Raw genomic sequence first — 54,391 nt, forward strand, 5'->3', positions numbered from 1 at the left:
TCTGCTCTTCCGTAAACCGCTTCTTCTTCATCTCGGACCTCCTTCATGCCCGGAGATCCTAACATTCCAACTGGTCTACTTTTAGGGGAGCACGCCCGGCGAGCAGCCCAGGGTTGGCCCGCCGAAGTCGCTTCGACGTAGGCGGGGCTACCCTGGGTACCAACCCCCCCATTGGGGAACGTACCCTGAAGGGGTTTCGGCATTAATGTTAGAGGCTCTAAATCGAAATCGCCCCTGACAGCCGCCAGGGGCGATTTTCCGGCGAAGTCCAAACTGCCGTGACACGGCCACGCGGCCGGGCCACGACAGGGTTAGCAATTAGTCATCGATTGCGGCGTCATACAATCCCATCGCCGCGTTGCAGGGCGGCGGTCCGCTCGGCTGATACTTTTCAAACGCCACGTGTCCGTCCATATACAGGAAATTCGAACCGCCCGGAATGTGGTTAAAGTTCTCCGGCCTCGTGCTCAGGCGGTCCCACATGACGAATACCTGACTCTGCGCCTGGGAAGTCGCGGACGGATTGTTGATGTCCGTAATCAGGAAACGTTCGACACCCTCGCGAAGGTGGAACACAATATTGGAGCCGCCGTTACCCACGCCGTTCGGCACACTGAGATCGCCGTTCGTTACCAGGTTTAGCGTGTCCGCTGCCGTCTGACTGCCGCCGATAAAGGCCGTCAGATTCGCTAGATCCAACCGGTTCAGGGTCGTCCTCCACATTTCTTTTGGTTGAACCAGAATCCCGGCCGGCATGTTAAACGATCCGAACAGAGGGTGAGTAAGCGTCTCTGCCGTGGTGGTGAGCGTCTTGCCGTCGATTACGTAGCCCAGGTAGGCATAATTCGAGTCGATAACGTTGGCGCATGAGGAGAGATCGGTGCAGTCCTCGTTGTTCGCCGCGACGTCAAGCGGTGAGACGCTCCCGAACAGGTTGCGCCCGTCTGCTGCTGTATACCAACTCTCCTCAATGAACTCCTCCGCGGAGGGGCACTTCACGAGGTTGGGGTCGGTAAGGTATTCGGGATAGACCTTCGGAATTTCTGGCCCGGCATCCGCGCCGAACCCCGGTACCCCGGGAGGGAAGATATAGAACTTGATAAATTCGTCCGGCCATTTTTCTTCTCGGGCCTCGTTCGCGAACATCTTGTATACGATGCCCCACTGTTTCAGATTGTTCTGGCAGGATGCCCGCCGCGCCGCTTCGCGTGCACGGGCCAGTGCAGGCAACAAAATGGCCGCAAGAATGGCGATGATGGCGATTACGACCAGTAATTCGATGAGCGTGAAGCCACGTTTCGATTGCATTGGATCGTCTCCTCAAGTCGTTCCAGTTTTCTACCAGTAAACGCCGAGCCAACTGCCGATCACGGATACCGATGCGCGGGGCCTTCCGCCCGCGCAAATCGGTTACTGCAAAAGCGCACTGCTTCATAACGATGTGTTTGTTCGATGCCCTCCCTCGTGTACGGACCCACCGAGACTAAGAACGGACACTGCGCCCTGCGAACGTCGTCACGCCACCAGAACTCGGTGCGGCCCCTTGCGGCCACGTCCGGGCCGCGCGACCCTGACATTCGTCACCCGGTCAGGGCGCCGCTCGATCCATGCCACGCAGCCGCCGTTCAATGCCAGGTAACGGAGCGGCACAGCGCGCAGAGAAAGTTCGCGAGGACCGCCCGATTGGAGCTCCCCACCCGGCGTACAAACGGAGTCAGTGACACATTCATGCCCGAACAATACGGAGTCACTTGCAGCTAGGGCACCATCATCGGGCCTCGGCCGGATTTTGTCAATAGCGTGGAACGGCGCGGTCCGGTGGAACTGGCAAAGACGCACCGCGATTCGACGCCACGCGTCGGAGCATTGCGGCGCCGGGCAGGCGCCCGGCCGTCACGTTTCTTCTCTATTACAGGTGTCAGCGGCGCATTGAGGAACTTCCGGCGCGATGATAAGCTACGCGTGGTTTCACCAAACGAGAGGAGATTGGTGCCGTGAAGAAAGAAGCGATATTGGCGATTGCCGCAGGCTTTGTGTTCTTGGGGGCCGGCTGCGGCGGCGCGCATCCAAAGTTGGAGGAAACGAAGGAGTCCGGCGAAAAGGCCGGCGTGGCCGTCAAGACCGACGCGGACGCAATGAAGGCTTTCCAGGACGCCGCGGCGCAGCAGCAACAAGAAGTGCAGCAAACGCCTCCAGCACAATAATCGCGATCGAACCCCGTCGCTGTAGCCGCCGCGAGGCGGCGGCTACAGCGTTCTTGTTTCTGGCAGCGCATGCGCGATCGAAGCCTGTGTCGACCGAGACGGCGCCGCAAGCGCAGCGTTCCGGTGCGTCGCATTTCCCGGCAGGGCGGTGAGCGGGTCCCCGAAGCGTTCTTGAATAGGTCAGGGCCGCGGCTGCCTTACGGTAGCCGCGGCCCTGTGTTGAACCTAACGCGTATTGCCGCGTCGCGGCAAGTCGCTTAGTTACCCGGGTTCAGGTTCTCGTCCACGCGCGCGAAGTTCGACTGGACCGGCTCCTTCGAACCGTACTTGACGAACTCGACGTGACCGTCCATGTACAGGACGTTGCTGCCGCCGGGGACGTGGTTGAAGTCTTCCGGTTTCGTCGACGTGCGGTCAAGCATCACGTAGATTTCGCTCTGCGCCTGTGCGCTTCCCGCCGGGTTATTGATGTCGGTGATCAGGAAGCGCTCGATACCCTCACGCAGCTTCAGGATGAGGTTGCCGCCGCTGTTGCCTGCGCCCGAAGCAACTGACACGTCGTTGTTCGTGAGCGCGTTAAACGCCGTGGGGTCCTGCGAGCTCAGGAACGCGATGTACTGCGGAAGCGCCGCGTTGCCTAGTTTGACGATCAACTCGAGGAACTGTTGCGGGCCGAACTTGTTCGCCGCGTCCGGAATCGGGTCCGAACCGAACAGCACCAGCAGCGCCGACAGCGCGACCAAGTTCGACGTCGGATCAGTGTCGCTGTTGCGATCCATCAGGTAGCCGAAATACGCGTAGCTCGCATCAATCGAGTTCATGCACACGCCACCATGATTGCAGCCAGGACCGGAGATGGCGTTGTTCTCGGGAACGTAGTCGTCATCGATCGCAGTGCCGAACAGGTTGCGGCCATCCACGCTGCTCGTCCAAAGGTCCGAACCACCAGACGCATCAGACGGGCAGGCCGAAACCGCCGGATCCGACAGGTATTCAGGGTAAATCTGGGGAACGTACGGACCCGCATTGAATCCCAAGCTCACATCCGAAATCGGGTTGCCGAGCGGGGGCAAAGTGATCTTGAAGAAGAAATCCGGCCATTTCTCTTCTTTCGCTTCGTTCGCGAACATCTTGTACACGATACCCCACTGCTTCAGGTTGTTCTGGCAGCTCGCACGACGCGCCGCTTCACGGGCACGCGCCAGCGCCGGCAACAGGATTGCAGCCAGGATGGCGATAATCGCGATTACCACCAACAGCTCAATCAGGGTAAATCCACGTTTCGACCTCATTAGTTTGTCTCCTCAAGTCGTTGCAGTTTATAAACTTAACTAATAAAAGCGTACTACTGTCTGCTGTCCGCGGACTACGCGCTCAGACTTACGTGCCGCTTGGAATGCAGACGACAAACAAACCACTTTCCGATATGAACTTTGACCCTCCCTTGCGCGTTCAACACCGAGCCCACACGTACCGGCCATTGACGCATGCTCATGTTCGGGATTCAGATGCCCAGGAAAACCATGCGCCCACAGACGGTTACTCTCACCGGCGAAACTCACTCCATTCCCGTGCACCGAGCGGTGAGAATCAATCCCGCACTTCGCTTACCCGCAGCAAAAATGCGGTAATACACTGACTTTAACTATAGCCCCGAAACAATGCCGTGTCAACGATTCGCGGACCCGCCTTCGGCGCGTCCCCACATACCGGCTACAGACAATCGAAAGCTGCCGTACGAATATGCCGCCCGCAGCACTTCACTTCGATCAACCGCCTACACAACCGGTACACCTGATGACATCGGTGTCAATATAGACCCGCTGTACATGCATTGTCAAGGAGGTTTTCGGGAACGACTCCGGGTCCTCCGCCCGCCAATCGCCCAGCCCCATCGCCGCCGCGAGCACCGAGGAACATCCGGCCGATCATGACATGCTGGAAACCTGCCACGCTTGCCGGAGGAGTTCGGGAGTTGCTATTCTGTCGCCCGTGCGGCGAGTCGCACATGTCGATCCGTGCGATTTCAGATCGTTCGGTCGCCCGGCTGTGCGTGCATTTTCGTCGGTGAGACCGTGTCTCGACCAAACAGGTAAGTGTAACAAGAGGGAGTACTTCAGATGTTTAGAGCGCTACTTTCTTCCATAGTACTTTGTCTATTCGCGTCGGCCGCGCTTATGGGGTGCGGCGGGGGCAGCAGCGAGGAAGTCTCCCCGCCAAGTAAGCAGACCGATGAACAGAAGGGTGGTCTCAGGAACTTCGTCGACAACCAGATGGGCACCGGCCAGGAGAACGCGCCACCGGAGGCGCCGGCGCAATAACGCTGTTATACTGCGCCCCCAGTTTGCATGCACGGTAGCCACATCCCCCTGAATCCCCCTTCAAAGGGGGACTCAAAGAATCGCAAAACGACGGCGTTGGTCTTGTCTTAAGTCCCCCTTTGAAGGGGGATTCAGGGGGATGTAAGGCCGCAAGAAAAGACCGATGGCCGGTCAGTAACCTGACCGGCCATCACAACGAATCCTACGGAAACAGACTAATTATCCGGCTGCGCCTACAACGTGCGCCATCGCCTCTGACACGAAATCCTTTCCGGGATATTTGATGAAATCGACGTGTCCGTCCATGTACAGCGTATTCGCGCCGCCCGGAATGTGATTGAACAGGTGGGGCGCCGTTCCAAGAAGGTCGGTCATAACCGGGACTTCGCTCTGCGCGGACGCCGAACCTGCGGGACTGTTGATGTCGGTAATCAGATACCGCTCGATACCTTCCCGAAGGTGGAAGATCGTGTTCGATCCGGCGTTACCCTTGCCCTGAAGCTGGGTGCCCAGTCCAAGCGCTCCGGCAACTACTGTAACTTCAGTGCCGGTAATGTTGATATCGTCGCGGCACTTCTGCAACTGATCAAGGAACCCCTGCTCACTGATGCCACCGCCCATAAGAGCATGGAAACCCTCGATATACGCGAACATCGCGAGAACCTGACCGGAAACCATGGTTCCCGGAGGCGCGGTGTAGCCGAACGCTGCCAAGACGGCCGCAGAAATGTCTTCCGAGTCCGCCCTGTCCATCATCCAACCGAGATAGTAGTAGCTCTCGTCGCCCGCAGCCCAACCACCCGGCTTATCGCCGTAGTTGTCAAGACCGAACTCGTCGCAGGGGATATGGAACCAGGGCTCGTCTGTGGCCGGGTTATTGAAGAGGCCCGGATCCGGCTCGGACGGGCAGATCAGAATGTTCGCGTCAGTCAGATACTCCGGGAAAACATCGAGTGGATAGACCATGTACGATGTCGCAGCGTCGCCCGCGAGCGGAAGGGCCGCGTTTGCAACGCCGGGGACCGGGTCGCAGTCGACACCCTGTTTGCGTTCCGCTTGGCAAATGGCCGGATACTGCTCGCCCTTGCTTTCGTTCGCGAACATCTTCAGCACGATTCCCCACTGCTTCAGATTGTTCTGGCAGCTCGCACGACGCGCCGCTTCACGGGCACGTGCCAGCGCCGGCAACAAGATTGCAGCCAAGATGGCGATGATCGCGATCACCACCAACAGCTCGATCAAGGTGAAACCTCGTTTCGACTTCATTGGTAATTCTCCTCAAGCCGTTACAGTTTATAAACTTAACTAATAAAAGCGCACTACCGTCTGCTGTTTGCGCACCGCGCGCTCAGGCCCGCTTCCATTCGGACATGCAGACAGCAAACAAACCACTACGAGTTCTGTGTTTTACCCTCCATCGCGCGTTAGACACCGAGCCCACACTTGCCAAATACCGTCGCACGACACCAGGATTTCTTTTCAGTATCGAAGATGCCGTACGCCGATAATAGACGACAACCCGCCCCGAAAAAGTTCACCCGACTCCCTTGCACCGAGCCCTGGGATTACGCCAAGCATCCCGCTTTCCCTCGAGCGGTACGCACAAACATAGTCCTGATCCAAATATAGCCCCGAAATCCAACTGAGTCAACGGCGGGAGGGCCTGAATTCCGCGCGTATGCGCATCCAAGCCCGAATTACCAACCACCGGCTGAGCGCTTACGCCGCCCCCAACCACACCTACACTTTACGTGCCTCTTCGCCCTAGACACGCCGTTGACACCGGTGTCAATATAGACCGGCCTTGTATCTTTTGTCAATAGGTTTTCGAGAATGGTACCTCTCGACACACTTTGGGTATACTGTGGGTCTATCCTTCATAAATATTCGCGTTGACCGCAGGGTGCGAAGCGACGTATCGACAGCAATGCCGAAACATACAATTTACGATATAGCCCGACTGGCCGGTGTATCGGGTAAGACCGTCAGCCGTGTCCTGAACGACGAGCCGGGCGTACGACCGGAGACCCGCAGCCGTGTCGAATCCGTCATCGAACAAATGGGCTACCAGCCCCACCATGGCGCGCGGAGCATGCGCGGCCAGCACCGGGACTGCGTCGGCGTCGTGTTCTCCGCCCCGCTCCAGGTCGTGCCGATCAGCCAACAACAAGTCAACTGGCTATTTCTCGAACTCTACCGGGTTTTCGGCGCGCGCGGGAAGTTCATTTGCTTCGATCTGAATTCATCCCCGAACGGCACGCGGGGCGATGACTATGCCCGCGCACTCTGGCAGCGGCGATGCAACGGGTGCATCGTGCACGGCGCGCTCCGCCTGGGCGACAAAACGATCCTGCGCATTCACAAGAGCGGCAGCCCGTACATGGCGCTCAACCGGTTCGACTCGATTCCCGATCTGTGCTGTGCGACGGTCGACTTCGAAGAAGCGGCGTATCGCAGCACGAAACGCCTCATCGATCGCGGCCACACGCGTATCGGCATGCTTCAGGCATTCAGCAAGTTTCAGGCGGGCAACGAGCGGCGCAACGGCTACATCCGCGCGTATGACGAATCGGGCATTCCCGTCGATGACACCCTGATTCGGCCCGTCTCTTTCGCAGGGTCCGAGGTTACGACCGCGACGCGCGAACTGCTCGTGGACCAGTCGGCCACCGCGATCATCGATTGCAGCATGCTGGAGGACGCATCGTGGCTCCTGGCGGGCGCGGCCCACGCCGGCCGCGCACCCGGCTCGGATTTCGAAATCATCGACTGGACCTACGGAGCGGATTCCGTGGTTCATTCCAACGCGTGCGCGCATGTACGCCTGCCGCTGCGCGAGGCCGGGTCCGAGGGCATCGAACTGCTGCTCCAATGGTTCGATCGCGAGCGCGACGAACCGTTCCAAATTATCCGCCGCCCCGAGCTCATCGAACCCGACGCTATCCGCGATCAACAAAAAGCAACGCCCGTGTTCGACACCCTCGCCTAGGCGCCCGCCCCGATCGGTCATTCATACCGCATCCCCGCCCCGCCGAGACGGCCAAACATTGACGGTCTGACCGCGCGGCGATATGATTCGATAGGGATGAAAACACTTGGCGTCGATACCAGCACTCCGGTAAACGCCGTGGCCCTGTGCGAAGGCGGACGTATCTTGGTGGAGACACACGTCGACTGCGGCCGGGCACACGCCGAGCGGCTTATGGCGACGGCGGATTGGGTCCTCGGCGAGGCCGGTATTGGCCTCGAGGCCGTCGGCATGCTCGCGGTTTCCGTAGGGCCGGGATCGTTCACGGGACTTCGCATCGGAGTGGCCGCGTGGAAAGGCCTCGCCCTCGCGCGCGGCCTTCCCCTCGCCGGCGTCCCGACACTTGACGCCATGACGCGCATCGGCGCATTCCACGACGCCATCGTGTGCCCCATGCTGGACGCAAAAATGGGCGAGGTGTTTGCCGCGGCATATCGATTCGGGCCAACGGGCCGCGAAAAGTTGACCGCGGACTGCGTGTTGCCCGTCGATCAAGTACTGGCGATGACGCCCGTGGAAACAATCTTTTTTGGCGATGGCGCGGAGCTTTACCGCGAACGAATCCACGCGTTACGTCCCAATGCCGTCATTCTCGGCGGCGAATTCCGGTCGCCGCGCGCCAGCGCCGTGTGCCTCGAAGCCGAAGACCGCGTCGCGCACGGATGCGATACATCGGCGGCGGCAGTCAAACCGGTGTACTTGCGCATGTCCCAGCCGGAAGTCCTCCGCGCACAGACCACACCATGAGCGTATCCGAATCGACAGAACTGAGATTTGTCCCGCTGTCGGGTACGCATTTGGCGGACGTTCTGGCAATCGAACAGGAGGCATATCCCGAGCCGTGGTCCGAAGGAATGTTCCGCGAGGAAATCCACCACGGCCGGTCTTATTTCGTCGTGGCGATGCTCGGTCCCGAGTTGATAGGCTACGGCGGCTATTGGCCATTGCTGGACGAGGCCCACATCACGAGCGTGACCATCAAGGATGAGTACCGAGGTTTGGGGTACGGGCGCAGCCTGCTGTCCCATATTCTGCGGCGGGCGATCGAGGACGATTTGAGCACCGCCACACTCGAAGTTCGTGAGTCAAACGTGCGCGCGCGCTCTCTCTACGAGAGTTTCGGTTTCGCGATTACCGGCAGGCGCCGCCGCTACTATCCGAAGACCGATGAAGACGCCCTGATCATGACCAAACGGTTGGAAAGCTGAGGCGACGTGTCCGGAGCATCGATTGGCAGCTTCAACAACGCGTCGGACGCGGCCGAATCCGAACAGCAGACCGCCGGCGTGCCCCTGGGCGGCGTGGGGGCGGGATGCTGCGAACTCGGGCGGGACGGACGCTTCCGCAACATCACCATCAACAACAACCGCACCGCTGAATCGCGCATCGACGTCGCGCCGGGCACGATCCTCGCGGTGCGCGCGGCGCGGCGCGGAAAAGTCGCACTGCGCATCCTGCAGACGGAAAGCGCGTTGCCCTTCAACGAAGCGGGAATCGCCGCGCCCTACACGGCCTCGCAGCGTCTCGCGTGGCGCGGCGTGTATCCCTGCTCGCATTACAAGCTAGACGACCCCACGTATCCGCTGGAGGTTACGTGGACCGCGCTGACACCCGTCATTCCCTACGACCACGAAGCGTCGACGCTCCCGCTCATCTTTCTTTCGTTCTACCTGCAGAATCCGTCGGAAGTCTCCTACGAGGTCTCCCTCGTCATGAACTGGGAGAACCTCTGCGGGTGCGCGCGCGGAAACTTCCCGGAAAAGCGCGGACCGATCAGGCCCGTGCTCGTCAGCCGCGACCAGGACAAAAAGACCCTCGAGGCGCAGTCGCACGAACCCGATCCGCAGCGAATGATCGCCGGCCTCGAATTCGGCTTCCGCGAAGATTTCCGCACCAGCGCCGAAGGCAACTACGCGCTGCTCATCGGCCAACAACGTGACGTGCAGGTAACCATGATGGGCTGGAACGAACGCAATCCGCGCGAACTCGAAGTATTCTGGAACCAGTTCCATGACGGAGGCCGCCTGGGCAATAAGCTGTCCCGGGACGAAGCCGGCCATTCCGGCGCGCTGTGCGCATCATTCGATCTCGCGCCGCAACAATCCCGCAACATCGTGTACGTGCTCGCGTGGTACTGCCCGAAGTACGTCGCGCGCGGCATCGATCAGCGCAACGGCTACGCGAACAACTTTCGCAGCGCAATCGAAGTCGCGACGCAGGGCCTCACCTATCATCAGTACTACTTCAAGGCCGTCGAAGATTGGCAGCGGCGCATTATGACCTCGACGTTGCCGCAATGGCTCAGCAAAGCGCTGATCAACAACAACTACGTCATGTCCACGAACACCCTGTTCACCGGCGGCAACGACTTCGCCATGTTCGAGTCCCCCGCGGACCCGCGCACCTCGACGCTCGATCGCCGCCTGTACTCGTCGATCGGATCGCTGCTGTTCTTCCCCAATTTCGAGGAGGGCGAGCTCGCCGCAATCGCGCGGCCCAGGGACGGAAAAGACCCCGGCCGGATTTATCGCCACCTCGGATTGGAAAGCGTGCACCAACCGTCCCACGGCTCCACCAGCGCGCCGATGCTCGACACCAGCATCGCGTTTGTGCTGATGGCGTACCGCAACTACTTCATGACCGGCAAGCGGTTCATTCTCGACCATTTGTTCTCGCGCGTGAAGGAGGCGATGGCGTTTGTGCTTGCGCACGACCGCGACGGCGACGGGCTGCCCGAGCAATCCGGATGCACGATGACGCGCGATCGCTGGGCCGTCTACGGCACGAACAGCTATACAAGCGGCCTTTGGATCGCCGCATTGCGCGCATACGCCCGGCTCGCGCGGCGCCTCGGCGACAAAGCCGAGGCGCTTGCCTACGAAGAACTGCTTCCACGCGCCCTCGAAAGTTTCGACCGCAAACTTTGGTATGAAGAGGGCGGTTATTACCGTTTCTATTGCGCCACCGGGATCGACGACGCGCCGCAAGAGTTCAACGACGCGTGCGACTCGGCCCAACTCGCCGGCCAGTGGTACGCCGATTTTCTCTGCCTCGGGCAGCTCCTGCCGCCGGAGAAAGTGAAAAAGGCACTCGGCGCAATCTGCAAACTCAACGACCAGCGAAACGGCGTCGCCCAGGGCGTCATGCTCGACGGGTCCGTCTGCACCAACCCCGACAGCGTCGGGTTTCCGCCGGAGGCCGAGCGCGCGTGGCCCGCGTTCGACATGGGCCACTACGCCAGCCTGATGATCACCCACGGCTATCCCGACCGCGGCCTGTTCTCGGTGCAAAAGAACTGCAAGAATGTACATGCGCGGCGCGGGCGCGTGTTCAATCAACCCATGATGTGGGACCTCGACGCCAACAATGCCGTTGGCTGGGGCCAAGACCGCCACATGGGGTCGATGACCGCGTGGCACGTGCTGTACGCGCTGCAGGGTTTTCATCTCAACGTGCCCGACGGCGTGCTGTGGTTTCGCCCGCACCTGCCCATCGGCGTGTTCAGTCTGAGCGCGCCGCTGTTCACGCCCATCAGTTTCGGGTGGGTGCGATTCCGCGAGGATGACGAGAAAACCTACCGGCAATTCGTTCAGCTTACGTTCGATAGCCCGATCTATTTGAAGACCCTCGTGCTTCGCTTGCCCGCGGAAGTGGAAGACGTCAAAGTCGAATGCGAAAGCGAAAACGGCATCGAAGACGTCGATCATATTTTTGGCTACGACGGCAGCGAACGCCTAATCGAGATCATGGCGAAAAAACCAATCATGATCGGCAGCATGCTCAAGGTCTCGCTGGCACAGACGCGCGGCGGAAACGTACGCCTTCCGCGCCCCGCGGGACGATAAACGCGCGTGCGAATCTACGGACTCACCGGCGGCACCGGCAGCGGAAAGTCCGAAGCCGCGCGCCGTTTCGCGGAACTGGGGTTTCCCGTCATCGACGCCGACGCGGTCGGCCACGACGTCATCGCGCCCGGCGGCGCGGCGGAACGCGCAGTCATCGAAGCGTTCGGGCCGGACATCGTTACGGCCGGCGCGATCGATCGCGCGAAGCTCGGCGCAATCGTGTTCCGCGACGACGCCGCGCGAAAGCGGCTCAACGCGATCGTGCATCCCGCGATCGGCATGGCCATCGCCATGCGATGCGCGGCGCTAGCCGAAAAGGGACACGGCGCCGTTGTTGTCGACGCCGCCCTTATCGCCGAGAACGGAAGGAAAGAGGACTATCTCAGCGGGCTCATCCTGGTGATGAGTCCCGTCGAATTGCGCATCCAACGGCTGATCGAACACCGCGAAATCGACCTGGCCGAGGCGCGTCGGCGAATCGCGTCGCAAACCGCCCCCGAAACAAAGCTTGCCCTCGCCGACTGGGTGATCGACAATAGCGGCACGAAGGAAGAACTGTACAGGCAGGTTGACGCAATCGCCCGGGAAATGAACGGATGAATCGCATGGCCGCGCGGCGACGTCGAATCTTCGATTACAAGCGCGAGCAACCGTGAGCGAAGTCTGGATTACGGTAACAAAACATGAACCCTAACCTCGCCAGATGTCCGCGATGCGGCAAGATATTCGCCGCACAGGCCGGCAAGTCTCTCTGCGCGAAGTGCAACACCGAGTTCCTCGATTACGGCGATCGCGTCCTGGATGCGATTGAAAAGCACGGGCTGCGCCAACCCGATGAGATTGCCGAGTTCACCGGCGTGCCGTTGGACACCGTGATCGATCTCGTCGAAAACAGCACGCTCTTGAGCCACGAGATCGAACAGGAACGCGTGTGCGCCGCGTGCAAGGAGCGCCTGGCCCAAAAGCACAGCGAATATTGCTTCCATTGCAGGCTCATGCTGAACAAGGCCTTCGGCGACGCCGTCAAACTGATGGGCGAAATCCGCGAGCGCGAACTGCGGCTGAAAAAGAAAAAGAAAGAAGACGCGTCCGTCCTGCTACCCAGCGTCGACGACGCCGTAAAACACAAACGCACGCGCCGATCGCTGCACCGCCCCGACCCCACGCCAAAGAGCCGATACTCGCCGTAAGGCGAACCGGCTCAGGCATCAGCCCAATGTTATTCAATGCGTAGGCTTCGTGAGATATCCACTCACCTCAATCGGAACCGGCAGGTGGGTAATGGTCGGGACGCAGCGGCTCGACTCCGTACGCCGGTCGTTCCAGTCCCAATCTCGAATGCGCGTCACGTTCGTCTTCGGCCGCAACATCACCAGGGGCGGCGACGAGAAAGAGGAAAGCGATGTAAGGGGCTCTAACAATAATAACGTCTTTGCGTTTACCCCGAAGGGGTTTCGGCGCGCAGCCCAGGGTTGGCCCGCCGAAGTCGCTTCGACGTAGGCGGGGCTACTAAGTCAATACGATGGTTGTCCTTGGCGCGCTTAGGCGTATGAACTTAGTACTAGCACTGTCGAACTGATTGACACAGCCCAGCGCGAGGGATACTCTCTGTCAAGAGTAATGTTGTAATTTGCGCGTTGGTGCTGCCTTGGCGGGTTGCGTGGTGCGTATGCAAGCGAATGTTTGTATCGTTGCCCGCTTCGGAGGATTGCGCGTCGACTACTGAAACGCAGAGAGGTGTGCCCGTATGCGGAACCGTTCGGCAGCGCTCGCGCTTGGGATAATCGCAAGCGTAGCTGCGATGTACTTCCTGACGCGTGGGAGTGGACGGGGCGAGCGGCCTTCCCAAGTGCCCAGCGTTGCGAGCTCGGAAGTGCAGAGTTCCGGCGCCGTGCGCGCACGGCGCGCAGCGCCGCCTACGCGCAGGCCCGTCGTTCAGTCCGCAACCCCCATACCGAACGGAAGTATTGCCGGGCACGTGTTCAATTCCGACGGGACACCCTGTTCCGACGCAACGGTCGAAGTGCGCGCCGATTCCCAAGACGATGCGACGAACGAAACCGAAGAGGCCGGCCATGCACCCACCAACATTTACGACGGGCGAGTCGATGAGGCGGGGCGGTTCATTGTCGATTCGGTGCCCATTGGCCGGTACGGCGTTGTGGCGCGAACGGCAGCCCAGGTGGGGACGGCGCTGGCCGACGTGCGTGAAGTTGCGCTCCGAGCTTCGGTCATCGTCATTGTTGGAGACGCCCTGTCAATACGTGGCCGTGTCATCGACGATGACGGCGATGCGGTGGAGGGTGCTCGCGTACTTCCGATTCGACACGACGGGAAACCGTTGGGCCCCGAGCTGACGCAGATGTTTGCTTGTGAAGCGGATAGGGACGGCGCATTTGAGACGGGACCGTTGCAGCAGGGGAAGTACGAACTGTACACGAGTGCACGCGGCTACGCGCCTGGCAAGAGCGATCCGGTTCCAGCAGGCACACGGGACGCCACCATAGTTCTACACGCAGGCGCCCCAGTGAGGGGTACGGTAATCTGGGCCGACACCCAGGACCCGATCGGCGGGACGACCGTAATCGCCCGCGCGCCTGATCTGTTCGGGGGCGAAGAACGCGCGGTGAGCGGTGCCGATGGCAACTTCCATTTCGACGCGCTTGCCCCAACTCACTACATTTTGGACATAGAGACCGCGGACGGCACGGTGCTGATCGATGGTCCGGTCGATCTCGATCTCCGCGGCGCTTCGGCCGCTGACGTGTCGCTCGAAGTTGTCGTCGGGGGCGCGGTCCGGGGCCGTGTCTACGATGCCGCCACGGACACCGGCGTGCCAGGCGTGCGCATGATGGCGTATCTTCGCGATCGTTCCGTGCGCCGAAATTACTCGAATCCGACGGACGAAACCGGTGAGTTCGAATTGGCCGGACTTCCTAAAGGATCCTATTCAGTCTATCCGACTGGCAGCATTGGAAAGATTCACGGAAGTGACGGACCGGCGAGATACATCGTTATCGAAGCCGGGCAGGAAATAGATGGAGTCGACTTTCCCCTCGAATCGTCGCCCGTTGTATCCGGGACAATTGTCGACGCGAGCGGTGCGCCCGTGGCGTTCGCCAATGTGGCGGCTTCGACCGCGTCCGGAGAATTCCGCATTCCAAGGTGGCAGACGAATTCGGACGACAAGGGCGCTTTCGTGCTGCGTGGTTTCTCGGTAGGTGATGAGTTGCTGCTTACGGCCTTTGGTTCCACCGACGTATCCAAATGGATCGGCCCTGTAATCGTTGGCGAGATCGGGGCCCGGGACGTGGTCATCACGCTCGGGTCGGGTCGGAGCGGAAGTATCGCGGGCAAAGTGATTGACAAACACGGACGACCTGTCGCGCTCAAGGTCCAAGCGTATCCCACGAATAGCGAATACCCGTATATCTTCGAGGCCATGGATACCGACACCAATGCCAAAGGGGCGTTCGTCTTCGCGGGGCTTCCCCCCGCTCAATATCTCCTGCAACTCGTCGCGGGCGTGGGCAATATTCAGCCGGCCCAGACGATCCAGCTTGCCGAAGGCGACCATATCACGGGCCTGGTGCTCACGGCGGACATTACCGAATCGCTCACCATCGTGGGCTATGTGCGTGACGAGTCGGGCCGGGCAGTGGCCAACGTGTTTCTTTCGGGAATGGCGTTCTTCGAGGCGGGTAAAGCGTACCAGCGGGCCGCTACCTCGGAATTCGATGGCCGTTTCGAGCTTACCGGATTGCCTGCGGGAACGTTTGTCGTTCGTGCGACGGCGGAGGGTTACAGCCCTGCGGAGGTGGCGTTACAGGCCGGAGAACGGAATGCCCAGGTTACGCTGAGTCCCGCGCCCTTACTGGAAGGTGTAGTGCTAGACGCCGATACGATGGAGCCGCTCGAGCGATTCTCGATCGCGGTTGTGCAGCCGCGCCAGCCCACGGCGCGCGCAGAGTTCCGGGAGTTTACAAACCACGATGGACGCTTCGCAATCCACACGGAATACCGTAAGGCGACAATCCATGTTCGAGCGCCTGATCATCACGAGAATTCTGTTTCAGCACAAGCGGGGACGCCGATTACAATCGAACTTCTCCCTGGCAGCGATTCCATTCAAGGGACGGTTGTGGATGCCGAGGGCCAGCCTGTGGCTGGAGCATATGTATATGCGGGCGCGTCAGGTTTGTACGGGTATGAAGACGGCGTCAATTCGAGTGCAACGACCTCCTCTGACGGCACATTCGAACTGGCCAACCCACCTGCGGGAATGACACTCATATCCGCGTCTCACCCCGATTTCGGTGTTGGAGTCAACGAAGTGCAGAACGAATTCGATTCGTCCGCTTCGACTATCATTCGGTTGGCGCAGCTCGGATCGATCAGGGGAAGTGTTCGGTTGGCGGGCGAACCGGTGGCGGGGGCGACGGTAATGGTCAATTGCGATTTCCGTCACACGCGAATTGGAACTACAGATGAAACGGGGAACTTTGTGATCGAGCGTATCCCCGCGGGCCAATCCACGGTCAACGTCTCCGCGCCAGACACGTACCAAGGCGGATCCGATGCCTTGAAACGCGACGTCACGATCGAGCCGTCCACTCAAGTGACTGTAGACTTTGAGTTGTAGTCGCCTCGCTGCCGCGCGGGAAGAGTGGTTACGCTACGGCTTCATGCAGCACGCCGGCGGGTGTCCCAACGCGTCGCTTGCCGGAATGGCGGCGAATGGGCATCCGCCCCGAAAAATCACCTGCGCTTCGTCAACGGCGAGCCCTTCCATTTCCGGCTGCATGCACGGCTTCGAGCCGACGGCGCACGGCACGTCCATGATGTAGCCGCATTGCCTGCACACGAAATGGTGGTGCCAGTTTGTCGAGGCCTCGTACAGAGCGCGGCCCGGGCCCGCATCGACGCGCATGATCACGCCGCGATCGAACAGGTCGTTCAGCACGTTGTATATGGACGCGCGAGGCAGCAACGGCCCGCGTTCGCGCAATGCGTCCACGATATCGTCCGCCGATCGATGCCCGCCGATCGTGTGCAAGAGGGACAACACCGCAAGGCGCGGTCGTGTTACCCGGACGCCGGCGGCGCGCAGTTGCCCGGCGAAGTCTGGTTCCGGGGCGGTAGGCATAGGGTGCTCCGGTGCTCGTGATAAGCCTTGCCCCCGAATTATCGGAAGCCGGCGCCCCGGAAAGCAAACCCCCGGGGCGCCGGCGATCGATTACAGCGCTTTCATGAACGCAACGAGGTCGGCCTTCTCCTCGGTGTTGAGTTTAAGCCCGAGCACCAGGTTGAAAAACTCGACCGTGTCGTCCAGCGTGAGGCAGCGGTCGTCGTGCATGTACGGCGGCGAATCCTTGATGCCGCGCAGCGGGAACGACTTGATCGGCCCGTCCTGGCCCGCGAGCCGCCCGTTGATCGTCTTCGGCTTGAAGAAACGTTCCGCCTTGAGGTTGTGCATCAGGTTGTCCGTGTAGTACGGCGCGGGATGGCACTCGGCGCACCGGGCCTTCCCGTTGAACAGCGCCTCGCCGCGCAGTTCCTGCTCCGTCGCGTTCGACGGATCGAGCCTGCCGAACACGTCCAGTTTCGGCGCCGGCGGGAAATCGAGCAATGCCTCGAACTCGGCCATCGCGTGGACCTGATGCCCGCGATCCAAAATGTTGATGCCTTTCTTCGTTGCGATAACCGGATCGCCGTCGAAGTACGCCGCCCGCTGCTCGAATTCGGTGAAATCCTCGACCGATTTCAGCGCGCGCTGCGATCCGAACAACCGTTGCACGTTTACGCCGCGCAACGACGGCGTGTCGATGCGGTGGCGCAATTCCTGCGGACGAATGTCGCCGACGAGGTGGGTGGCCGAGTTCGTGTGCCCGTTTGCGTGGCAGTCGAAGCACGCCACCCCGCGGCTCGGCTGCGCGGAGCGCCGGTCTTCCGTCTGGTTGAACTGCTGCTGCGGGAACGGCGTCACGAGCAACCGCAGACCCTCCAACTGCTTCGGGTTCAAGACGCCGCTAAACAACTCGTAGTAGTTGAAGATGGTTACCAGCTTCCCCTTGCTGACATCGCCGAGGTCCGGGCGCGTCGTCAAGTAAATCGGCGCGGGAAACTCGGGAAGGAAATGGTCCGGCAAGTCGTAATCGAGATCGAAGCGGGTAAGATCGCGCTGCTCCTGCTTCTTGACCTCGTCGATCATGAATTTCGGGAAAAGCATTCCGCCTTCCGGATGGTTTGGGTGGGGCAGGGGATAGAAACCCTCCGGCCACAGTCCTTTCTCGCGAATTTCGTTTGGCGTCATCGCGGCCAGTTGGTCCCACGTCACTCCCGACGGCAGCTTCACGCGCACGCCGCTTTGCACCGCCTTGCCGCGCGACATCTTCGCGGCGCCGTCCGGTTTGTCGGACAGGTCGTACCGCTGGTTCAGCAAGTCCATATGCTTTTTCATAATGTCCGCTTTCGCCGCGGACATGCGTTCCATGGTCTGCGCAAACGGCGCGTGGACATCGACCGGCGCGTAGCTCTGCGGTACGTCCTGCGCCCACCCGGTTGCCCCGAAGAGACACACACACGCCGCGAGTCCGAGCAGACCTATTCGCCGCAATGATTTTCGTTTCATGGGAAGACCCCCCTTTCTTGACGCGTCAACGCGCGCCGCTCGCACACTTCACACCACATACGCCTTGGCAACGCGGCCCACGACGGGTTGCGGGAAAAGTCTCTACCCGCAACGAACCGAACGCAGCCCTCAACTGGGTTCACCAAAGCGGATACGGGCTTCATCCTCGTATCCGGCAGCCGTGAACCTTAAATTAGATATTGTCTAATATATGATATGCGCGCGTGCTTGTCAATACCAATTAAGACACTGAAAACAAACAGGTTGTATCGGTTGGCGGCTCCCGGAAATCGGTGCCGTACCGGATTGGCGAATGTGCCCCACCAACCTCGGCGGCTATCGCCACCACTTCAGTATCAGCGGATCGCGTGTGGCGGAAGTGGTTTCGACGCTCAGGCGGGCGGGTCGCCGGTCGCGAGCAAGCTTGATGAGGATCGCGTTCTTGCCTTGCTTAAATGTCAGGGGCACGGTTTCCTCGCGCGAAGTGGAGTCCGATTCGCGCGCGCTCGAACTGTGGCATTCCGTGCCATTGATGAATACCTTCAAACAGCCTTCGAGCCGCACGCGCATCGTCGCGGCCTGGCGAGTAGGCGCCGCGCATTCCGCGTACGCGTAGAACGTTTCGGGCAATGTCGAAACCGGCCCAGCAAACGGCAACCCGAGCGCGGCGTCGAAATCGATCTCGTTCCGCACCTCGCCGATCACGTACCAGCGTGTCCACCGCACCGGATCGCGCCATCCCGCGTGGATCGCCGTCAAATCCACCTGCTGCTCGGGCGGATATTTCGTGTCGTGCCCGGCGCCGCCCCAATTCGGGAAGGGGCCGATGAGGCTCCACAGCCGTGCGCGCTCGGAACGCTCGCGCCGCAGCCAGTCCAACACGGACTGCTGGATCGGTTGCGTTATCTCGCCGGGAACGGACCGGCGGCCGAAGTGGCGTATGAGATTCAAATACAGCCGATCGGCGACGGGGTCGCTGCCCAGGTGTTCGAGCACGCGCGCGTGGGTGAAGACCATGCGCCCGGAGCCAAACCGGCGCACCAGCATGTCTTCCCCGAACCACGGCGCATCGTCGCCGGAGCGCGCGGCGATCGTGCCGCACATGCGTTCGTCGGATTGCTCCTCGAACGATCGCCGGGGAACGATATTGCGATACGCCTGACGCATCAGGCAGCGCGATGGCAGTCCGTCGAAAACGGGATGCAATCGAACGTAATGGAACCCGCCGAATACGTCGACGGTCGTCGCCTTCAACGCGTCGTCAATGCGTTCCGCCAAATCGTTCCAATCCGCGGGAGGCGAAAAAACGATCGCCACCGCGCCCGCGCGCACTTCGTTCAACAGATTGATGAGTTCGGTTTCGGGATACGCGCGGACCGTGTTCGTCAGTGGCGGCACAATGTAGACACGCGGCTTTGTTCCCGCGGGCTTGGCGGGCGCGGTGCAACGCTCCGTCCATTCGCCGTGCGGATCGAGCACCGAAACCTCGACATCGCACACCGGGGCCGGTTCCACCACCTGCAAGTCGATGCGGTTTTGCGCCAGCAGCTTCATGCCCTGCATCAGCCGCACGACAAACTTGTGAACGCCAACCGAGCCCGACGCGGAGATGGTGCCCGTCCACACGTCGCGCGTCTGCTTCGGCACTTTAATCGAACGTTTCTTCTTCCAGAGCACCTGGTTTGTCGGCCCCACCACCTGCAGCGACAAATCGGCAAGCGGCTCGCTGCGATCGTCATTGACGATCGTCACGGCGACCGGCACTTCCTCGCGCGGCACCAGGTTCGTTCGCGATGCGCGTATCGCGAGCATCAGCGGCGTTTGGACGCGCGCGAACCCGGCGGCATCTACGTCCGGCAGTCCGTCAACGCAATAGCCTGCCACTTTCGCGTTCACCCGCGCCGCGGCGATTTGCAGCACAAGGGCTTCGCCGCGCGCTTCCTGGATTGCCGTCGTTGCGTGCGCCGCACTCTCCAACACCCGGTCGATCTCGCGGTCGGCCAGTTCGCGATCGAGCGCAGCGTCACTGCCGGACAATCCAATCCCCGTCAAGGCCGGTTGCGTCCCGAACGACGCGAGCAGGACCGGCATACCCGGTTCGCCCACGTGTTCGTAGAACCGCTCCGCCCGGCCGGAACTCGGCGAAGGAAGGTGGCAGATCGCGGAATCCAGCGCGCCAATTTCGTCCTGGTACGGACGCATGAAGCGTGAGTCGCCCTCCAACGCATCCAATGCCGTAACAACAATCCGGCTTGGGTCGAGCTGGTGAACGTGTCGCATTGCCGAACCGGAATCGTCACTTTGCGCTATGTGCCATATGACGATCGACGGATGGTTTCGGCGCGCCATGACCGTCGCATCCACCGTCTGCATTCCGCCGTTCGGATCGAGTTCGTCGCAGACCAGCAGGCCAAGTTCGTCGGCGGCATCGAGCACGCGCGCGGGAATGGGGCCGCCGCGCGCGCGCAAAAAGTTGAACCCCGCGCGCTTGAGCCGGGCGACAAGTCCCTGCGCGCCGGATTCGTCAGCGCAGGACGCAACGTCGGCCGCCTCCAAGACGACGCCGCGCAACAGGATCGGCTTGGTGTTGAGGTGAAACCGGTTGTCCTTCAGCGTGCACTCGCGCATACCGAATCGCGCGGCGAGGGGGGTGGCCGGGTTCGTCCCGCCGGTTTCGCACCGGACCGCGATCAGTGCCGGATTGTCGGGAGACCAGGGCTGGAACTCGGGCAGGTCGATAATCAGGGTCGCAAGTTCGCCTTCGCTGGAGTAGGGCGTGCCCTCGACAGTGACTCGGACCGGTCCCGGCGGCCGCTCGAGCAGGGAGGCTTGCACTCGCTTGCGCCGCAGGTCCGGTTGCAGAAACAGCGGTGCAGGGGTCAATGCGTCCACGAACGCACCCCAGACGCGCCCCTTCGCGCGTCACGCCAACCGATTCGACTGTAAAATGCGGCCATGCTATGGTCTCGCCTGCGTGCGACGATGGTACCCGCCCCCCGCGTGCGGGTCAAGGCACGCGGAACTTTCCCCCGGCGAGGTGTGTTTCACGGTTCAGGAGGGTCGGACTATGTCTTGGCTACGAATTCTAGTCGCGGTAGTCGTCGCGCTGCCGATAGGCGCCCTGGCCGGAAAGTATTATACCGCCCAGGATTTGGACGCAAAGCTCGCCGCTCTTGCCAACGAACGCGATGCGCTCAAGGCCGGCGAAAAATCGCTTCAGGACGAAATCAGTGCGGCCAAGAGCGAGGCGGAATCCCTCGCGCGCGAAAACCGCCGCTTGCAGGATCAGGTGGCCTCCGCACAGAAGGTCGAGCCGGTCGACGAGATTTCGCTGGAAGCCGTCGGCGAACCGGCGGACGCGACGCTCGATTCGGGAATTCAAAACGAAGCCGATGCCTCGGCCCGCGACGGCGACCGCGGCCGCGGCGACAACCCGAACGAGACGGACGCCGAGCGCGAAGCCCGCATCGCGCAATGGCGTGAAGAACGCGAACAGCGCGGCGCGGAAATGCGTGACCGCATGCGCCAATTCATGGACGAGCAAATCCAAAACGCGCCCGACAAGGCGACCCAGGACCGGCTCGCGTCGATCAGCGCGAACGGCGAGGCGATGATGGACCTGTTCCAACAAATGCGCGAAGCCCAAACGGACGAGGAGCGCGATGTCATCCGCGACGAAATGCGCGCGATGGGCGAGACCACGCGCCAGTTGGTCCAGGAGCAACAGGACCACCTGATGCGCGAAAGTCTCAAGCAGAGCGGCGTCACCGACCCGGCCGCGCAGAACGCGGCCATGCAATCGCTACGGCAAACGATGGAAGGCCCCTTCTTCCGCGGGCCGATGGCGTGGGGCGGTGGCGGCGGTTTTGACGGCGGCGGGTTCTTCGGCGGGCGTGGCCGCGGCCGCGGTCCCGATGGCGGAGGCGGACCGCCCCGCAGCTAGCAACGTCTACGGTTTGCGCCCGATAAAGACGTAGTGCGGCACGCGCAAACCGAACAGGTAGCCGATTCGCGCGCGCTGCTCGATGCACGTCAGCGAAATCAGTTTGCGGCGAAGATATGGCAAGTGGTCCGGCGAAAGGTAGACGTTGTCCATGCCGAACCAGGCCGGCCAGACGTGGCGCGTGAACCGGGAGTGGCTCGCAAGGCCCGCTGCCGGATATTTCCGCGCAACGTAGAAATCCACCGCCCCTAACGCGCCTCCAGGCGACAACAACGCGACTGCGTGATCGATCGCCGCAAACCAGTCGGGAATCATCGTCAACGAGTAGGAAAACGTGACGACATCCGCGCGGCCTTCCGGCGGCGCGAACGACGCGGCGTCCTCGCGAACGGTGTGAACGTTTGTCCACTTGTTCCGTTCGATTCGCTCGCGCGCCACTTCCAGAAGCGATTCCGAAAGGTCGACTACGTACACGCTGCGGAGCGCGCGAATCCGCTCTCCAATGCGTTCGAGGTTCTCGCCCGTTCCGCCGCCCATCTCGATCCACACGCCGCCGTCCGGTTTCGGCAGGCGTTGGTAAAGCGCATCTCGTCCGTGCAGAAGTTTCTTGCGCGAGTCGTCGTAGACGGAGGCTTGGGCGCGATAGAAGCTGTCAAGCCGATCGGCGTGCGTTTCGCCGCGAATGGGCGCAAACGCCATGTGAAACGCCGCTTTGATGTCTTTCGCCAGCGCCATCAGGCCGCGGCCAGGTCGGCGATGTAGAAACTGCCGTACGTGTGTACGCGGTCGCGCGCGTGCAAGTGCACGGCAAGATCGCGATGGTACGTAAGCAACTCGCCCACGCGCCGGCGCGATCCCTCCACTCGGACTTCGAGCGGGTCGACGAAGTCCACCTGTAACCCGCCGCTCCGCCAAATGACGCGGGCGCCGGGCGCCGCGCGATCCACGATGGCCTGCCACTCGCGCTGAAGAAACGGTTCGCGCGCCGTGCTGAGCCAGTCCATATGATCCAGCAGCACGTATCGCGAAATGCGCACGTCGCTCGCGCGAAGAAACGACTCGATCGTCGCCGTATGCACCGATATACGGTCCACCAATCCGCCCTTCAGCTTCGCGAAGTTTTCCGCCTTCAGATATTCGGGGCAACACTCGGGCGTGTACGCGCCGGTAAGGTACACGCGCCAAAAATAATTGTCCTGAAGCGAAAGTTGCCCGAACACCGCATCGAGGCATTCTCCGATAAACTGCGATATGCCGTCCTCGTAGTGCCGCTCCACCTGCAGCCGTTGCGGCCGCGGGACGCCCAATAGCGAAAGCGTGTAGTCGCGCCCCACCGCCCATCGAATCGGGCGCGTCCATACCGCGTCACGGATGTTCGCATAATAAATGCTGCTCTGCTCGTCGACCGATCCCGCGTCGAGAATGGCGTGAATCGCATCGCGCACGTTTGCGACGCGGTCGACGTACAGGTTGACGAGCCACGCGAACACGCCGGATGTGCCGTGAAAATAGAAACTCCGCCGCCGCGTTTCGCCGGAAAAGAAGTAGATGCGGCGGTCCCAATACGCTTGCGCGCGCGCCGACATCCGCGGGCGCAGTTGCGACGCGTACACGCGCGTACAGTCCGGCAGCGCGCCCTGACCGAACAACTGAAAGAATTCCTCGAATTCGAGACCGCGAATCGCCGCAAGTTTGAGTTCGAGCAGCGCGTTCTGCCGCGGGTTCATGTCCACCGCGTACACGTGCGCGGGCGCCTGCAACGCATAGTCCAGCGTGTTGCACCCCGCGGACGTGATGACCATGACGGTGTCCCGCGGCCCGAGCGCCAGCGCGGCGCGATCGAGGCGCGGGTCTTCCCAGCACGTGTTGTAGACGAGATTGTTGCCGTGCACGTGGCGAAACGCCCGCGCGCTTAACCAGTTCCACACGATCGATGTTCTCCCGGCCGCCGTTCAATTCGCGTCGCGGGAGTTTATGGCCTGATTGTGTGAAATGTGTTAGCCGCTCGAGTGCGGCGCGTTAGCGCAACTCCTCGACCTTCAGCGTTACGTCCTTCTGCTTGCCGCCGAGGGACGTCTTCGCGCCGTACGGATTGCGCACCGTTATCGTGCCCGATACAGCCGTCACGCCGCAGTCGCCCTCCGTCTGTTCATAGACCATGAATGGACGGTCGTGGTCGTCTTCAACCACGCACGAATCGAACACAATTCCGCCGAAGTGTTTCGTCACGTTCTCGCGGAACAGGTGCAGCCAAATCGGCGCCCACGCACCCGCCGACTGGCGGTTGTTTGCGGCGTTGCGCACGGTGCAATGGATGAACTTCACGCTCGCGCGCTTCAACGATTTGTCCTGCACTTTGATGCCATAGGCCTCGGTGTTCTCGACCGTGCAGTTGCGAAAGACGACGGAACCCTCCGGCCCGTTGTCGCCGATCTTCGTTACCCGGATGCCCGCGCCGCGCATGCTCGAAACGCGGCAGTTCTCGAACAGGATCGACGTTGGTTTTGAGTCGAGTTTCTGGTGCGCCAGAAATACTTCGATGCCGTCGCCGTAATTGTCCGTGAACGAGCAATTGCGGAAGACAATGTCCTTCACCATTTCGTGCGCCGAATCGGGCTCGATGTCGACGCCCGCGGACGGCGGCGTCCCCCACGTGTTTTTGAACGCGCAATTCTCGACGGTCAACCCATCGACACTGATCACGCTGATGCCCTGGCGGTAGTTGTTGTCACACACGACGTCGCGCAACACGATATTCTTGCAGGGCCGCTTTTCCTTTCCGCCGGCGACATAGATGCCGTCGCCGCCCGTATCGCAAATCGTAAGCCCCTCGACGACAACGTTGGAGCATCCGTTTAACGACAACCCGGAACGCCACTCGGCCTTTTCGTATTGCCCGAACCAGCGTTCCCAGCCCATGCGGTGGATCACGTCGCCGACAATGTAGTCTTCTTTCTGCATGCGCAGTTTAGCGCCGTACCCGCGAATCGTCAGGTTCTCGATGTTCGATGCGCGAAACAGCGAGTCGCCCTTGCCCCGGAATTCGCCGCGCTTCGCGACGACGGCGGCTCCGGGCTCGAGCACGATCTCCTGATTTCCGGCGAGCGTGATCGGACGGACGATCCACTCCTTCGTCATGTTCGGAATCACGACGCGTTTTGCGCCGGAATTAATGGCGGCCTGCAACGCATCGGTCGAATCTTCTTCGTTGAAACCCCACCACGCCGCATTCGCCTCGGTCCGCGCGCCGCTCGCCACTTCCTCGACAGCCTTCGGGTCCGGCGCATTGCCCGACGCGCCCGCCGAAAAAATCAGGCCCGCAACGGCAAACAGACCGGCCACAAACCTTATGTGTCGCATCCCATTGCTCCCATTGCTCCGATCAAACTACCGCTCCAGCACAAGATACTTTCCCGCGGGCCTGTCCGGCGGCCACGGGATAAACATACGGCGATCGCGCAACACGATTTGCACCTCCGCGCGCTGCGCAGGGTCCTGCGATCGGTTGTTCCAATCCAGGTGCGTCATGCTGTTCATGTAATGCCAACGGTGCAGGTGTCGAATCTCCGTGCCGTCCGCCAAGGTGAGTACGACGTTCCGGCTCTTCTGGAACTCGATTGACCGTACATCAAGTCCGCTGTTATCGGTAGCGGATGCATCAACACGCTCTGCAAACCCGATCGCGCTCCATGTACCGATCATCGCCGATTGCTCGATCCAGTACGCGTTCGGCCCAAACCGCAGACGCGCGCCTTCAACCGGACCTTCCTGCATGGCCATACTCAAGCCGGTCACTGCAAAGAGCGCGACAACTGAACCCGCGCATACGCCCCCAAACCTCCAACCGACGCGCCACCGCGTGTCCCGAGGCGCGATGCATTCGCCCGGCGGAACGACGCCGCGCGGGCGCAACACCATCGCCGTTACAATTGCGCCGCAAATGATGAAACTCGCGTACATGACAAGCCCCGCTGCGCCGCGCTCGCCCGCGAAGGTCTGCACGAACGATCCGATCATCGTGACCCAGACGAGAAAGACCAGGATCAGCGCGCCCTTGCCGAACGCCGTCGCCGGCGCCGGCGCAAGCTTGTCTTTCGAGTACAGCCACAACGCGTAAACCACAACCGCGCTGAGTACGATGCCTCCGGCCGTATACCAGACCCACGGCATGAACCCGAGCGCCGGTTCGTTTGGCACGGCCTTGTAGCGGCCGAGCCAGTCCATCGGCGCGCGCCGCAGGTTCACCCACATGAGCGCGACGAGCATCACAAACGCGGCGAACACGTCGAGCGGTTTGCGCGGCGTGTCGTCCTCCGCGGGCGCAAGGCCGCCGCGTTCGAGCCGCGCAACGCCCAGGGCAATTGCGAAACCCATGAACAGGCCAAAACTCTCCTCGGCAATCTTCCATTGCGGCAATTCGCCTGCGACCGACGCGATAGGCCACCAGCTCACGCGTACCGGATGCCGCGTGAAGACGGCAAACATAAACGCGAGCCCGCCGCCGACCATGCCGTACAGAGCGAGCATCAACGCCGCCCGGTTTTTCGTCCGCACAAGGTAAACAATCAGCGCCACGAGAATGCCCACAACGCCGCCCCAGCTTTCGCTGCGGAACGGCGGCGCGAGCACCAAGCCGCCGAATTTCGTCAGTCCAAGATAGAAGACCCACCACGACGCCGCGCACGCGAAGTAGAGCGCCGCCGCGCGCCGGTCTTGGGGCCGCGCGAGTCCATGGACGGCCGCGACAACGAGAACGACGATCGCGGCGAACCAATCGCCGTCATGAAAGTGATCGGCCGATACCTGTTCGTACGCCTCTTTTAGCGGCTCGTTAAACAGCATGTACAGATACGTCGTGAGAAACGCCGCCGACATCGTCACGAACACGCGCGCGAGCGATTCGAGTTGCGACCGTCTCAGCGTAAACGCGAGACCGAGTATCGCCCCGCCGGTCCCCGCCCACAGCGCGCCGAGAAAGAACAGCATCGCGTATCCGAACAGCACGTCCGGAAACGAATCGCTGACGGCGAACATCGTGTGCTCCATGTAGCTCAACGATCCGCCCCACGACCAGCCCGCCGCGCCGAAAAGCCCCGCCACGGCCGCGCGCCGGTGCCAGTCCGCCCGGCGCGATCCGAGGCACACGGCAAGCCCCAACATCGCGCCCGGCACCATCGCGCCGCCTTCATGCCCCACCACCCCGCGATACCCCCAGCCGTACGCCATCGCGATGGACGCAAGCGCGCACATGAAAATCCGCGACCTTCCGTTCAACGTGCTCATCGCACGAACGCTACACGACCCGACGACGTGAACGCTACCCGCAACGCGGGCGCGAACCCCTCGACGTATCCGAAGGGACCGCCCGGTCCCGTTTTCGGATGCTCCTATCTCTTAGCCCACGGTGTTGCACTTCAGCGGCGCAGATCGATTTTACAAGACGAGGGGTAATTGATTGACAAAATTGACGTAATCGCTTACAGATCTATTAGTTGCGACCGCACGCCCTACGTAGTCGTTCCTCGGATGCAATTCGTTGAACGACTAACCGCGGACTGTCTTACGCCGCGGGTCATTTTTGTGAACCGCATGGACAGTGCGCGCGTCGTTCGGCTGCAGTCTTCGCCAACCCGGAACATAGGCAGTCATCAAAGCCTTGAAGAGTCGTCCATGCGTTGGATACCGCAGGTGCAACAACTCATGGACAATCACGTAGTCCTGAAACCGTTCGCTCTGATCGGTAAGGTCAAGCGCCAACGTTATGGTGCCCGCCGACGAACATGATCCCCACTTTCGGCGCATTTCCTGGACCCGAATCAACTTCGGATTCACGCGTAACTTCACGGCCCAAGCCAAGGTCCGGCGTCGCAGCTCTTGTGACGGGTACAATGACGATTTCGGCCTACTCATGTTCCGCCAGCAGCAACCTTACGACGAGGTCAACAACCCGTGCACGCTCCGTCTGAGACAGGGTGAGTAACGGCTTGTACAAGGCCGACCTCAAACGGCGCTGCTCATCCGGATTCACGGCAGCATTCGGGAAACGCACGAGCAGGTCTTCGGCTTCTTTGGCGAGCGCGTCCACGTCCACGCCTGCCTTCTGAAGTGCCGCGTCATTGCGCAGCGTCCACGACACCGCAAACGCTCGGACGGAAAGGCCGCTTTCCTTCGCGGACTTGATCGCCTTTTCCTTCTCCGCCGCAAGCGCGGCAAGTTGGTCCATCGCAGCAAGGCCCGTAGTCTTACGGTCCTCCAAATCCTTCAGAATGCGTTCTGCGCGCTCCTTCAGCGGTTGGAGCACCGGTGCTGCCGCCGGATCGTCGTCAATTTGCTTTTGCAGACCGCGAACAAGGTTGAAAACCTTGCCTTCATCCGGCCCCTTCTCGTCCCGCAGCGATTCAAGGGTCTTCACATCGAACGTGACGCTCTTCGTGAGACGGCCCAGGCCTTGTTGCGTTGCCTCCTCCTCGATAAGCCGGCGCGTCTTGTACTCGAGATCGGCGACAAACCCGACTTTCGTCGCGTAGGCGTTGCGCACCGCCGCGTACAGTTGACCGAGCCGTTTATAAGCAACGATGTGGTCGCGCAACTCGGGCGACGGCGATAGAATTTCCCACAGGGCCTCGATTTCCTTGTAGGCCTCGTAGAAGCTCTTTCGCGCTTCGGGTTCGAGAAAGCGGCCGTATACCACCCGTTCCAGTTGCTCGTCAGGGCTGCCCCCAACTCCAATATCCAGATAGTCCTTGACCGCTTGGCCCATCTTTTCCAGGAAATCCGCAAGCAGCGCATCCAGGTCTTCAATTACCCCGCTAACATCGTCGGAATCGAACTGGAGCGCTTTCTTCAATTCCCGTAAGACGCCTACGAAGTCCACCACAAGGCCCACTTTTTTTTGGACTCCGTTCGAGTCAACATAAGGCCGGTTTACCCGCGCAATGGACTGCAGCAGCACGTGGTCCCGCATCGGCTTGTCGAGATACATGCAATACAGCGGTTTCGCATCGTATCCCGTAAGCAGCTTGTCGGTGACGATCAGGATTTTCGGATTCTCGCCTGCCTTCTTGAACAGCGACCGAACATCTTCCTCTCGCTCCGGGGTCAGTTGAAGCTCGGCGACCAGCGGGCGATCAACAACGTCCGCGGCGTTTTCCGTGTAGATGGCCTCGGTCCATTCGGGTGGCAAATGCTTGTCCAGTGCCTTTTTGTATTTCGCGCACGCCTCGCGATTGACGGCCACGAGGAATGCTTTATATCCCAGTGGCAACACACTCTCGTTGAAATGTTGCGCTACGAATTTGGCAACTTTCTCGACGCGGTCGTCTGCCGTCAAGAACGTGCGCAGCTTAACGGCACGCTCGAGCACTTTGTTCAGTTCCTCGACATCGGTAACGCCTTCAGCCTCGGCCAGCGCGAAGAATTCTTTGTCGAGTTGCTCCATCGGGACCGTCATATCCGAAGGCGCCATCATGTGCTTGATCGGCAGGGTTGTCTCGTCTTCAATCGATTCCCGGATGGAGTATTTGTCGAGATACCCGCGCTCGTCATCCGCCCCGAAAATCTTGAAGGTACTCTCGCCCTGCCCCGTGCGCGCGATGGGTGTGCCTGTAAAACCAATGATCGTCGCGTTGGGAACGGCCGCCATCAGGTACGTGCCCAAGTCCTTGGCCACCGAACGGTGCGCTTCATCGATGAAGACGTACACGTTGTCGCGCATGCAGCAGTCTTTCCGAATCTCCTCGAATTTGTGAATCATCGAAATGACCAGACCGCGAAAATCCGAATCGAGTAACGACTGTAGCTCCGCCTTCGAGTTTGCGCGCCGGACGTCAATGTCCAATTGCTGCATTTCGCCGAGCAGCCGCTGTACCCAGCCTTTGAGCTGCCCCTCGAGTTCGGTGCGGTCTACAACGAGTATCACCGTGGCATGGTCGAAGCGGTCCCTGTCTTCCAGAATGAGCCTTGCGGCCGTCAGCAGCGTAAACGTCTTTCCCGACCCCTGCGTATGCCAGATTAGCCCGCGTTTCTTGTTCGGGTCCGCGCAGCGGTCGAGGATCGCGTCAATCGCTCGACGCTGGTGCTGGCGCAGCACGGATTTCTTGGTCTCGCCGTCCTCGACGTAGAACAGAATCCATTGTTGGAGTGTGCGCAGGAAGTCCGTGGGCTCGAAAAACGACTGCACCGCGAACCGGTACGATTCGTCCGGCTTTTCCTTCCAACGGGCCATGAACTGCCGGTTCGCGTTCCACGTCACGCCGTACCAGTAGTCGAGCAGGTGCGTTACGTTGAAAAGCTGCGGTGCGGCCAGTAGTTCAGGGGTTTCCTTCTCGTATCGGCGCAATTGCGTGATCCCGCGCTCGATTGCGTCGCCGTCTTTCGGGTTCTTATGCTCGACAATGCATACCGGCACGCCGTTCACGACGAAGATCACGTCGGCGCGGTTGCCTTTCCGCGCGGGCGGTTTGAGCTTCCATTCCCAAGTCACGTAAAACGAATTCGCCGCGACATGCTCGAAATCGATGATCGTAACGTGCCGCTGCCGCTTTTCGTTCTCGTCGTACCACTGCCGTTCGCCGCGCAGCCATGACAGCAGGTCGCGGTTGCCTTCAATCGTGGGTGGGAGCGCATCGAGGGTCTCCACGATCGAGCGTGCCGCGTCTCGCGTGAGCCAGGGATTGAACTCGGCGATCTTCGCTTCCAGTTCGTCCCGGAAAAACATATTCGCCTCGCCGCCGCGCTTCTCGAATGCCTCCTCGGGCGTCAGCGCTGTCCAGCCAATTTCCACGGCGTGTTTCACCATCGGAAACTGGACGGTCCCGGCTTCGCTTATCGCGAGCGTACTCATACAGCCGCCTTCACCCTGCTCAGAGCAATCGCACTATTCTCGGTGCCGATATGGAGTGCGGTAGCAACGTCCGCCGAGGCCTTGCGAAGGTGGACGACGCTACCGCTTTGGCTCACACAGTGCCATGTAGCGAAGTGGGCCCGAGTCATACGCCAAGGGCCCCGCCTCCGCCGGAAGCCAAAGCGGCAGCGTCGAAGACTCTGCTGCCGCACTCCATACCAGCGCATAAGCAGGAAGCGACATCTTTGGCGAATCAACTGCAATCGCACTGCCACCTTGCTTGACATTCCGCCGGTTTTGCGGCAGATTGAGCGCGTGGGCTGGTCACTGCGTAGCGGGGGCTGGCCCCACCTCTTTGACGAGTAAGAAGCGCATTCAAAAACCGATTGCCTCTTTGAATTCGCCGTGGCATACTTAATGTGGGATCGGGAATGCCCGATCGGCGGGCGTCGCCTGGTGTAACCGGGGGCGCTCGTTTTCATTTCGGAAACACCTTCAGGCCGATCACGCTCCCCGCCCGGTAGAAATGCTTCTGGACAACATCGTACGTACGGCTCTTCTCCAAGGGTTTGACGACATGCCGGGCCACCGGGTACGCGCACAAGTCCGCGAGTTGGATTCCGGCGATGTTGTCGTTCTTTCGACGAAATACGAGCGGGCACACCAACTGCCGAAATCGGGTGGCCGATTGATAAAACGTTCCTTTCGTCATCAGCTCGTGAAAACTGGCGCGGAGTTCGTTGTCCTCGTTTCTTCCTCTCGCCTCCGCGATCACGGGCAAGTGGCTCTCGTTGTTCGATTCCATGAAGTGAAGGACGCGCTCGAAACTGTATTCGAGCGCGACGTCATACGGATTCTTCGCCCGGTCGCCGTAACACTCCCTGAACCGGATCTTGTGTATCGCGGTGACGAAGAGCGTGAAGGGAAGTGTGGCAACCATGTCGCTCAACTCGCCCAAGAATCGTTCTCGAACGTTCGCGTTCTGCAAGATCGTAAAGGGCCCTTCGCTCTTGCGAATGTCGCGGCTGTGAAGGTTCACACCCTCGTGGGGGAAATAACGAAGTTTGAGGGACGCCAAGGCGGGAACAATCTGCTTCGCGTATACCGCCCGCTCGACAATGACCGTGCACAGTGCGAATACCGGCAATTCCGCGTTTATCTTTGTCAATGAATGGTCGCCGCATTCGTCGAGAAACGCGATAAACCGCGAGGAGGAAAGGCAAGTATCGATCATGCCGGGTCCTGCCCCGGACTGGTGCCCGAACCGTTCAACGCGGACAAGTCCAAATCGGATACCCGAATCTCGCCCGTCATCAGTTTGTGCAACAACGCCTTGAAGAGTTCTTCAAGCACCGCGCGCTTTTGCTTGTGCAGGTCGATCTTGCGGTCAATGGCGTCTAGGATCGCGACGATTTCACGCTGTTCATCCATTGTTGGCAATGGGACTGTGAGGCCTCGCAAGAATGCACATGTTAGTGCGCCCTTTGTGCTTCCGCCACCCGCTGCAATTTGCCTTAGATACTCGTATTGAGTTTCAAGAAAGCCACGCAGAAAACTGGGCTCCGCCTTGTCGGTGTCTGTTTGCACGTATGCGATGTGCTGATTGATTGTGGCTTCGATGTTTAGAACCGCGCAGTGTCCCAACGTCTTGCCTTGTCCCGTAATGGCGATCAGCACCGCGCCTGGTTTCAAAATCGGCAAGTGACATTCATCGAGTGCCGTCTGAGTTATGAACTGGTCAGCCGTTACTATATTTCGGTTGTAAACCTTTGCACTCATTAACCATGGAAATTTCCCGCCATCCCAATAGGCCGAAATCGATTTTTTGGGTGTCGAACCGTTTCCAATCTTACCTAATGAACCTAACTGCGCCGTACTCCAACTCTCCGGCATCGGCCCGATCTCGGTTTCCTTCTGCGGTTCGCCGCGCAGGCCGCGCGTGAACAGCTCACGCATCGTGGCGCGCTTCAAAGCATCACAGTTTTGCAGGGCGTCTGTCTCGATGGCTAACGCCCGTTCGACCATATCCAATAGAGCAGCTATGGCCCCTTGTTCGTCGAAGGCTGGCAAATTTGTCTTGATTGCGTAAACATCCTCGCGATTGAGACCCGGAATAGCACTGTGACTGTTTAGTGACGTGAGTCCGCAGTGACGCAGAAGATGATAGAGATAGCGCCAATTATGGCCAGCGCGATTCACGACATAGTAAGTTGTATCAATCGGCCAAAACGGTTCGGAAGCATATTGAACTTCACCAACAGATCCTTTTCGTCCTACTATTATTCCCGGTCCTGGAATAAGTGATGAATTGTGAGTGCCAACGATACCATTGGATCCGTATACGCCCACTGATCCCGGAATTCGTTCATGTGTTGGTAGGGACTTGCCATACGCCAACTCAATTTCGGCAGCCAGATGAGTTTCGCGCCACTCACTCACCAGATTATTGCTCCAAGGATTTCCAACAATCGTCGATCGTGCTCTTGTGCTTCGCCTGAGATTTGGTTAAGTCTGTCGATAAGCGATTTCAAATCGTGTGCCGTTGCTGCATCAGGCTTACCTACCCATCGACTCGGACTCAAGTTGTACTCTGCGGAAACTACCTCCGCGTGACTAACGACGGCCAATTCACCGTGGATTGGCTCGCCCCTTAAATACACAGCCGCAAGTTGCTGAATTGACTGTTCTGGTAAGTAGTTTTTGGGACGCCCCTTGCGATACCGATGGCTCGCGTTAAGAAGAACGATTTTACCTTTCCGGGCGGCGGACTTACGCTTGGAGAGCACGACGATAATGCCTGCGGCATTGGTGTTATAGAAGAGGTTGTCCGGAAGCAGAATTACGCCATCAATCAGATCGCGATCGACAAACCATTTCCGGATATTGCGTTCCTTATCTTCGTTCTTCGATCCCGAGCCTCGCGTAACGGCGCCGGTATCCAACACAACGGCAGCGCGGCCGCGATCGTTCATGCACGCGAGCGTATGTTGCAACCATGCCCAATCGCCTTTGCCGGTGGTGACGCCGCCTGCGGTGCGGAAGCGGTCGTAAGGGTCTTTGCCGAAAATGTCCGGTGCGAAGGGCTGGTTCCACATGGGATTGGCGACGACGATGTCGTAGGTCATGAGCCGACCATCCGCCGTGCGGAACTTCGGGTTGATCATCGTGTCGCCGCGCTGCAGTTCAACGTCCATGTCGTGGATAATCGCATTCATCTGCGCGACGGCGTAGCTCTCGGCCTGCAATTCCTGGCCGGAAAGGCGCAGCGGAACTTTGCTGGTAGGGTCGAGTTCGCGCGCGACGAGCTGCAACTTGATGAGCAGGCCCGCGGAGCCGCAGGCGTAATCGTGGCACGTCTCGCCCGGCTTGGGGCGCATGATCTGCGCCATAAGAAAGCCGACTTCGGTGGGAGTGAAGAACTCTCCCGCGCTTTGCCCAGAGCCTTCCGCGAACTTGCGCAATAGGTACTCGTAGGCGCGGCCCAGAAAGTCCGGTTGCACGTCCGCGAGGCCAAGCCTGTAGCGCGGGTCCGAGAATGTCTCGACGACACCCCGTAGCTTCGCGGGGTTGATGTCGCGTTCGCCGTTGCGTTCCGCCGCGAAGTCTACAATATCGATCACGCCCGAAAGCGTTGGATTGTGTTTCACCACGGCGCGAACGGCCTTGGTCAAGTGTTCGCCAATGTCGCGCGGTTTGTCCCGCTGCGGCCATTCGTATTGCTCGCGCCCGCTGATGATCGCCCACCGCGCTTCCGGCGGCAGATAGAATCGAAGCAACGAATGGTCTGATTCGGCAATTTCCAATGCCGTCGCACGGTCGCCGTACTCCTCCGCCAAGCGGCCGATCTCGTCGTCGAACACATCGGACAGGCGCTTTAGGAACAACAGCGGCAGCAGGTAGTCCTTGAACTTGGCCGCGTCCTTTTCACCGCGAATCGAACACGCCGCATCCCAAAGCATTTGCTCCATGGGCTTCGTCGTAGGGACTTTGCCGGTCGCGCGGGCGCGTCGCCGAGTTGGCATTGCCACGGACGGGTCTGCGTGGATATCCTCGTCGTCGATGCCCGCATCGCGAGCGAGCGCCGCAATGGCTTCCTTGGCCGCACGCTGGGGTTTGGTGTCCCCGGCTTCCCATCGATTGACCGTGGCAAAGGCGACGCCTAGGCGTTCGGCTAACGCCTCTTGGGTCAAGTCGAGCTTGGCCCGAATCGCTCGGAGAAGAGCAGGAGTGATACTGATTTTTGACATGTTTGCATTATATGTTATATAACATAATTTGTCAATGCCGAGATTCATCGCTAATGTAAGCCATTGGTTTGGTGGCAGTTGTGCAGTTCACAAACGAGAAGTTGCGGAGGTTAGCAGCAGGGGATTCGCCGGGTTGGGGGCGGGACGTTGGCGGGAAGCAACCCCACAGCGCATCTCACGCACTCGTCATGGCGGAAACACGCTCACCATTTTCGGAGCCACATAACGCCGCACGGTTTTCATCGGCGCTTTAGCCGCCTTGAGGGCGTCGCGTTGGTACAGGGGCAAGCCTTTGCCGGTATCGCGGGGAGACACGTCGATGACGGTGTTGCCGCGGATGGTGAAGGTGTATTTCGCGGGCGGGTCGAGCGGTTTCCAATCGGGTCCCGGGTCGGTGCATTCCTTCCAGAACTCGTCCTGTTTCCATTTGAGCGTGTAGGTTTCCGTTGTGGTTGTGAGCGGGAATTCGAGCGTGATGGTGTCCGTCGGCTCCAGATTGTCGAGGGTCGCATAGCGGCCAACCCACACGGCGTCATGCGGCTCGCCGTTCACGGTGGCGCGCACGGAGCGCGTATCGACGTAAAACGGAATGCGCACGGCGACCGATTGCGCGCTCTTGTTGCGAATGACGACTTTCCCCTCGAAGGGCAAATAGCTGTCCACGTCCAGCCACGGCGACGCGCGGTTCAGCAGCAGGTTGATGCGCGCGTGTCCGTCGTCGCATTGCGCGATCGAGTGCCACGCGAAATACATCGCGGGGGTGCAATTGCCGGTGCAGCAGATCGTGTAGAGCAGATTATGCTCGGGGATCAGGGTTGGATGCGTGCTGTCGGACAGAAACGTGCCGAGGCAGCGGTCGATTGCGTTCTCGTTGCTCTCGTTCGCGGGGTCGTAGGGTCCGGACGTCGTGTCGTTCTTGCCGCGGCCCTCGGGCATTTCCGCGTTCGCCGCATTCATGCGCGCGGCGTCGGTGATCTGCAACTCGGCGAGATGATTGCGGATGTATGCGTCTGCGTCGTCCCAATAGTCACCGACGCCCGCGACTGACAGCGCCAACGCGAGCCACGTCATGTCACCGGTCGTGCAGCCTTCGCCGAAAAGCCCAATGCGCGCAATGCCGAACGACCGCATATGCTCGTAGCCGTCGCGCACGAACTGTTTGATGCGCGCGTTGTTCGCCGCCTGCGCGTAGGTGAGCAGGCCCATCAATCCTTGCGTGTGCGCGTGGCTGTGGCCGTTGAACTGCGCGTGTTCCGCGCTGGTGACCGCTTTCGGCGCCGCTTCGGATTCCCAGAATTTCGGAAGAATCGTGAACCGCGCCAATCCGCCGCACGTGTCGATGTATTTCGTTTGGTTCGAGGCCAGCGCCCACCGTGTCATCGGGCGGATGGCGCGGCCCTGAATGAACACTTGCAACCAATAATTCGTCACGCCCAATGCCGTGGGGTTCGTGCTCGGTGGGCCGTCGTAGTAATAGAGGCCGTCGCCCTGCGGTTGCGCCGAGCGCACGTGGTCTTCCGCGATCGTGTCGATGACGCGCTTCAATTCAGGTCTCGGGTCGACTTGATACAGATTGGTCAGCGCCGCCATCGTGCACGACACCGGGGTCGGCGCGGCGGGGTTCAAGGGCACGTCCGTTATCATTCCCTCGAACATTTTTGCATCGACGTCGAGGTTCTCCTCGCTGCCGCTCATCATGCGCGCGAATTGGAGCGCTTCCGCAATCTTTCCCCAGTTCGGCGGCCCGCCCGGAAAATCGCTGAGATAGGCGGGCCGGCCGTTGAAGTACACGTGGCCGTACGGCGCGAAGTGCTTTTCCGGATTCAGGAAGGACGTGAGGCCATGCACGGCGATTCGAGCGCGCTCGGCAAGATCGAGGGTGTCAGGGACGGCCGCCTCGTAGCGTTCGCCGTTGGGCTTGAAGGCGTCCGGATTGATCGCGCCCGCCGGGTCGTAGCCAAACGCGCACACGCATTGAATCGCTGCGCACACGCCAATCGCGACTCGGAAGGCGCGTCTACGCGCGCTGGCACTTCGCATTCATTTCTCCTTCACGGTCGCTTTCGTTGCGCCCGTCGAGATTCCGCCGTCCACCAAAAGGGTTTGGCCCGTGATATACGCGCTGGCGTCGGACGCCAAGAAGACGATTGCGCCGTCGAGATCGTGTGGCTGGCCCGGACGTTTCAGCGGTATGCGGTCGCAGATGTAGTTCACCCACGCTTCGTTCTCGTACAACACCGCTGTCTGCGCCGTCTTGAACCAGCCCGGCGCGAGACAGTTCACGGTGATACCGTACTCGCCCCAGTCGTCCGCGAGGCTCATCGTCAACTGCTTCGTGCCGCCCCGGCTCGCGCAATAGGGGCCGAGACCGGAGTACCCCGCAACGGTTGTCACCGAGCCGATGTTGATCACGCGCCCGTACCGGTTTGGGATCATGCTGCGGTTGGCGATCGCCTGCGCGACGAAGAAGGTCCCGCGGAGGTTTGTATCGAGCACAAGATTCCAGTCGTCCCATGTCACGTCCGTTGCGCGTTTGCGGACGTTGCACCCCGCGTTGTTGACGAGAACATCGATCTTGCCGCACGTGCCTACTGCCGCATCGGCCATGCACTGGATGCTGTCGTAGTCGCGCACATCGAGTTCGAGCGGAACGCAGCGGCGGCCCATCGATTCGATTTCGTAGGTGAAGTCTTTCAGTGATATCAGCGACCGGGACGTGATGGCCAGGTCCGCGCCCGCCTTCGCGAGCGCGCGCGCCATGTATTGACCGAGCCCGCGGCTCGCGCCGGTAATCAATGCCGTTTTGCCGGTCAAATCGAACATGACAAGTCCTCTCGCGTCTACTTCGCCGGATTCAGTATCACTTTCATTAGGCCCCGCTCGCGTGCGTGCAGCCGCCTGAACCATTCCGGACCATCGTCCAATGACGCGACCGCGCTGATTAACGGTGCGACACGCACGTGCTCGCGCTGAAGCAGGTTTAAGCACGTGGGGTACTCGCCCGACGATGCGCAGGAACCGAACAAACTGATCTCGCGCGTCACGACGGATTGCAGTGGAAGCTGCACATTCGCGCTGACGTTTCCGACCAGCACCACGGCCCCGCCCTTGCGCGCGCACTGGATTGCCGCGCCGACAGTTTCGTTCGCGCCGACGGCCTCGAACACCGCGTCCGCCCCGAGGCCGCGGGTCCGCGCGCGCACGGCGGTAAGTACGTCGATGCGAGACGGATTCAGCGTTACGTGCGCGCCACACTCGGTCGCCAGCGCGAGCCGCGAATCGTCCAGATCGACCGCGATAATCAGGTTATACGAATGCACGCGCAACGCCTGGACGATCAGCAGTCCGATCATTCCCGCGCCAATCACCACGGCGCAATCGTTCGGCACGAACGACGCGTGCGTGACCGCGTGCAGCGCCACGGAAATCGGCTCGACCATCGCTGCGTGCTCGAAGGGCACGCCGTCGGGAACGCGATACAGGATGCGGCCGGGCACGGCGACGTACTCCGCGAACGCCCCGTGCTGCCGGTACTCGTCGCACGATACGCCCAACACGCGCCGGTCCTCGCACAGGTTCACACGGTCCTGCTTGCAGAATGTGCAGGCGCCGCAGTATATGGTCGAGTCGAACGTGACGCGATCGCCGGTTTTCCACTGCGGCACGTCCTTGCCGACCGCGGCGATGATACCCGCCGCTTCGTGGCCCATGATTATTGGCGGAATGCGGCGGCCCGTCGACCCGTCCATGCCGTGCACGTCGCTGCCGCAAATGCCGCAGGCCTGTACCGCCACCAACACGTCGTCGCCGGAGACGTGCGGTTTCGGAACGTCTTGGATTTCGAGCGTGCTTGGAGCGGTCAGTACGAGGGCCTTCATAAGTGGTAATCACTTACCGGCGGACAGTTGGACAAGCTGGAACACACAGAAATAGCCGAACATGACGAACGCGAGCAGCAGTCCGGCAATGAATACCCGGTTCGCGCGAAGGATTTCGCGAACGTCATCGGCGAAAAACCGCGGCATGACGAAATACAGGGTCAAACCCACAGCAAGCGCCTGCAACGGCGTCAGCACCATGCCATCGAGAATCGCGGCGACTTGTACAAGTGCGACGGGCTGATATCCGAGCGAATAGACTATTACGACGTTGCTGATGGCGAATAGAACCAGGATTGTACGGAACTGCGTCTTCCAGGGCCAGCGTTGCGTCGCCGGAAACAGCACACGCGCGCAGTCCGCCAGCAGCCGTGGCCATCCCGCGAACTGGCCGAGCATGGTGCTCAGCATGGCTGCAAGCCCCGCAAGCACGAACAAATGCGCGCCCCATTGCCCCCAATGATCGCCGAAGATGCGCGCAACGGTCAGCGCCACTTCCGTTTTTTCCGGCGCGATCTGTTGTGGGCGCAGCACGCCGTTGCCTGCGATCAGGAAGGCGGAAGTCACGACGACTCCTATCGTCAGCGCCAAGGTTGCATCCGCTGTGACGACGCGGCGCCACTGACGAATCTCCTTCGCATCCTGCACGGTCAGCGACTGCAGTTGAGCGGGGTCCATTGGCTTTCCGTGACCGCGCCCGCGGGTCATTCCGTAGCCGGCGCCGATTACCCAATACGAATACCACACCTGGCTCGCGAACCCACCCGCAGCCCAGCCGAGCAGCGGCATTAACTCGAACCAGGACGATCGCGTCACAATTCCCTTGTCGACTGCCCATTCGGCAGGCTCCGGAATTTGGAACTCGAGCAAGCCGCCAAGCAGCGTTCCCGTTCCCGGCCACGTGCGTACGGCGACCGTCAGCGTGCCTACAATGATCAGCAATACGAGAAGCGACATCATTTGCTTGAGCGGCTCAAACTTTCCGCTCCACGTTATCGCGATGATTGCGAGCACGGCCATCCAACCCAGCAAGAACTGCGGAAGCGGGACAAAGTAATGCAGAAAAACGGCGGTGACGCTCGCGAGCGCTCCGGTAGAAATTGCGCCCGCGCAAATCTGGCCAACGAACACCGGCCAGATTACCCAATTCTTTGGGCCAGGCGTGCGGCTGAGCATGTCGATCATGCCTTCGCCGGTGGTCACCGTGTAGTGCGCGCCCGCCAATCCAATCCAATACTTCGCGAAGATGGCGAGCACCGGCGCCCATAGGATCGCTATCCCAAAAATGGCCCCGCTTCGCGTTGCCAGGATGACTTCGCCGGAGCCAATGTACTCCCCGCACCACACCAGACCCGGTCCCAGCGCCATTAGAAGCGCCATACCGCGCGGGGCCGGCATGACGTTGCCCGTTTTGTCCGTCGATTGATCGCCCACCACGCACCTTACCCGAGTTGAAGCACGAGCATAGCGCCTGACGGGACGTTGCGCAACGCGCCGGTGTATACTGGTGGCGGTACATGGGCGCCGCCGCTCGGGGGAGTTGGCGACGCGCGTTCAACGACATGGGCCAGGGGGAATGTCATGATTTCACGCCGCCGCTTTCTTCAGTCCACTGTGGCCGCCGCGCCACTCCTACTAACATCGCCCGCGTTCGCGCGCGGCAAACCGGGGCCGAACGACCAAATCGCGATCGGATTGATCGGGTTGGGCGGGCGCTGCACGGACATCATGAAGACCTGTGTCGAGATTCCGGAGGTCCGAATCGTCGGCGTATGCGACTGTTTCAAGCCGCGTGTCGATTACTGGATGGATAACGCCGGGAAGGAACGCGGGTGGAAGCCCTATCTCGATTTCCGCGAGATGATCGAGAAGGAGAAACTCGATGGCGTGATGGTGGAGACGACGACACACGCGCGGGCGTGGATTGCGTGCCACGCGATGGCCGCCGGCCTCGATGCGTACATCGAGAAGCCGATGAGCCTGACGATCGCGGAAGGGCGCGAAATGGTCAAGTTCGCGCGCAAGTACAAGCGCGTCACGCAGGTAGGCACGCAGCAGCGGTCGATACCGCTGAACAACTGGGCGAGCGACCTCGTGAAGAATGGCGCGCTGGGGAAAGTGCATACCGTGCTCGCGCCGAACTTCGTTGGGCCGCTCCACTGGCAACCGAAACCGGAAGAACCGATGCCCGAAGGCGTTACCGATGGATGGTGGGACGTATGGACAAACCAGGCGGAGCTTCGGCCGTACCACAGCGAACTCCATCGCAGTTGGTCGACGTGGTGGGACTATGACGGCGGCGGCATCTCGTTCGGGGTTACGGGGTGGGGCGCGCACAGCTACGACCAAATCCAGCGCGGACTGGGCACGGACGAGACCGGGCCGATCGAAGTCGTGCTCGAAGAACCCGTTAACGACGTGCGCGCCGGGGCATTCGAGAAACGCGAAATCGGCGAAGACGAAACCGGCGCACCCTATTACGGGATGGTCGAAAACACGCACGGCCCGCGCGCGAAGGTCTCCATGAAGTTTGCGAGCGGCGCCGAACTGAAACTGCACCTCGACGCCGACAGGAGCCCGGGCCTCGGGTGCATCTTCGTCGGCGAGAACGGCAGGATCGAAATCAACCGCGACAAAATCGCTGCGGAACCGCGCGAATTGATCGACGGCGCGGACCGGCCCGCTCCGCTATCCGTGCCGGAGACCCGCCCGCACATCGAGAATTGGATCGAGTGCATCAAGTCGCGCAAACGCTGCAACGCGGACATCGAGTACGGACAGCACGCATCGACGCTGTGCTACCTCGTGAACATCGCGCGCGACATCGGCCGCGTCGGCGAACCGCTGAAGTGGGACCCGAAGAAGGAGCGGTTCACGAATTGCGATGAAGCGAACGCGATGCTGTCGCGCCCGCGCCGCGCGGGATATGAGTTGCCGAAGCTCGGACGGGGGTGATGCGATGAAATCCACATTCCTCATTGCAGCGGCCGCCTTCGCGGTGCTAATCGTCGCACCCGATCTCGCCACCGACGATCACGACTTCGCACCCATGTTCAACGGAAAAGACCTGTCAGGCTGGGAAGGCAAACCCGGCGGATGGTGGGTCGAGGAAGGGGCCATTACGTCCGAGAGCACGCCCGAGAAACCGTGCGTGAAACATCACTACCTCTACTGGCGCGGCGGCAAGCCGGCGGATTTCGTCATGCGTTTCAAGTACAGGCTCGTGGGCGGAAACTCGGGCGTTCAGTTCCGCAGCCAGGAACGTCCCGAGTTCGATACGTGGGGCTATCAGGCCGACATGGAAGACGGCGGGCAGTGGACCGGCTGCCTGTTCCAGCACGATCGCGGCGGCGTCGTGATGCGCGGGAAGAAGGCGGTGATCGCAGAAGACGGCGCGCGGAATGAAACCGCCGTCGGCGATCCCGATGAACTGCAGAAGGCCGTGAAGCATAACGATTGGAACGACTACGAAATCGTCGCGGAAGGCAGTCACGTCACCCTGCGCATCAACGGCAAACTCATGTGTGAAGTCGATGATCGCGACGCAAAGTGGGCCTGCAAGGACGGCATCATCGCGCTGCAAATGCACCCCGGCCCGCCCATGAAGGTGCAGTTCAAGGACCTGCGGATCAAGATCGCGGAGTAGCGGGCGGGGCGGCTAGAAACCGCTCTTCAAAAGCGACTCCATAGTTTCGAAGTAGCGACGATGCGTCTTACGCAGCGCGGCTTCGTCGGCGGCCTCAAGGAGCACGACTTCGTGGTCGGTGTTCTGGCGTTGGAGCGAGAGTTCAAGTGCAAGCCGCGATTCCTCTGCTTCATGCTGTCGCGTCTCGTCAAATGCCTCGAACGAAACAATTGTTTCGTTTTGCCGATCATATTCCACAAGAAAGAACATCGCGTTATCCTTGCTGTTTACGCTTCGCGTCCAACAACATTATCAACGAGTCGCATTTATTCCGCAAGAACATCTTGGACTTTGCGATATCATCCGTGTGCTTCTCGAAGACGGTCTGCGCCAAAATGGAGAAGTTCGGCCCCATCGTTTCTTTGGCATATTTCTCAACTTTGTCCTCTATCTCCTCGATAATGGAAATGTCTTGCGAGAGCTTAAGCATAGGCTCGGACCACGCGTGAGGTCCGCTACCATACTTGATGCCGGGATCGATGACATCGGACGCCTTCTCCGAAGTCTCGGCCCATTTATGCTGGAGGACCGTTCTCACTTGAACTTCAGCGTGCCGTTCGAGAGCATGCACTACAACGTGCACTGCTCGATATCCGTGGCTCGGCTTCTCCCTGCGGTCTATGACGGAACATTGGGGGAAGACGTTTCTCAATCGCGCCACCAGTTCGTCCTGTGCGCTGAGATTCGGCACGACGATTCGGCACCCGGCAATGTCCTGTATTTGGCTGAGGCGAATGCTCTCGCGGCGTAGTTTTTCGCGAATCGATGAAGTCGATTTAGCGAGTCGGCCGGTCGGTTCGAGCTTCAGCCCACCACGAATAACCGAAATTACGTGATTGTGTGCATCGGCAAACGACCGACGATACTGGTCAAGCATGCGCAGATCGTCTTCGGATATTGTCTCGGATTTAATGCGTTCGCCGAGCTTATCGATTTGGGTCTTTGAGAATTTGCCTTCGCCCATTGGAATCCGGCCATCGGTTCTCAGTAGTCTGGGCCATCAATCGCGCGAGGTTACCATAACAGAAATGGGAGGGCCAACCCATGCAACGCCGCGAATTTCTCACGCATACCCTTGCGGGCGCAACGATGTTGCCGGTTGCTGCGACGGTCGGCGCGGCGGATGCGCCGATAGGGAAACGCAACGTCATCCTCTACATCGCCGATGACCTGGGCAAGAACGACGCGGCGTGTTACGGGAATCCGTATGTAAAGACGCCGGGGATCGATGCGTTGGCGAAAGAGGGCGTCCGATTTACGCACGCGTTCTGCACGACGCCGAGTTGCAGCCCAAGCCGTTCCGTAATTTTAACGGGCACGCACAACCACACGACGGGCCAATATGGCCTCGCACACGCCAAGCACCACTTTGTTTCGTTCGACGACGTGAAGAGTTTGCCGAACGTTCTCGGCGAAGCGGGGTATCGCACCGTGAACGCGGGAAAGTACCATACCCAGCCGGAAGTCGCGTACCACTTTCAGGAGTACATCAAGACTTCGGCGCCGATCGATATGGCCGAGCAATGCCGGCCGTTAATTGAATCGACGGCGCAATCGCCGTTCTTCCTCTGTTTTTGCACGACGGAGCCGCACCGAAAATTCCAGCGAGACGGGTCCGATCCGATCGCTCCCGCGGGCATTGCGGTGCCGCCGCACTTGCCGGACATACCGGAGTGCAAACAGGACCTTTCCGAGTATTACATGTCGATCCAGCGCGCAGACAGCGGGCTTGTCCGGTTAATGGAAATCCTCAAGGCGGCAGGCCGGTGGGACGATACGCTGATCGTTTTCGTTTCCGACAATGGCATGCCGTGGCCCGGTGCGAAGACAACGCTGTACGAACCCGGAATCAACCTGCCCTGTGTTATTCGCGATCCGCGCAACGAACGCAAGGGGTACACCTGCGACGCGATGTTCTCGTGGGTGGACGTTGCGCCGACGATTCTCGATTACTGCGGCGTGCAACCACCGGCGAAAATCCAGGGAAGGTCCGCCATCGCGGCGTTGAAGGAAGAGCACCCCGCCGGCTGGGACGAAGTCTACTGTTCGCACACGTTCCACGAAGTCACGATGTACTACCCCATGCGCGCGGTGCGCACCCGCAAGCACAAACTCATTTACAACATCGCCCATCCGTTGCCGTTTCCGTACGCGAGCGATCTGTGGGGATCGAAAACGTGGCAGGCCACGCTCGAGCGCGGACTCACGTCGTACGGAAGGCGTACGATTGCCGCGTACCAGAACCGGTCCAAGTTCGAGTTGTACGATCTCGAAAACGATCCCGATGAAGTCCGCAATCTCGCCGGCGATCCGCAACACGCGGAGTTGCTCGCGGAGTTGCAGCAGCGCATCCGCAGTTTTCAGGAGCGAACGGGCGATCAGTGGCTGTTGAAGTGGGAGCGCGAATGATTACGGCGGCGCACAGACAACGTGCACGACCCAATCGTCGTTGTCCGGCTTGCTGACGTTGCGCCAATCACCACCCGGCAAATCGGCGGCATCGCCGAACCGACCCGTCCGCGGATTGAACAGCCGATAACTGACAGTTGCGCGCGCCGCACTTCGCAGGTCCAGCCGCACCTCGCGCGGATCGCCTTGCTTGGCGTACACAATCCACTCGCGGCCGGGGTCCGCGAGGCAATACGCATTCTCTGAAACCAGTTCGTTGTGGGGTGACAACGTATCCAGGTTGTTGACGTGCTCGTTGAAGAACCGGCTCGCATGGCCCAACCAGTCGCGCCTGATCATTCCTTTGTCCCCGCCGGGCACCTTCGGGTCATACCCCATGATTCCCGTTTGCGCGGTCTCCTGCCCCGTGTCCGCGTGAAAGATGAAATGCCCGCCGCCAACCGCAAACGACCACAGGCTCAATCGAACAACATCCCCGCGATACGGCTCGCCTTCAAGGCAAAGGTACGGTTTCGCGGGAAGCGCCGCGAAGCCGTCACGCGCGTCGCGATTCTTGTCGTCGTGCGGCAGCGTGTCGCTGAAGACAAAATCGACCGAATCGCGCCGCGCCGCCCAATCCACATATATCGCATTGCGTTTCCGAAAGAATGCGGCAAAATGGCCGCCCATGTTCCCTTCGTCATACGAATGCTCGTCGAGGAACACGAAGAACACATTGCCGAGCGCATCGAGTTGTTCGAGGTATTCGTGGGCGAGGCGCTCCCACACCCACTGCGTTTTGCGCGCGTCCTCCCACGAATCGGACCAATCGTCGCCGCACACTTCCCTTCCCGGCGTGGCGATCCGCACGGCTTGCTCGACGTCGTTCAGGTGGCCGCCGTTTCGCTTGTTGAGGGGGTGATACATCCAGTCGGCATCGTGTTTGGCCCAACCGGTGAACAAGGTAATTCCAACGAGCATTCGCTTGCTCTTGGCGTATTTGCACACACCGCGCATGCGCGGCCAGTAACGCCTAACTTCGGAATCCGCGCCGTCGTCGAAATGGGTCAGGTCGTAGAACGGCAATTGGTCCGTGGCTGCCGGGCCACCCGATTTTCGCGCCCACGGCGTTAATCCGGGAATCACGTAGCCCCAGCGTTCCTCGAACTTGCTTCCGTCTTCGTGCTGCCGCAACGGCGCGAACGACCACACGTGGACGACACGGATGCCGCGCGCCGCGCAATCGTCGATCCATCGCCGGTAATCAAGGTTCGCATTTTGCGGCACGCATTGCGTTCCGCTCTCGCCAATGAGCGCCAGCGTTTCACCGCCGTAGGTGACATAATGACCGCTCGCGCTCACGCCGATGCGGTCATCGGCGGCGGTGCAAAAAACGGGCAATAAAAGGACCGCCGGGGCAAGCCGGGTGCGAAGTACGGAGGTCATCCTTCGGCCAATCGGTAAATCCGAATCGGCCCTGCCAGACCGCCGCCGCGCGATTCCTTTTCAAATTCCAGCGCGCGTTTGTGGTAGGGGCTTGGCCAACCCGGACCGCTCTTTTGCGCCCACGCCTGTGTCACGCGCTCCGACGTGAGCTCGTTCGCAAGCGAGTTCGCCACGCGAATCGCGATCGTATGCTTGCCCGCCGTGCAGGGGGGAAGCGTCACGCGCCAAGGCGGCCACAACAGCGTGCCCGCGGCGACACCATCCACATACACCGTTGCCGCGTACTCGATTCCCCCGGTCTCCAGTTGCAGCGGCGACCCTGCCCACGGCTGCGGCACATCGATCTCGAACCGGTACTCAACTTCGCCGGAATAGTCATCAGACAGCCAACCGGTCCAGTCCGCCGATTGCGCGAACGGAACGTCGTCGAAGTCCCGATCGACGTATTCGAAATTGTGTTCGCCAACGACCACTTGCCTCCCGCAGATCGCGCGCACGCTTTCGGGAGCAACGGTGATTCGTTCGCGCGGCTGCAGCGCGGGTTCCGCGCCGCGCACAGGCTCCGCCGACAAGACGTACGCGCGCGTCTCGCCCGCTTCGAGTTTTACTTCGACGCCGTTACCGTCGGCGAACACGTTCGACATGCGTCCGGCCGGCAAATCCAATTCGACAACGTGCGGCGCAATCGCCGAAACTTTGCCCACGTATGGATCGTTCCCTTCGTTGAACAATACGATCACTTGCCGCCCCTCGAGTTCGCGCGCGGCCACGCGCACGCCGCGGCTTGACGGCGTCAGCATCGAGATCGGCAGCGACTGCGCCGCGATTTCAGCCGCCGTGCCGGCGCGAATCGAATTTGGTCCTGCGTCCGGCGTTTCGCCGTTCACGCCGGGCGCGTGGCCTACGCACAGCACGTTTCCGCCGGCTTCGGCGAACTCGTCCAACCGCGCGCGCGCCGCGGGGTGCATCCACAACGATTCGCCGCAGAAAATCGCGTCGTACCGCATCGCCCCCACTACAAGTTCCTTGCCCTCGACGCGCGCGTTCGCCAACACGTCGTCATCGACAATGTCGTACGCGCACTGCCGCGCGAGCAACTCCATGGCGAGCGACTCGAATGACTCGACCGCCGTAGCCGCATGCAATCCCAGCGCCCACATATCGCGCACGGGGTAATACAGCGCCGTGCGCACGAGCGGTTTGCCTACGGACAGTGCGTACCCCAACCGCGCGACATATGCGTGTAGTCCCGAAAGATGGTCCCACTGCGGGTTCATTGGACCAAAGTGCGGGCGCTCGCCCGTCATGTGGTGATCGCGCGTGGTCAGCGGATAACACCCGAACACCGATAGATTGATGCCGCGGACATACTGATAGTCGACGAGCCATTTCATCTGCGCCGGCGTGAGCCCGTTGCTGTATACGCAGAACGACTCGGAAAATGCGAAGCGCGTTGCGTTCTGGTGCGCGGCGCTCGCCGCGAACACGGGGAAATTACTCTGGTTCTCGCGTCCCGGAAACACCTGCCGCCATATGAGGTCGACGCCGGGAACGTCCATCTCCCGCAACGGCCGCATCACGTGACCGAACCCGTGTTTCACCGCGCCGAATGTTTCGTCCTCGCCGCCGAGGTGTCCGCTGGACCCAAGGCCGTGCGCGCGCCCCCAGTCTTTCAATCGCGCGAAGTAGGCATCGGCGAAGCGCCGCGACGTGGCGTCATACAGATCGACGCGCGCCCGCGCGGCAGCGGGCGAAATCTCCGGAGCAGGTTCGACAAAGAACCGCGGCAGATCGTTGAGGAATGATCCCGACGACAACGCCGCGTAACGCGCGTCGATGCCGTCGAACCACGAGAAATAGTCCGGAGGCCGCGGCATGGCTACCGCCGGCTCGTCCGTAAACGTAAAGCGGATGGTCTTGCCAAAGTGATTGCTTACGGCCTTCGCGTACGCGTTGTGCGTCAGTTCGATGAAGCGATCCGTCGCGTCCGGGTTCAGCAGGTCGGATGATCCGCCCTGCGAGAACTTGTAGAGGTACGCGATATCGGCGGGTGTTGCGGGCGTCCATGTCTCGCCGGGGCCCACAACGTTCAATTCCGGCGCCTCGACGATTGCGGCCAGCGCATCGTTCGGGACCGCGAACGGCGTGTCCGCGGCGATCCGTTCGCGCACGACGGCGCGGCGCGATAGTTCCGGGCGCCCTTCGACCACCTTGCCGAGCGCCCGCCCCGACGGCCAGCCGCCCTCGTCGTACAACCACCAGTTCATTTCGAGGCGCGCCGCCTCGTCGACGGCAAACGTCACGCGCTCGAAATACTCGGGCGTCAAATAGTCCGGGTCCAAACCGTTATTGGTCGAATCCGGGCGAAACGCGTGCGGCATCGGCAGCATGCACACGCTGCGCGCGCCGTGCGTCGCCATGTCCCGCAACTGCGCCCGCAGCACCTGCGGTTCGAGAGGCGCATTCCACAGCCAGAAATATGCCGGCCAAAGCGCCGCGTCGGGTTGTTTGAATTGTTCCAAGTCAAAACTCGAAACGAGCCGAACGGATTCCGGCGGCTGCGCGATGGCAGTGAATGCAGACAGCACTGTCGCCGCAACGCAACCGGCGAAACGTCCCACGTTCATCACTTTCCCCCCCCAATCACGCTACAGAACGAAACGAACGGGCGAGAATCCGAAATCAACTACCCTATACCTTCACCGAATTCGTTGCGGCGTCCCACTTCGCGCTTTGACCGCTTTGTTCCGAAAGCACCGACATGTGACAACAAGTCGCCCCCATCCACCCCGCGTCAACCGGCGCGATCGGCGTCTTTCGCGTGCGCATGCACGAGAAAAAGTCCCGCAGGTGCGGTTCGTTCAAGATGCCCGCGGAGCCGACTTTCTCCAACTGTTCGCTGTTACGCCGCCCGCGGTAGATCGCAAGTTCCGACATATCGCGAATCTCGAGCGTGCCTTCCGAACCAAGGTACCGTTCGACAAGGCCGAAGTGCCCGTTCACAAACGACGCCGCAAAATTGAAGTGGTACTTCTCGTTGTACTCGAGCAGCACGCCGATATTGTCCGGACACGTCCGCCCGTCCTGGATGTGATAAATATCGCCCACGGACATCACGCGCGGCGGCATCGCGCATCCGGTGATGAAATGGAAAATATCGAGATGGTGCAGCATGAGATCGCCCGCCGCGCCATTCGAATACTCGACGTAACGCCGCCAATTCAGGTAGCGCTGTGCGTCGAACGAATATTCTTTCGTGTCGCGCAAGAACAGGTCCCATCGCACCTGCGACGGATTAAAGCCCGGCGGCGTGGGCCGCGTATGCCCGCCCCACCCATGCCGGTTCACCTGCACCATGACAAGTTTGCCAATGCCCCCGGACTGCAGGACCTCGCGCGCCTTCTGATACATCGGCATGCTGCGCAACTGTGTGCCGACTTGCAGCACCGCGCCGTTCGACTGCACGCGCTCACGGACCGCCAACGCCTCCTGCCACGTCAGCGTCATTGGTTTTTCGGTGTACACGTCCCGTCCGCACTCGAGGGCCGCGAGGATTGCCGGCGCGTGCAGATGGTCGGGCGTCGCGATAACGACCGCGTCCAGTTGTTCCTTCGCGAGCATTTCCTCGAACACCACATAGGCCCGGGCGTCTGCCACCTTCTGTTTGCATTTCGCCAGCGCGGCATCCCGCGCGCCATCGTAAACGTCGCACACCGCGACCACGTCGACATCGGAAAGTTTCAGCGTACTGTCCAAAAGCGAGCCGCCGCGATTGCCAATTCCGATGAATCCGCACTGAATGCGATCGTTGGCGCCCAGCGCCCGCCGCCCCGGTGTATTCGCCGCCACGACAACCGGCTCTTCCCTCGGCGGCGTGGGAGGGGGAGCAATCAGTGGCGCGGAAACCGGCTCGTGCGTCGCGTTGGTCGCGCACCCGCCCAGGGCGCCCGCGGCGCTCACGCTGGCCGCGTCGGACAAGAACTGACGTCGCGTAGTTGTTCGCATCGGCGTACTCCCTCTTCCCGAGGAGGAGTTTACCGAAAACGCAACTCGGCCCGGTAGCGGCTACGGCCCTTTGGAAGCAGGATTGGATGCCGGCGGCGCGGCGCTGTCCGGCAGTGTGGGGCCGTTGACCGACAATCGAAACATTTTGCCCATCGACCGGCGTTTAGAAATGTTGGAACCGATAGCGATGCCCAGGAGCGCCACAAACGTTATCGCCAGAACGCCGCCGACCGAGTACACGGCCGCACGCGGGTGTTCGCGGACGATCTGTTCCAGCGGCAGAAGCCAATCGTTCGCTGGGAATACGCTGTCGTAATCCGGCTGGTTCTGAATGTAGAAAAAGAAGAGCGGTAGCGCCCCGATGAGAATCATCAGGACCACCGCCACGCGCGCTGTCATCGCGTAGGGAATCGGCGGCTTCGAAAAGATGAGACGGCAGTCCGCGCACTGGACCCGCTGGAAGCGGTCCCGTTGAAAAAGAAAGAACGGAATCAGACCGCCGAATACAAGGAGCGCGCAGCCCAGCCCCCCATCCTGTTCGGAAACCGGGTAGAACGCTTCGTCTTGCTTACAATGCGGGCACTGAAAGTAGTACTTCATAGACGGCCCCGCCCAACAAGTACGAAGCCATTATATCCTACAGTGTAGTGTACTGCATGATTCCGGGAATTGCGCGTGCGCGGCGCAGTCTGCAATAGTGGCGCAATGTCCGTCCATATTCGTCCCGCGCGTCCGGAGGACGCCGCCGACGCCGTCCCGCTCATCTACAGTTCCGGCCCGGCGGTGCTCGACTATATCTTCACGTCGCGAACCCAATCCGATGTCGCGGCGTGTATGCGCCGCGGGTTCGAACGCGATGCCGGGGAACTGGGCTACAGGATTCACAGCGTGGCCGTGGTGGACGGGCGCATGGCGGGGATTGGCGCGGCATTTTCCGGCGACACCACGTTGCGTTTCATGTATCAGGGAACGCGCAACGTCCTTGCGTGCTACGGTCCGCTTCGCGGCGCCGGTGTAATTCGCCGGGCGCTGCAAGTAGAAACGATCGTCCGCCCGCCGAAATCACACGAGTTTTGCATTGCGCACCTTGGCGTTTCGCCAGTGCTCCGTAGCAAAGGAATTGGCGCACAGATCGTTCAGCATCTGCTTGCAGACGGCCGCCGCCGCGGCTTTCGCGTCGCGGTGCTGGATGTGTCCGCCGAGAACCCGCGCGCACAAGCGCTGTACGAACGCCTGGGTTTCGTCGTGACACGAGAGTGCATATCGACGCTCCACAACGCCCACGCAACCGTCCCCAACCACCGCCGCATGGAACTCACGCTATAGACGCGCCGTCATGCATTCCTCAGATAGACTGCCGCGTTCCCCCTTCTGTACAATGCCTGCCTTGGGCATGCCGCGTCTTCACGAGGGGCGGAGCGAGCGACGAACGCGGCGGACTTCCAGTGGGTTTTGGCAACGCTAACGATCGCGTGGAATCTTGCGTCCGCGCGTGGAGGGAGGTCACAGTGGGAACCACTACAAAAGACAAAGGCTTGTCGCGCAGGCAGTTCATCAAACGTGCGGGCGCGGCCGCCGTCCTGCCGAACATCATCGTGTCCCAGTCGTGGGGCGCGGAGGACCGCGCGGCGCCAAGCAACCGAATCACCGTCGGCGTCATCGGTGTAGGCGGGCGCGGTCGCGACGATATGCGCGCGTTCATGGCGCTGCCGGATGTACAGATTGTCGCCGTGAGCGACTGCTTCGCGGACCGGCGCAAGGCCGGTTCCGGCATGGTCAACCAGCGGTACGGCAACAAGGACTGCGCCGAGTACCTCGACATGCACGAACTGCTCGCGCGCCAGGACATCGACACGATCCTTGTGGCGACGGGCGACAACGGCCACTCGCACACCGCGATCGCCTCCGCGCGCGCGGGCAAGGACATCTACTGCGAGAAGCCCATGAGCGTGTGCATCAACGAATCGCGCGCCGTGTCCGACACGATGACGCGCCTTGGCCGCATTTTCCAGTGCGGCACCCAACGCCGCAGCCTCGGCAACTTCCGCTACGCGTGCCATCTCGCGCAGAGCGGAAAGCTGGGCGAGCTAAAGGAACTGCACGCGGAAGAGGCGGCGTTTTGCGGCGCGTTCAACTACGAGATTCTCCCGGAAGAACCCGAACCGGCGAAGGACGTGTTCGATTGGAACGCGTGGCTCGGTCCCGCACAATGGCGTCCGTACAACAAGAAATACCCGCAACGCGGCTACTGGCTCGATCACATCGACTTCAGCGGCGCGTCCATCTGCGAATGGGGCAGCCACACCGTTGACCTGTGCCAGTGGGCGAACAGCGCCGACCGCACCGGCCCCATCGAGTTCTATAAGGAAGGCGATTGGTACTGCGGCAACTACGCGAACGGCGCAAAGCTGATTATTCGTCAGGGTCTGCGCTTCGGATCGTGCCCGGTAAAATTCGTCGGCACCGAAGGCTGGGTCGAGACGGGCGACGACGGGACCATCGAAACACACCCAAAATCGCTCCTCGGCAACCGCGGCTTCGAAGGCGGCTACCCGCAGGACAACCACGTGCGCGCGTTCATCGATTGCGTAAAATCGCGCCAGGAACCCATCTCGAACGCGGAGACCGCGCACCGTTCGATCTCCGCGTGCCACGTCGCGAACATCTGCAAACGCCTTGGCCGGCCCATCAAGTGGGACCCGGTGAAGGAAGAATGCATCGGCGACGAGGAAGCCAACCGGCTGCGATCGCGGGCCTACCGCGAACCGTGGTACCTGTAGGAGGTTGGCGTCATGACGATCACCATACGAAAGGCAAACACCATGCGTTACATGGTCCGTTTCACCGTCGCGCTCGTTGCGCTGGCCGCGATGACATTCGCAGTCTCGACAACCGCCGCGGCACAGAACGCGCTGAAAGGCGTCGCCACGCCGAGCTCCGCGACCGAAGACGAATGCATCGCGGTGCTCGAGAGCGACGCCGCGTGGCAGCCCAAGTACGAGGCGTGCACGCGGCTGCGCCAAGTCGGCACGGAAAAATCCATTCCCGCGCTCGCCTCGCTGCTCGGCGATGAAAAGCTCTCGCACATGGCGCGTTACGCGCTCGAGCCGATGCCATACCCCGAAGCGACCGACGCGCTGCGCAAGGCGCTCGGAAAAACGAAGGGCCAGCAGAAGCTTGGCGTAATCACAACGCTGGGCGCGAAGCGCGACGCGAAGTCGACCAAGGCCATCGCAAAAGCATTGAGGGACAAGGACGCTACCGTGGCCAGCGCGGCAGCCGGCGCGCTGGGCCGTATCGGCACGCCGCAGTCCAACGCCGTACTTGCCGGATTTGCGAGGTCCGCGCCGGACTCGTTGCGCGACGCAGTGGCCGAGGCCCAAATCGCGGGCGCGGAAATGCTCGTTCGCGACAACAAAGGAAATCTGGCCGTGCCGTTCTTGACGGCGCTCGTGACTGACGAGCGGGAGTTTGTGCGGCTCGGCGCGTATCGCTGTCTCGCGAGCGCGGACCCCGAAGGCGCGACGGCCCTGCTCACGAAGACGCTTGCAGGCGATGACGCACTTGCGCGCAACTTCGCGGCGCAAGTCGCCGCGGAATTGCCCGCCGATATGACGAAACAGCTCGCCGCAGCGGTCCCCGCGCTGCCGCCTGCGGGCCAGGCCGCGTTGCTGCGCGGCCTCGGCGACCGCAAGGATGCTGCCGCGCACGACGCCGTGATTGCGGCGCTCGCGAGTGACAACAAAGAAGTCAAGATCGCCGCGGTCAATGCGCTTGGCGCGCTGGGCACGGGCGAGGACGTACCCGCACTGGCCGCACTGCTCGCATCCGGCGACGCCGACCTCGCGGCCGCCGCGCGGTTGGCGCTCGGCAGCGTCGACAACAGGAACTACGACGAAGCAATCGCCGCCGCCGCGGGCAGCGCGTC

General features: G+C 60.9%; 40 protein-coding genes and 1 pseudogene. 16 read left to right on the top strand and 25 right to left on the bottom strand.

All coding sequences use genetic code 11. The features are described from left to right. Positions 1-318: 318 nt before the first annotated feature. Complete coding sequence (locus HUU46_24160; GenBank protein NUM56735.1) at positions 319-1,308, bottom strand: prepilin-type N-terminal cleavage/methylation domain-containing protein; 990 nt, start codon at positions 1,306-1,308, stop codon at positions 319-321. Between the two features lie 686 nt (positions 1,309-1,994). Between HUU46_24160 and HUU46_24165 the strand changes: the two genes are divergently transcribed. After that, positions 1,995-2,204, top strand: a complete 210-nt coding sequence (locus tag HUU46_24165; GenBank protein ID NUM56736.1) for a hypothetical protein — start codon at positions 1,995-1,997, stop codon at positions 2,202-2,204. Between the two features lie 257 nt (positions 2,205-2,461). Here the strand turns inward: HUU46_24165 and HUU46_24170 are convergent, their stop codons facing one another. Further along, positions 2,462-3,496 carry a prepilin-type N-terminal cleavage/methylation domain-containing protein gene (locus HUU46_24170; GenBank protein NUM56737.1) on the bottom strand — a complete coding sequence of 345 codons (1,035 nt, stop codon included), beginning with the start codon at positions 3,494-3,496 and terminating at the stop codon, positions 2,462-2,464. An 828-nt stretch (positions 3,497-4,324) separates the two neighbouring features. Here HUU46_24170 and HUU46_24175 point away from each other — a divergent pair. Next, positions 4,325-4,525, top strand: coding sequence for a hypothetical protein (locus HUU46_24175; protein NUM56738.1), 201 nt, complete (start codon positions 4,325-4,327; stop codon positions 4,523-4,525). Between the two features lie 1,179 nt (positions 4,526-5,704). On the opposite strand, the pseudogene HUU46_24180 reads toward HUU46_24175, so the two are convergent. Beyond that, positions 5,705-5,791: pseudogene (locus tag HUU46_24180) on the bottom strand (prepilin-type N-terminal cleavage/methylation domain-containing protein). A gap of 661 nt (positions 5,792-6,452) precedes the next feature. Here HUU46_24180 and HUU46_24185 point away from each other — a divergent pair. The 7 genes from HUU46_24185 (at position 6,453) to HUU46_24215 (ending at position 16,040) form a co-directional block, all read left to right on the top strand. Further along, the gene (locus HUU46_24185; GenBank protein NUM56739.1) at positions 6,453-7,514 is read left to right on the top strand and encodes a LacI family DNA-binding transcriptional regulator; all 1,062 of its coding nucleotides are present in this window, start codon (positions 6,453-6,455) and stop codon (positions 7,512-7,514) included. A gap of 96 nt (positions 7,515-7,610) precedes the next feature. Continuing rightward, positions 7,611-8,300 carry a tRNA (adenosine(37)-N6)-threonylcarbamoyltransferase complex dimerization subunit type 1 TsaB gene (gene tsaB, locus HUU46_24190; protein NUM56740.1) on the top strand — a complete coding sequence of 230 codons (690 nt, stop codon included), beginning with the start codon at positions 7,611-7,613 and terminating at the stop codon, positions 8,298-8,300. Continuing rightward, entirely contained in the window at positions 8,297-8,761 is a 465-nt protein-coding gene (gene rimI, locus HUU46_24195; protein NUM56741.1) for a ribosomal protein S18-alanine N-acetyltransferase, read from the top strand. Before tsaB ends, rimI begins: the two co-directional genes overlap by 4 nt. 6 nt (positions 8,762-8,767) lie before the next feature. Continuing rightward, positions 8,768-11,398 (top strand): hypothetical protein, encoded by a 2,631-nt coding sequence (locus HUU46_24200; GenBank protein NUM56742.1) that lies wholly within the window; start codon positions 8,768-8,770, stop codon positions 11,396-11,398. Positions 11,399-11,404: 6 nt separating this feature from the next. Beyond that, positions 11,405-11,998, top strand: a complete 594-nt coding sequence (locus tag HUU46_24205; protein NUM56743.1) for a dephospho-CoA kinase — start codon at positions 11,405-11,407, stop codon at positions 11,996-11,998. An 83-nt stretch (positions 11,999-12,081) separates the two neighbouring features. Beyond that, entirely contained in the window at positions 12,082-12,588 is a 507-nt protein-coding gene (locus HUU46_24210) for a hypothetical protein (protein ID NUM56744.1), read from the top strand. A gap of 683 nt (positions 12,589-13,271) precedes the next feature. Further along, positions 13,272-16,040, top strand: a complete 2,769-nt coding sequence (locus tag HUU46_24215) for a carboxypeptidase regulatory-like domain-containing protein (protein ID NUM56745.1) — start codon at positions 13,272-13,274, stop codon at positions 16,038-16,040. Positions 16,041-16,073: 33 nt separating this feature from the next. Here HUU46_24215 and HUU46_24220 read toward each other — a convergent pair whose 3' ends face one another. The 3 genes from HUU46_24220 to HUU46_24230 all read right to left on the bottom strand — a co-directional run bounded on the left by HUU46_24220 (position 16,074) and on the right by HUU46_24230 (position 20,921). Then, positions 16,074-16,544: a transcriptional repressor gene (locus HUU46_24220; GenBank protein ID NUM56746.1), complete on the bottom strand. Its 471-nt coding sequence runs from the start codon at positions 16,542-16,544 to the stop codon at positions 16,074-16,076. Between the two features lie 90 nt (positions 16,545-16,634). Further along, positions 16,635-18,029 (bottom strand): cytochrome B6, encoded by a 1,395-nt coding sequence (locus tag HUU46_24225; protein ID NUM56747.1) that lies wholly within the window; start codon positions 18,027-18,029, stop codon positions 16,635-16,637. 336 nt (positions 18,030-18,365) lie between these two features. After that, entirely contained in the window at positions 18,366-20,921 is a 2,556-nt protein-coding gene (locus HUU46_24230; GenBank protein NUM56748.1) for a hypothetical protein, read from the bottom strand. 175 nt (positions 20,922-21,096) lie between these two features. Here HUU46_24230 and HUU46_24235 point away from each other — a divergent pair, with 175 nt between their 5' ends. Beyond that, entirely contained in the window at positions 21,097-21,972 is an 876-nt protein-coding gene (locus tag HUU46_24235; GenBank protein NUM56749.1) for a hypothetical protein, read from the top strand. Between the two features lie 6 nt (positions 21,973-21,978). Here HUU46_24235 and HUU46_24240 read toward each other — a convergent pair whose 3' ends face one another. The 13 genes from HUU46_24240 to HUU46_24300 form a co-directional block, all read right to left on the bottom strand. Further along, positions 21,979-22,707 carry a class I SAM-dependent methyltransferase gene (locus HUU46_24240; GenBank protein NUM56750.1) on the bottom strand — a complete coding sequence of 243 codons (729 nt, stop codon included), beginning with the start codon at positions 22,705-22,707 and terminating at the stop codon, positions 21,979-21,981. Next, complete coding sequence (locus HUU46_24245; protein NUM56751.1) at positions 22,707-23,903, bottom strand: BtaA family protein; 1,197 nt, start codon at positions 23,901-23,903, stop codon at positions 22,707-22,709. Before HUU46_24245 ends, HUU46_24240 begins: the two co-directional genes overlap by 1 nt. An 88-nt stretch (positions 23,904-23,991) precedes the next feature. Next, positions 23,992-25,332: a right-handed parallel beta-helix repeat-containing protein gene (locus tag HUU46_24250; protein ID NUM56752.1), complete on the bottom strand. Its 1,341-nt coding sequence runs from the start codon at positions 25,330-25,332 to the stop codon at positions 23,992-23,994. 27 nt (positions 25,333-25,359) lie between these two features. Continuing rightward, positions 25,360-27,255: a hypothetical protein gene (locus HUU46_24255; protein NUM56753.1), complete on the bottom strand. Its 1,896-nt coding sequence runs from the start codon at positions 27,253-27,255 to the stop codon at positions 25,360-25,362. 261 nt (positions 27,256-27,516) lie between these two features. Further along, on the bottom strand, positions 27,517-27,882 hold the full coding sequence (locus HUU46_24260; GenBank protein NUM56754.1) for a M48 family metallopeptidase: 366 nt from the start codon (positions 27,880-27,882) through the stop codon (positions 27,517-27,519). After that, positions 27,875-30,814: an HsdR family type I site-specific deoxyribonuclease gene (locus tag HUU46_24265; protein ID NUM56755.1), complete on the bottom strand. Its 2,940-nt coding sequence runs from the start codon at positions 30,812-30,814 to the stop codon at positions 27,875-27,877. The genes HUU46_24260 and HUU46_24265 overlap by 8 nt, the downstream gene beginning before the upstream one ends. A gap of 478 nt (positions 30,815-31,292) precedes the next feature. Then, the gene (locus HUU46_24270; protein ID NUM56756.1) at positions 31,293-32,048 is read right to left on the bottom strand and encodes a DUF3800 domain-containing protein; all 756 of its coding nucleotides are present in this window, start codon (positions 32,046-32,048) and stop codon (positions 31,293-31,295) included. Continuing rightward, a complete protein-coding gene (locus HUU46_24275; GenBank protein ID NUM56757.1) occupies positions 32,045-33,253 on the bottom strand; it encodes a restriction endonuclease subunit S in 1,209 nt (402 codons plus the stop codon). Before HUU46_24275 ends, HUU46_24270 begins: the two co-directional genes overlap by 4 nt. Then, on the bottom strand, positions 33,250-35,061 hold the full coding sequence (locus tag HUU46_24280) for an N-6 DNA methylase (GenBank protein ID NUM56758.1): 1,812 nt from the start codon (positions 35,059-35,061) through the stop codon (positions 33,250-33,252). The genes HUU46_24275 and HUU46_24280 overlap by 4 nt, the downstream gene beginning before the upstream one ends. Before the next feature lie 186 nt (positions 35,062-35,247). After that, entirely contained in the window at positions 35,248-37,101 is a 1,854-nt protein-coding gene (locus HUU46_24285) for a hypothetical protein (GenBank protein ID NUM56759.1), read from the bottom strand. Beyond that, positions 37,102-37,884, bottom strand: coding sequence for an SDR family oxidoreductase (locus HUU46_24290; protein ID NUM56760.1), 783 nt, complete (start codon positions 37,882-37,884; stop codon positions 37,102-37,104). It abuts the gene before it with no gap. A 17-nt stretch (positions 37,885-37,901) separates the two neighbouring features. Then, complete coding sequence (locus HUU46_24295) at positions 37,902-38,939, bottom strand: galactitol-1-phosphate 5-dehydrogenase (GenBank protein NUM56761.1); 1,038 nt, start codon at positions 38,937-38,939, stop codon at positions 37,902-37,904. A gap of 9 nt (positions 38,940-38,948) precedes the next feature. Continuing rightward, complete coding sequence (locus tag HUU46_24300) at positions 38,949-40,373, bottom strand: Nramp family divalent metal transporter (protein NUM56762.1); 1,425 nt, start codon at positions 40,371-40,373, stop codon at positions 38,949-38,951. A 147-nt stretch (positions 40,374-40,520) separates the two neighbouring features. Here HUU46_24300 and HUU46_24305 point away from each other — a divergent pair, with 147 nt between their 5' ends. Together HUU46_24305 and HUU46_24310 are read left to right on the top strand one after the other, a co-directional pair. Next, a complete protein-coding gene (locus tag HUU46_24305; GenBank protein NUM56763.1) occupies positions 40,521-41,894 on the top strand; it encodes a Gfo/Idh/MocA family oxidoreductase in 1,374 nt (457 codons plus the stop codon). 4 nt (positions 41,895-41,898) lie between these two features. Then, entirely contained in the window at positions 41,899-42,585 is a 687-nt protein-coding gene (locus HUU46_24310; GenBank protein ID NUM56764.1) for a DUF1080 domain-containing protein, read from the top strand. Between the two features lie 12 nt (positions 42,586-42,597). Here the strand turns inward: HUU46_24310 and HUU46_24315 are convergent, their stop codons facing one another. Both HUU46_24315 and HUU46_24320 read right to left on the bottom strand, forming a co-directional pair. Beyond that, the gene (locus HUU46_24315) at positions 42,598-42,834 is read right to left on the bottom strand and encodes a hypothetical protein (GenBank protein NUM56765.1); all 237 of its coding nucleotides are present in this window, start codon (positions 42,832-42,834) and stop codon (positions 42,598-42,600) included. Positions 42,835-42,838: 4 nt separating this feature from the next. Continuing rightward, a complete protein-coding gene (locus tag HUU46_24320) occupies positions 42,839-43,588 on the bottom strand; it encodes a hypothetical protein (GenBank protein ID NUM56766.1) in 750 nt (249 codons plus the stop codon). Between the two features lie 80 nt (positions 43,589-43,668). On the opposite strand from HUU46_24320, the gene HUU46_24325 reads away from it, so the two are divergent. Beyond that, positions 43,669-45,033: a sulfatase gene (locus HUU46_24325; protein NUM56767.1), complete on the top strand. Its 1,365-nt coding sequence runs from the start codon at positions 43,669-43,671 to the stop codon at positions 45,031-45,033. On the opposite strand, the gene HUU46_24330 is transcribed toward HUU46_24325, so the two are convergent. The 4 genes from HUU46_24330 to HUU46_24345 form a co-directional block, all read right to left on the bottom strand. Beyond that, positions 45,034-46,413, bottom strand: coding sequence for a hypothetical protein (locus HUU46_24330; protein ID NUM56768.1), 1,380 nt, complete (start codon positions 46,411-46,413; stop codon positions 45,034-45,036). It abuts the gene before it with no gap. 41 nt (positions 46,414-46,454) lie between these two features. After that, on the bottom strand, positions 46,455-49,085 hold the full coding sequence (locus tag HUU46_24335; GenBank protein NUM56769.1) for a hypothetical protein: 2,631 nt from the start codon (positions 49,083-49,085) through the stop codon (positions 46,455-46,457). A 64-nt stretch (positions 49,086-49,149) separates the two neighbouring features. After that, positions 49,150-50,463, bottom strand: a complete 1,314-nt coding sequence (locus HUU46_24340; protein ID NUM56770.1) for a Gfo/Idh/MocA family oxidoreductase — start codon at positions 50,461-50,463, stop codon at positions 49,150-49,152. A 60-nt stretch (positions 50,464-50,523) separates the two neighbouring features. Continuing rightward, the gene (locus HUU46_24345; protein NUM56771.1) at positions 50,524-51,063 is read right to left on the bottom strand and encodes a hypothetical protein; all 540 of its coding nucleotides are present in this window, start codon (positions 51,061-51,063) and stop codon (positions 50,524-50,526) included. Positions 51,064-51,138: 75 nt separating this feature from the next. Between HUU46_24345 and HUU46_24350 the strand changes: the two genes are divergently transcribed. The 3 genes from HUU46_24350 to HUU46_24360 form a co-directional block, all read left to right on the top strand. After that, positions 51,139-51,789 (top strand): GNAT family N-acetyltransferase, encoded by a 651-nt coding sequence (locus HUU46_24350; protein ID NUM56772.1) that lies wholly within the window; start codon positions 51,139-51,141, stop codon positions 51,787-51,789. A 182-nt stretch (positions 51,790-51,971) separates the two neighbouring features. After that, positions 51,972-53,243: a Gfo/Idh/MocA family oxidoreductase gene (locus HUU46_24355; protein NUM56773.1), complete on the top strand. Its 1,272-nt coding sequence runs from the start codon at positions 51,972-51,974 to the stop codon at positions 53,241-53,243. A gap of 12 nt (positions 53,244-53,255) precedes the next feature. After that, on the top strand, positions 53,256-54,391 hold a 1,136-nt coding region (locus HUU46_24360; GenBank protein NUM56774.1), incomplete at its 3' end, for a HEAT repeat domain-containing protein.

The sequence above is a fragment of the Candidatus Hydrogenedentota bacterium genome, from assembly GCA_013359265.1.
Taxonomy (GTDB): Bacteria; Hydrogenedentota; Hydrogenedentia; order Hydrogenedentales; family SLHB01; genus JABWCD01.

Bases quoted from the DNA above. Each gene is read 5' to 3' on its own strand.
- HUU46_24160 (NUM56735.1), bottom strand. From the start codon at position 1,308: ATGCAATCGAAACGTGGCTTCACGCTCATCGAATTACTGGTCGTAATC.
- HUU46_24170 (NUM56737.1), bottom strand. From the start codon at position 3,496: ATGAGGTCGAAACGTGGATTTACCCTGATTGAGCTGTTGGTGGTAATC.
- HUU46_24175 (NUM56738.1), top strand. From the start codon at position 4,325: ATGTTTAGAGCGCTACTTTCTTCCATAGTACTTTGTCTATTCGCGTCG.
- HUU46_24185 (NUM56739.1), top strand. From the start codon at position 6,453: ATGCCGAAACATACAATTTACGATATAGCCCGACTGGCCGGTGTATCG.
- tsaB (NUM56740.1), top strand. From the start codon at position 7,611: ATGAAAACACTTGGCGTCGATACCAGCACTCCGGTAAACGCCGTGGCC.
- rimI (NUM56741.1), top strand. From the start codon at position 8,297: ATGAGCGTATCCGAATCGACAGAACTGAGATTTGTCCCGCTGTCGGGT.
- HUU46_24210 (NUM56744.1), top strand. From the start codon at position 12,082: ATGAACCCTAACCTCGCCAGATGTCCGCGATGCGGCAAGATATTCGCC.
- HUU46_24220 (NUM56746.1), bottom strand. From the start codon at position 16,544: ATGCCTACCGCCCCGGAACCAGACTTCGCCGGGCAACTGCGCGCCGCC.
- HUU46_24225 (NUM56747.1), bottom strand. From the start codon at position 18,029: ATGAAACGAAAATCATTGCGGCGAATAGGTCTGCTCGGACTCGCGGCG.
- HUU46_24235 (NUM56749.1), top strand. From the start codon at position 21,097: ATGTCTTGGCTACGAATTCTAGTCGCGGTAGTCGTCGCGCTGCCGATA.
- HUU46_24240 (NUM56750.1), bottom strand. From the start codon at position 22,707: ATGGCGCTGGCGAAAGACATCAAAGCGGCGTTTCACATGGCGTTTGCG.
- HUU46_24250 (NUM56752.1), bottom strand. From the start codon at position 25,332: ATGCGACACATAAGGTTTGTGGCCGGTCTGTTTGCCGTTGCGGGCCTG.
- HUU46_24255 (NUM56753.1), bottom strand. From the start codon at position 27,255: ATGAGCACGTTGAACGGAAGGTCGCGGATTTTCATGTGCGCGCTTGCG.
- HUU46_24260 (NUM56754.1), bottom strand. From the start codon at position 27,882: ATGAGTAGGCCGAAATCGTCATTGTACCCGTCACAAGAGCTGCGACGC.
- HUU46_24265 (NUM56755.1), bottom strand. From the start codon at position 30,814: ATGAGTACGCTCGCGATAAGCGAAGCCGGGACCGTCCAGTTTCCGATG.
- HUU46_24270 (NUM56756.1), bottom strand. From the start codon at position 32,048: ATGATCGATACTTGCCTTTCCTCCTCGCGGTTTATCGCGTTTCTCGAC.
- HUU46_24280 (NUM56758.1), bottom strand. From the start codon at position 35,061: ATGTCAAAAATCAGTATCACTCCTGCTCTTCTCCGAGCGATTCGGGCC.
- HUU46_24285 (NUM56759.1), bottom strand. From the start codon at position 37,101: ATGCGAAGTGCCAGCGCGCGTAGACGCGCCTTCCGAGTCGCGATTGGC.
- HUU46_24290 (NUM56760.1), bottom strand. From the start codon at position 37,884: ATGTTCGATTTGACCGGCAAAACGGCATTGATTACCGGCGCGAGCCGC.
- HUU46_24295 (NUM56761.1), bottom strand. From the start codon at position 38,939: ATGAAGGCCCTCGTACTGACCGCTCCAAGCACGCTCGAAATCCAAGAC.
- HUU46_24305 (NUM56763.1), top strand. From the start codon at position 40,521: ATGATTTCACGCCGCCGCTTTCTTCAGTCCACTGTGGCCGCCGCGCCA.
- HUU46_24310 (NUM56764.1), top strand. From the start codon at position 41,899: ATGAAATCCACATTCCTCATTGCAGCGGCCGCCTTCGCGGTGCTAATC.
- HUU46_24315 (NUM56765.1), bottom strand. From the start codon at position 42,834: ATGTTCTTTCTTGTGGAATATGATCGGCAAAACGAAACAATTGTTTCG.
- HUU46_24320 (NUM56766.1), bottom strand. From the start codon at position 43,588: ATGGGCGAAGGCAAATTCTCAAAGACCCAAATCGATAAGCTCGGCGAA.
- HUU46_24325 (NUM56767.1), top strand. From the start codon at position 43,669: ATGCAACGCCGCGAATTTCTCACGCATACCCTTGCGGGCGCAACGATG.
- HUU46_24335 (NUM56769.1), bottom strand. From the start codon at position 49,085: ATGAACGTGGGACGTTTCGCCGGTTGCGTTGCGGCGACAGTGCTGTCT.
- HUU46_24340 (NUM56770.1), bottom strand. From the start codon at position 50,463: ATGCGAACAACTACGCGACGTCAGTTCTTGTCCGACGCGGCCAGCGTG.
- HUU46_24345 (NUM56771.1), bottom strand. From the start codon at position 51,063: ATGAAGTACTACTTTCAGTGCCCGCATTGTAAGCAAGACGAAGCGTTC.